This is a genomic window from Winogradskyella sp. (assembly GCF_028282165.1).
Classification (GTDB): domain Bacteria; phylum Bacteroidota; class Bacteroidia; order Flavobacteriales; family Flavobacteriaceae; genus Winogradskyella.
In genome coordinates this window covers 173,014-219,992 of the sequence record NZ_JANQIM010000003.1, presented here as the reverse complement: position 1 = coordinate 219,992, position 46,979 = coordinate 173,014, and the positions used below count along the sequence as shown (strand labels likewise).

46 protein-coding genes (1 of these 46 running past the window's edge) are annotated in these 46,979 nt (G+C 35.8%); 27 read left to right on the top strand and 19 right to left on the bottom strand.

What is annotated here, in order from left to right:
- The first annotated feature begins 21 nt into the window (after window positions 1-21).
- The gene (locus tag Q0972_RS01425; RefSeq protein WP_299361652.1) at window positions 22-969 is read left to right on the top strand and encodes a carbon-nitrogen hydrolase family protein; all 948 of its coding nucleotides are present in this window, start codon (window positions 22-24) and stop codon (window positions 967-969) included.
- 201 nt (window positions 970-1,170) lie between these two features.
- Complete coding sequence (locus Q0972_RS01420; protein WP_299361649.1) at window positions 1,171-1,974, top strand: pseudouridine synthase; 804 nt, start codon at window positions 1,171-1,173, stop codon at window positions 1,972-1,974.
- Here Q0972_RS01420 and Q0972_RS01415 read toward each other — a convergent pair.
- Together Q0972_RS01415 and Q0972_RS01410 are read right to left on the bottom strand one after the other, a co-directional pair.
- Window positions 1,971-2,984, bottom strand: a complete 1,014-nt coding sequence (locus Q0972_RS01415; protein WP_299361647.1) for a transglutaminase domain-containing protein — start codon at window positions 2,982-2,984, stop codon at window positions 1,971-1,973. The genes Q0972_RS01420 and Q0972_RS01415 overlap by 4 nt on opposite strands.
- 9 nt (window positions 2,985-2,993) lie before the next feature.
- A complete protein-coding gene (locus Q0972_RS01410) occupies window positions 2,994-3,398 on the bottom strand; it encodes a carboxypeptidase-like regulatory domain-containing protein (protein ID WP_299361644.1) in 405 nt (134 codons plus the stop codon).
- Between the two features lie 203 nt (window positions 3,399-3,601).
- Here Q0972_RS01410 and Q0972_RS01405 point away from each other — a divergent pair, with 203 nt between their 5' ends.
- Window positions 3,602-3,901 carry a hypothetical protein gene (locus Q0972_RS01405; RefSeq protein ID WP_299361641.1) on the top strand — a complete coding sequence of 100 codons (300 nt, stop codon included), beginning with the start codon at window positions 3,602-3,604 and terminating at the stop codon, window positions 3,899-3,901.
- On the opposite strand, the gene Q0972_RS01400 is transcribed toward Q0972_RS01405, so the two are convergent.
- The 5 genes from Q0972_RS01400 to Q0972_RS01380 all read right to left on the bottom strand — a co-directional run bounded on the left by Q0972_RS01400 (window position 3,898) and on the right by Q0972_RS01380 (window position 10,405).
- Window positions 3,898-5,376: a mannosyltransferase gene (locus Q0972_RS01400; RefSeq protein ID WP_299361638.1), complete on the bottom strand. Its 1,479-nt coding sequence runs from the start codon at window positions 5,374-5,376 to the stop codon at window positions 3,898-3,900. The genes Q0972_RS01405 and Q0972_RS01400 overlap by 4 nt on opposite strands.
- A 192-nt stretch (window positions 5,377-5,568) precedes the next feature.
- Window positions 5,569-7,059, bottom strand: a complete 1,491-nt coding sequence (locus Q0972_RS01395) for a cellulose synthase family protein (RefSeq protein ID WP_299361662.1) — start codon at window positions 7,057-7,059, stop codon at window positions 5,569-5,571.
- Complete coding sequence (locus tag Q0972_RS01390) at window positions 7,059-7,754, bottom strand: glycosyltransferase family 2 protein (protein WP_299361636.1); 696 nt, start codon at window positions 7,752-7,754, stop codon at window positions 7,059-7,061. Before Q0972_RS01390 ends, Q0972_RS01395 begins: the two co-directional genes overlap by 1 nt.
- The gene (locus tag Q0972_RS01385; protein ID WP_299361633.1) at window positions 7,754-8,656 is read right to left on the bottom strand and encodes a toxin-antitoxin system YwqK family antitoxin; all 903 of its coding nucleotides are present in this window, start codon (window positions 8,654-8,656) and stop codon (window positions 7,754-7,756) included. The genes Q0972_RS01390 and Q0972_RS01385 overlap by 1 nt, the downstream gene beginning before the upstream one ends.
- A 156-nt stretch (window positions 8,657-8,812) precedes the next feature.
- On the bottom strand, window positions 8,813-10,405 hold the full coding sequence (locus Q0972_RS01380) for a tetratricopeptide repeat protein (protein ID WP_299361630.1): 1,593 nt from the start codon (window positions 10,403-10,405) through the stop codon (window positions 8,813-8,815).
- A 143-nt stretch (window positions 10,406-10,548) separates the two neighbouring features.
- Here Q0972_RS01380 and Q0972_RS01375 point away from each other — a divergent pair, with 143 nt between their 5' ends.
- The 4 genes from Q0972_RS01375 to Q0972_RS01360 all read left to right on the top strand — a co-directional run bounded on the left by Q0972_RS01375 (window position 10,549) and on the right by Q0972_RS01360 (window position 17,671).
- Window positions 10,549-12,714 (top strand): tail fiber domain-containing protein, encoded by a 2,166-nt coding sequence (locus Q0972_RS01375; protein ID WP_299361627.1) that lies wholly within the window; start codon window positions 10,549-10,551, stop codon window positions 12,712-12,714.
- A 12-nt stretch (window positions 12,715-12,726) separates the two neighbouring features.
- Window positions 12,727-15,540, top strand: coding sequence for a tail fiber domain-containing protein (locus tag Q0972_RS01370; protein WP_299361625.1), 2,814 nt, complete (start codon window positions 12,727-12,729; stop codon window positions 15,538-15,540).
- A gap of 33 nt (window positions 15,541-15,573) precedes the next feature.
- A complete protein-coding gene (locus tag Q0972_RS01365; protein WP_299361622.1) occupies window positions 15,574-17,181 on the top strand; it encodes a T9SS type A sorting domain-containing protein in 1,608 nt (535 codons plus the stop codon).
- A 157-nt stretch (window positions 17,182-17,338) separates the two neighbouring features.
- Complete coding sequence (locus tag Q0972_RS01360; RefSeq protein WP_299361619.1) at window positions 17,339-17,671, top strand: hypothetical protein; 333 nt, start codon at window positions 17,339-17,341, stop codon at window positions 17,669-17,671.
- A 155-nt stretch (window positions 17,672-17,826) separates the two neighbouring features.
- On the opposite strand, the gene Q0972_RS01355 is transcribed toward Q0972_RS01360, so the two are convergent.
- Window positions 17,827-19,416 carry a 4Fe-4S dicluster domain-containing protein gene (locus Q0972_RS01355; RefSeq protein WP_299361617.1) on the bottom strand — a complete coding sequence of 530 codons (1,590 nt, stop codon included), beginning with the start codon at window positions 19,414-19,416 and terminating at the stop codon, window positions 17,827-17,829.
- Window positions 19,417-19,418: 2 nt separating this feature from the next.
- Window positions 19,419-20,723 (bottom strand): FAD-dependent oxidoreductase, encoded by a 1,305-nt coding sequence (locus Q0972_RS01350; RefSeq protein WP_299361615.1) that lies wholly within the window; start codon window positions 20,721-20,723, stop codon window positions 19,419-19,421.
- Window positions 20,724-20,921: 198 nt separating this feature from the next.
- Here Q0972_RS01350 and Q0972_RS01345 point away from each other — a divergent pair, with 198 nt between their 5' ends.
- The 8 genes from Q0972_RS01345 to Q0972_RS01310 all read left to right on the top strand — a co-directional run bounded on the left by Q0972_RS01345 (window position 20,922) and on the right by Q0972_RS01310 (window position 28,815).
- Window positions 20,922-21,647 carry a DUF547 domain-containing protein gene (locus tag Q0972_RS01345; protein WP_299361612.1) on the top strand — a complete coding sequence of 242 codons (726 nt, stop codon included), beginning with the start codon at window positions 20,922-20,924 and terminating at the stop codon, window positions 21,645-21,647.
- A gap of 35 nt (window positions 21,648-21,682) precedes the next feature.
- The gene (locus tag Q0972_RS01340; protein WP_299361610.1) at window positions 21,683-22,588 is read left to right on the top strand and encodes a hypothetical protein; all 906 of its coding nucleotides are present in this window, start codon (window positions 21,683-21,685) and stop codon (window positions 22,586-22,588) included.
- 112 nt (window positions 22,589-22,700) lie between these two features.
- Window positions 22,701-23,705, top strand: a complete 1,005-nt coding sequence (locus Q0972_RS01335; protein ID WP_299361608.1) for a glycoside hydrolase — start codon at window positions 22,701-22,703, stop codon at window positions 23,703-23,705.
- A gap of 67 nt (window positions 23,706-23,772) precedes the next feature.
- Window positions 23,773-24,507: a hypothetical protein gene (locus Q0972_RS01330; RefSeq protein WP_299361605.1), complete on the top strand. Its 735-nt coding sequence runs from the start codon at window positions 23,773-23,775 to the stop codon at window positions 24,505-24,507.
- A complete protein-coding gene (locus Q0972_RS01325; protein ID WP_299361602.1) occupies window positions 24,504-25,772 on the top strand; it encodes a hypothetical protein in 1,269 nt (422 codons plus the stop codon). The genes Q0972_RS01330 and Q0972_RS01325 overlap by 4 nt, the downstream gene beginning before the upstream one ends.
- 169 nt (window positions 25,773-25,941) lie before the next feature.
- Window positions 25,942-27,225 carry an outer membrane protein assembly factor gene (locus Q0972_RS01320; protein WP_299361599.1) on the top strand — a complete coding sequence of 428 codons (1,284 nt, stop codon included), beginning with the start codon at window positions 25,942-25,944 and terminating at the stop codon, window positions 27,223-27,225.
- A gap of 252 nt (window positions 27,226-27,477) precedes the next feature.
- On the top strand, window positions 27,478-28,206 hold the full coding sequence (locus tag Q0972_RS01315) for a metallophosphoesterase family protein (RefSeq protein ID WP_299361597.1): 729 nt from the start codon (window positions 27,478-27,480) through the stop codon (window positions 28,204-28,206).
- An 81-nt stretch (window positions 28,207-28,287) separates the two neighbouring features.
- Window positions 28,288-28,815: a hypothetical protein gene (locus tag Q0972_RS01310; RefSeq protein ID WP_299361594.1), complete on the top strand. Its 528-nt coding sequence runs from the start codon at window positions 28,288-28,290 to the stop codon at window positions 28,813-28,815.
- A gap of 61 nt (window positions 28,816-28,876) precedes the next feature.
- Here Q0972_RS01310 and Q0972_RS01305 read toward each other — a convergent pair whose 3' ends face one another.
- The 3 genes from Q0972_RS01305 to Q0972_RS01295 all read right to left on the bottom strand — a co-directional run bounded on the left by Q0972_RS01305 (window position 28,877) and on the right by Q0972_RS01295 (window position 31,536).
- A complete protein-coding gene (locus tag Q0972_RS01305; RefSeq protein ID WP_299361589.1) occupies window positions 28,877-29,683 on the bottom strand; it encodes a glycosyltransferase family 2 protein in 807 nt (268 codons plus the stop codon).
- 26 nt (window positions 29,684-29,709) lie between these two features.
- On the bottom strand, window positions 29,710-30,582 hold the full coding sequence (locus Q0972_RS01300; RefSeq protein WP_299361586.1) for a DUF547 domain-containing protein: 873 nt from the start codon (window positions 30,580-30,582) through the stop codon (window positions 29,710-29,712).
- Window positions 30,583-30,654: 72 nt separating this feature from the next.
- Window positions 30,655-31,536: a sterol desaturase family protein gene (locus Q0972_RS01295; RefSeq protein ID WP_299361584.1), complete on the bottom strand. Its 882-nt coding sequence runs from the start codon at window positions 31,534-31,536 to the stop codon at window positions 30,655-30,657.
- 97 nt (window positions 31,537-31,633) lie between these two features.
- Here Q0972_RS01295 and Q0972_RS01290 point away from each other — a divergent pair, with 97 nt between their 5' ends.
- From Q0972_RS01290 to Q0972_RS01275, 4 genes are read left to right on the top strand one after another with little or no spacing between them, the layout of a single operon-like run.
- Complete coding sequence (locus Q0972_RS01290; protein WP_299361582.1) at window positions 31,634-32,167, top strand: RNA polymerase sigma factor; 534 nt, start codon at window positions 31,634-31,636, stop codon at window positions 32,165-32,167.
- 2 nt (window positions 32,168-32,169) lie between these two features.
- Window positions 32,170-32,961: a HEAT repeat domain-containing protein gene (locus Q0972_RS01285; RefSeq protein WP_299361580.1), complete on the top strand. Its 792-nt coding sequence runs from the start codon at window positions 32,170-32,172 to the stop codon at window positions 32,959-32,961.
- A gap of 24 nt (window positions 32,962-32,985) precedes the next feature.
- Window positions 32,986-33,810, top strand: coding sequence for a DUF4097 family beta strand repeat-containing protein (locus Q0972_RS01280; protein WP_299361578.1), 825 nt, complete (start codon window positions 32,986-32,988; stop codon window positions 33,808-33,810).
- Between the two features lie 21 nt (window positions 33,811-33,831).
- A complete protein-coding gene (locus Q0972_RS01275) occupies window positions 33,832-34,533 on the top strand; it encodes a hypothetical protein (protein WP_299361576.1) in 702 nt (233 codons plus the stop codon).
- A 77-nt stretch (window positions 34,534-34,610) separates the two neighbouring features.
- Here Q0972_RS01275 and arsM read toward each other — a convergent pair whose 3' ends face one another.
- The 7 genes from arsM to Q0972_RS01240 form a co-directional block, all read right to left on the bottom strand.
- Window positions 34,611-35,579, bottom strand: coding sequence for an arsenosugar biosynthesis arsenite methyltransferase ArsM (gene arsM, locus Q0972_RS01270; protein ID WP_299361574.1), 969 nt, complete (start codon window positions 35,577-35,579; stop codon window positions 34,611-34,613).
- A 342-nt stretch (window positions 35,580-35,921) separates the two neighbouring features.
- On the bottom strand, window positions 35,922-36,734 hold the full coding sequence (locus Q0972_RS01265; RefSeq protein WP_299361572.1) for a purine-nucleoside phosphorylase: 813 nt from the start codon (window positions 36,732-36,734) through the stop codon (window positions 35,922-35,924).
- Window positions 36,727-37,356: a TIGR04282 family arsenosugar biosynthesis glycosyltransferase gene (locus Q0972_RS01260; RefSeq protein ID WP_299361569.1), complete on the bottom strand. Its 630-nt coding sequence runs from the start codon at window positions 37,354-37,356 to the stop codon at window positions 36,727-36,729. The genes Q0972_RS01265 and Q0972_RS01260 overlap by 8 nt, the downstream gene beginning before the upstream one ends.
- Window positions 37,349-37,861 carry a rhodanese-like domain-containing protein gene (locus Q0972_RS01255; protein WP_299361567.1) on the bottom strand — a complete coding sequence of 171 codons (513 nt, stop codon included), beginning with the start codon at window positions 37,859-37,861 and terminating at the stop codon, window positions 37,349-37,351. The genes Q0972_RS01260 and Q0972_RS01255 overlap by 8 nt, the downstream gene beginning before the upstream one ends.
- A 47-nt stretch (window positions 37,862-37,908) precedes the next feature.
- Window positions 37,909-38,964: an arsenosugar biosynthesis radical SAM (seleno)protein ArsS gene (arsS, locus tag Q0972_RS01250; RefSeq protein ID WP_299361565.1), complete on the bottom strand. Its 1,056-nt coding sequence runs from the start codon at window positions 38,962-38,964 to the stop codon at window positions 37,909-37,911.
- 20 nt (window positions 38,965-38,984) lie between these two features.
- Window positions 38,985-39,320: an arsenosugar biosynthesis-associated peroxidase-like protein gene (locus Q0972_RS01245; protein WP_155088269.1), complete on the bottom strand. Its 336-nt coding sequence runs from the start codon at window positions 39,318-39,320 to the stop codon at window positions 38,985-38,987.
- A 152-nt stretch (window positions 39,321-39,472) separates the two neighbouring features.
- Window positions 39,473-39,946 carry a nucleoside deaminase gene (locus tag Q0972_RS01240; protein ID WP_299361559.1) on the bottom strand — a complete coding sequence of 158 codons (474 nt, stop codon included), beginning with the start codon at window positions 39,944-39,946 and terminating at the stop codon, window positions 39,473-39,475.
- 198 nt (window positions 39,947-40,144) lie between these two features.
- Here Q0972_RS01240 and Q0972_RS01235 point away from each other — a divergent pair, with 198 nt between their 5' ends.
- The 8 genes in view from Q0972_RS01235 to Q0972_RS01200 are tightly spaced (at most 48 nt apart) and all read left to right on the top strand, a layout consistent with a single transcriptional unit that may run on beyond the window.
- Window positions 40,145-40,753, top strand: a complete 609-nt coding sequence (locus Q0972_RS01235; RefSeq protein ID WP_299361557.1) for a TetR/AcrR family transcriptional regulator — start codon at window positions 40,145-40,147, stop codon at window positions 40,751-40,753.
- A 48-nt stretch (window positions 40,754-40,801) separates the two neighbouring features.
- On the top strand, window positions 40,802-42,073 hold the full coding sequence (locus Q0972_RS01230) for a TolC family protein (protein WP_299361555.1): 1,272 nt from the start codon (window positions 40,802-40,804) through the stop codon (window positions 42,071-42,073).
- A gap of 4 nt (window positions 42,074-42,077) precedes the next feature.
- Window positions 42,078-42,986 carry an HlyD family efflux transporter periplasmic adaptor subunit gene (locus Q0972_RS01225; protein ID WP_299361553.1) on the top strand — a complete coding sequence of 303 codons (909 nt, stop codon included), beginning with the start codon at window positions 42,078-42,080 and terminating at the stop codon, window positions 42,984-42,986.
- Window positions 42,986-43,900 carry an ABC transporter ATP-binding protein gene (locus tag Q0972_RS01220; RefSeq protein ID WP_299361551.1) on the top strand — a complete coding sequence of 305 codons (915 nt, stop codon included), beginning with the start codon at window positions 42,986-42,988 and terminating at the stop codon, window positions 43,898-43,900. Before Q0972_RS01225 ends, Q0972_RS01220 begins: the two co-directional genes overlap by 1 nt.
- A gap of 3 nt (window positions 43,901-43,903) precedes the next feature.
- Complete coding sequence (locus Q0972_RS01215) at window positions 43,904-44,629, top strand: ABC transporter ATP-binding protein (protein ID WP_299361549.1); 726 nt, start codon at window positions 43,904-43,906, stop codon at window positions 44,627-44,629.
- Entirely contained in the window at window positions 44,626-45,069 is a 444-nt protein-coding gene (locus Q0972_RS01210; protein WP_299361548.1) for a DUF2141 domain-containing protein, read from the top strand. The genes Q0972_RS01215 and Q0972_RS01210 overlap by 4 nt, the downstream gene beginning before the upstream one ends.
- A complete protein-coding gene (locus Q0972_RS01205; RefSeq protein WP_299361546.1) occupies window positions 45,069-46,178 on the top strand; it encodes an ABC transporter permease in 1,110 nt (369 codons plus the stop codon). The genes Q0972_RS01210 and Q0972_RS01205 overlap by 1 nt, the downstream gene beginning before the upstream one ends.
- Window positions 46,175-46,979, top strand: partial view of an ABC transporter permease gene (locus tag Q0972_RS01200; protein ID WP_299361544.1) — the 5' portion only. The gene runs 305 nt beyond the window's last position; only the first 805 of its 1,110 coding nucleotides appear in the window; its start codon is at window positions 46,175-46,177; its stop codon lies beyond the right edge, outside the window. The genes Q0972_RS01205 and Q0972_RS01200 overlap by 4 nt, the downstream gene beginning before the upstream one ends.

Here is a 46,979-nt window from a genome sequence, read left to right as displayed (position 1 = left end):
GTTGTATTAAACCGCTTATAAATGAATACAAACTTAAAAATAGCTATGGCACAAATTGCGCCAGTCTGGTTAGACAAAGAAGCTACTTTAAACAAAATTAAAAGCTCAATAAAGGAAGCTGTAGAAGAAAATTGTGAACTCATTGTTTTTGGGGAAGCCCTATTGCCTGGATATCCATTTTGGTTGGCATTAACAGGAGGTGCCGAATGGAATACAACGATTAACAAAGAATTGCATGCACATTATGTTAATAATTCAATTTGTATTGAAAAAGGAGAGTTAGATTCCGTTTGTAAATTGGCCAAAGAACATGGTATAGCTATTTATTTAGGTATTATGGAGCGACCAATGGATAGAGGTGGTCATAGTATCTATGCCTCTTTGGTTTACATTAATGAAGAAGGTAACATAAAGTCGGTACATAGAAAACTGCAACCCACCTATGATGAACGTTTAACATGGGCACCAGGTGATGGTAACGGACTACAGGTACACCCATTGAAAGCTTTTACAGTAGGCGGTCTTAACTGTTGGGAAAATTGGATGCCATTGCCGAGAACCGCTTTATATGGGCAAGGCGAAAATTTGCATATCGCTGTATGGCCTGGAAGTGATCATAATACTAAAGATATTACACGGTTTATAGCAAGAGAATCACGTTCTTATGTGGTATCGGTATCTAGTTTAATGTCAAGAACAGATTTTCCAGAATATACACCACATATAGATGCTATTCTTAAAAATGCACCAGATACTTTAACTAATGGAGGAAGTTGTATCGCTGGGCCTGATGGTGAATGGGTCGTAGAGCCTGTTTTACACAAAGAAGGTCTGATAATACAAACAATAGACTTCAATCGGGTTTTAGAAGAACGTCAAAATTTTGATCCAGTAGGGCATTATTCAAGACCAGATGTCACAAAACTTACGGTGAACAGAGAACGACAAACTACTGTTGAAATAAAATAGCTCTTACTTTGATTTTACTATCAGTTCGTGTGAATTTTGTCCTCACAGAAGACAAAATTTGTATCGAGAACTGGACTTTTTGATGGTTCTCGATACAATTTTCTTTCGAAAATCACACGAACTAACAACAATGTTAACTATTGTTTTACCTTTGCATCAAAATTCATCGAAGCTTTAGCCTAGATGCAAACAATTTAGAACATGAGCAGACATCAAGATAGCAGGGGAAAGAAAAAGTTTTCAGGAAGAGGCAATGCTCCTTTAAAAAAGCAATCGCGGCCTAAAAGCCCATCAAATACTGATGAGATAAGACTTAATAAGTATATTGCTAACTCAGGCATGTGTTCGCGTAGAGAAGCGGATGAGAATATTGCGATAGGTTTGGTAACGGTAAATGGTAAGGTTATTACCGAAATGGGTTATAAAGTAAAACCTTCAGACGAAGTTCGTTTTGATGGACAGCGTATTACTCCAGAGGCCAAAGTTTACGTATTGCTGAATAAGCCTAAAGGTTTTGCTACAACTACTGCTGAAGGAAAGGGAAGAACGGTTATGGATTTAGTGGCTAATGCTACTAATGCAAATATAAAGCCGATTGGAAGGCTAGGGAGAAATTCTCTAGGATTATTACTCTTTACCAATGACGATAAAGTGGTTCAAAAATTCACGAATTCTAAGCAAGGTGTTGCGCGCTTATTTCAAGTTGAATTAGACCGAAATCTTAAGTTTGAAGATCTTAAAAAAATACAAGAAGGATTTAGTGTAGATGGAAAGTTAATTGCGGTTGAAGAGATCAGTTATATCGAAGGTGAGTCTAAAAACAATATTGGGATTAAAATAAAGAATACAGGGAATTCAATTCTAAGAACCATTTTTGAAACACTAAAATACGATTTAATAAAAATAGATTGTGTGGCCATTGCGCATCTAACCAAAAAAGATATTCCCAGAGGCCACTGGAAGCATTTAACACAACAAGAGGTTAATACCTTAAAGATGCTTTAGTTATTGGTTACCTCTACAGTATAGGTTGATATAAGATCTTCACCCAAATAAAGATGAACATCGTAGAATCCTGTTTTATTAAATTGATGTTCTAGTTTTAAACATGTATTGTTGATAGAAATTGAGGTAGGGCTAGTTTTCGAGTTATCGAACCCATCATCAAGTAAAAGTTTTACGTCCTCAGTATTTATAGAGTTTTTAAGTACATAAGCAAATGTTACTTTTCCGTGCTTTTTAATGTTGTGATGCATTTGTTGAGGTTCATTGTGAAGCTCGAGATTTTTATAGGCTTTTCCGTAAATCACAGGAGCGTTTAGAAATTGCTCAAAGGAAGGGATGTTATCTTCTAAAAGCCACCATCTACTCTCAATGGGGAAATGATTTACTGCAAACAATTTAGGATTTGCTAAAAAAAAGCCATCATTGTACTTAAAATGAAATTTACCTGTTTTAGGCTTAGGAATACCGCTCGCCCAGGTAGGATCACAGAGATACCACTTACCGTTCAATTTTACGGCATTCCATGAGTGGTTTGGTAAGTCAAGAGTTTTGATATTAGTCGTACTAACACGACCATAGCCTTGAACGATTTCACATTCTATATTTGCAAAATTGGCAAGCGATTTTACCAAATAGGCATAACCAGTGCAAATGGTACGTTTTTTCTTTTGTAGTTTCTTAAAGAGTTTTCGTCTAAATTTAGTGTTCCATTCTTCCAGTTTTAAACTATCATCTTTAAAACGTTGTCGTTTGCGATTGTTTTTAAGATAAAGACCGTAGTCATTAGCAATATTTGTACAAACCCATCGGTAAATAGCCCTAAAGCGCTCTACATCTGTGGTTAGACTAGCGGTAAGCTTAAAGGAAAGTTCAGGTAGACTTGTTAAATCTTCTCCGTGGTTAGATAATGCTACACTATCTGCTTTTTTAAAATCTATGTCGCTAAAATTAGAAACTTGGGCATTTAAAAAGCCTACCAAAAAGAACAAGTATAAAATAGATTTTTGCAAAATCTACGATTAGCTCTTTCTACGCTTGGTTTTATAAGGTGTATTGGTGTCTAAGTCACCTATCATTTCTACCATATCTGGTGTAAGCTCTAATGTTATATAGTTAGTCTTATCGTCTATTATTATTTTTTGGGTCTCATAACCTAAATAGCTAAAAATCAATACATCTCCAGATTTTAACTTTTTAGGAAACTTAAATTCACCATTTCCATCCGTTACGGCGCCAACATTTGTACCTTCTAAAGTAATATTTGCGCCAGGTAAAGGACCATCTTCATTACTTACTACTCCTGTAATGGTTCGTTCATTGGTTTGGCTATAAGATGCATTAACTGCGAATAATGCTACCATAAAAATAGCTATAAAGGTAAAGGTCTTATTCGCTGGCTTTAAAGTGAAATTTTGAGTTTTCATAATATTTGAGTTTTGTTTACCGCTAAACTATTGATATTGGTTAAAGATATAAAATAGACTTGAGTTATCGATGCTTTTGGTTGAGTGAAGTGTAATCTTTAGTGAGTGTCGATAAGTCAATAATGTGAGATTAAAATTAATATAGAATTAATGTTACTAATTAATTCCTTTGTATATTAGTATCAATCAACCTACTGTATAAAATGAAAGATAATCGTAAACGTGTTATCGTAGACTTTAAGAAATTAACACCAGAAATTTTAGCAATGCTTGTAGAAAAATACCCTGATGGTTATGATGATGATCATATCATTACCTTTAGAAATGCTAAAAATGAGGTTATTGAGGCTGTTGAAGTCACTACAGAAGATACCAAGTATTTAGTAAAAGTAAGTACCAAATTGGCAGCCACCATGGAAAATTACGATGAAGATGATTATGAGGAATTTAAAACTAATGCTCCTGAAGAAGCTGTGCAACCTCCACATGATTTAGAAGACTAAACTTTTATAGGTTTTCTTAATACGATTTCCCAGAGAAATACCGAGAATACAACTACATATTCTAATCCTACGATCCATAAGTTTTCAGATTTATCTGAGGTGCCGATACCTAGATAAGACAAATAACTCAAAATTATAACGACACTCCAAACCAAAGGATATCTGTAATTTGTGAATATGCAAAGTAGAACCAAAGTACCAATGTACCAAGGATGTACCGTAGTGCTTAAAAACAGATAAGAACTAAAAGCAATTAAGATGGAGGTGGTTAGTTTAGGTATAGTATTGTTCTGTTTAAAAAATGAAAACCCTAAAATGATCAATACAGAAATAACAGACAAAATCTTAGCGATAATGGCTATTTCGTTATAACCTGTAATTGAATACCCAATTGCCCTAGCGATATAATAAATACTGGCATTAAATTCAAAGTTACCAAACCAAAGACCAACGGTTTTAGAGTAGTTATTGATGAATTCCATTGAGAAAAAAGGAAGAAAAAGAAGTATGACGGTTAAACCGACTATGGCGTAAAATGATATTAACCTAATTATGTTGTTGCTAGGAACCTGTATGGTCTGTGCTGAGCGCTGTCGAAGTATGGCCATCCCTTTTCTGGTAATAGATTGCTTTTCTTTGTTCGAAATAACCTGTTCTTTCTTGTTTCGGTTACTAAGCGAAGCCGAAGTAAACCACCAAAAAAATAATGGTAAGAACATTAACGGAATAAGCTTTATGGATATGGAACAAGCTATAAGAACCGCCGCCCATTTCCATTGTCCAGAGTACAATAGGTATAAAGACCAAACTAAAAAGAAAATCATTATCCCTTCAAAATGTAAATTCCCAGTAAACTCAATAATAATAAAAGGGTTAAGAATATACCAAAAGATTCTATTCGAAGGTAGTTTTAAATACTCCAATAGCTTTTTTCCAAAATATAGTGTGCCTATATCTGCCATAATAATAATAAGTCGTAGGCCAATAACAGAGCTTATAATACTTTGACCAGGTAATAGATTCCCAAGAACAAAACACAACTGATTTAAAGGTGGATAATTGGTGTAGTGCATAGCACTAAGTTCGCCCATGCCACTGTGCAATTCTTTGGCATTGGCGATGGGAAATTCTCCTTTAAGAATAAAAGAATCTGGGGTATATAAGTAAGGGTTAAATCCTTCTAGAATCATTCGGCCGTCCCATATAAAGCGATAAAAATCCTGGGATAGATTAGGTATGGCAAATAGGAACAGTAATCGGAATAGAATTGCAGATATAACAAGAATCCTGAAATAAAATCCGGAAGTTTTAACAATTAAATAAGCGAGAAAGAACAGCCCGATATATAGTACAATGAGTTTAAGCGCTTCTGTTCTTTCTAAGCCATAAGCAAACCACAGATATAGTATACAACTGATTAATATATAAGCTAAAGTTGATTTTTTGTATTTAATGATATTGGCTAGTCCTAGCATTGTGCTAAAGATAGAATTTATTCAAAGGACTATATAAATATTATCATATCTTTATTATTGCTAATTCGAGTGGATGTCAAAGAAATTAAATGAATAAGCATTAGTCCTTCCGCTGGGCCATGCTATTAAAAGGATTGAAAGACTATTTGGAAAAAAGGATTTTATCCCATTTGAAGAAAGAGAATGATAATCTTAAACTTTAGATCGAATAGATTTAAAGAACACGTACCCAAAACCAATACAAAGCATTAAATGGAATGGGAATAATCCGAAGTCGCCACCTTGGTCACCCACAATAAAGGCACTATATAAACCGAAGGCAAAATAAAGCATCAGAATACCTTCAATAATGACATTAGATGACATCTTCTTCCTTAGGTATTTGTTATTTTTCCAATTGTCCTTAAATTTTCTAATATTAAATTTTGGAGTTCTTACAAACTCACTTTTTTTACCAGCATGGCCTTCAATAACCGCAATGGAATTATGTAATGAAAACCCCATGGCTATAGAAAAGAAGGTAAAGAACATGCCAATGTAACCAAAAAACCTTTTAAACCCACTACCATAAATATTACGATACATAAACCAGTAGCATACAAAGAAAATTATGGTGCTCATGATAAAGAAGCTCATCACATAAAAATAATCTCTTAAATGAGCATATTCGTTCTTTATATAGAGCATGGGTATGCTTAAGACAGCAACAACAAAAATACTTAGGAACATGGAACTATTGAGTAAGTGTAGTAAACCATGAACTTTAGTTTTAACAGAAATATTCTTTGATTTTATTACGCGCCAAAGCATTTTTCTAAAGTTTTCTGCCCCGCCTTTATTCCAGCGAAATTGCTGCGATCTTGCCGCGCTTATTACTATAGGGAGTTCGGCAGGTGTTTCAACATCTTCAAGATATTTAAATTTCCAGTTCTTTAGCTGTGCTCTATAACTTAAGTCTAGATCTTCAGTTAGTGTGTCGCCTTCCCAATTACCAGCATCAATGATACAGTCTTTTCGCCATACACCAGCGGTGCCGTTAAAGTTGATAAAGTGACCTTTACTATTGCGTCCAACCTGCTCTAATGTAAAATGTGCATCAAGGGCAAACGCCTGGATTTTAGTTAACAAGGAATAATTTCTGTTAATATGTCCCCAACGGGTTTGCACAACACCAATCTCGTCATTCTTAAAATATGGAACGGTTCGTTTTAACCAATTTGGTTGCGGTAAGAAGTCGGCATCAAAGATGGCAATAAATTCTCCTTTTGCAATTTTTAACCCCTCTTTAAGGGCACCAGCCTTAAAACCAACACGATTTTTTCTGGTGATATGCTTAATGTCTAAACCAGTTGCTGCTAATTTTTCTATATGGGCCTTAGTAGTGTGTACGGTTTCATCGGTAGAATCATCTAAAACCTGAATTTCTAATTTGTCCTTAGGGTAATCCAATAATGCAATGTTATCTAACAATCGTTCCATAACATACATTTCGTTAAATACAGGAAGCTGTACTGTAACAAATGGAACTTCAGAAGGATTGCTTAAATCAAACGTGTCACATTTTTCTCTTCTTTTCTTTGAAGACAGATAGTTGTACAGCAAATTCAATTGCGCCAAAGCGTACATAAAAATAAGTACAATAGCGATTGTATAAATAATAATTACTAAATACTGTAAATAAATCACTTAAAACTGTATTTAAATATCCATGTCAGGATTTTTACGCCTGCAAATATAGCACCTTTTACTGTTCCTGAAACTTTTGAGACACCTATTCTATTTCTGTATTTAACAGGAACTTCTTTATAACTCAAATTTTGTTTTAAAGCTTTGAGTTGCATTTCTACGGTCCAACCATAGGTTTTGTCTTCCATTTTAAGCCCTAGCAATTTGTTATACTTAATGGCCCTAAAAGGACCTAAATCTGTAAAAGTTGATCCAAAGAATAACTTCATTAAACGCGTTGCCAGCCAATTACCAAATATTTGTGGCCCGGTCATCGATCCACTTTCGCGTAATTCCTTTATACGAGCACCAATAACGAGATCAATATCATCTTCAATAATAGGTTGAACGATTTTAGTTAATTCTTCAGGGTAATCGCTATAATCACCATCTAAGAATACAATTATGTCTGGTCGCTCGTTATGGTCAAAGCTTGCTACATATTCCATACCTTTTAAGCAGGCATAACCATATCCTTTTTGGTGTTCTACAAGAACCGTTGCACCAGCTTTTTGAGCATTTTTTTCAGTGTCGTCAGTTGAGTTATTGCTTACAACAATAATTTCGTCAACTGTATTTGGAATATCTTTAATAACATGCGAAATGGAACCTTCCTCATTAAATGCAGGAATGATGACTACAATTTTGGTCATTAACTTTTTAGATCTGATAAATTATTTTCTTTTTTAAATGACTTTAAATCCGTCCATTCCTTAAGGCGCTTTCCATTTTCGTATTTAATGGCAGAATATAGTTTCTCATTTTTATACCTAAGACAATATCCGTTTTTTTGATTATTACTAAGTTGGCATTTATGGTTAATCTTTTCGTTTTCATCATAGAACAGCCACCAGTTTTGTTTTTTGCCATCTACAAAATGACCTTCGGACGTCTTTTTGCCATTTGGGCTGTAAAATTGCCAATAGCTTGTGAATTTTCCTAACTTAAATTCACCATCTTTTTCTAATTGTCCATTTTTGTATAAAAACTTCCAATACCCATTTTCTTTGTTATTAATATAATGTCCTTCCTTGGCGAGTTTTCCGTTTGAATGGTAAAACTTCCAAAAGTCTGAAGCCTTTCCGTTATTGTAATGGCCTTCATTAGCGAGCTGACCATTGGTGTGAAATGATTTCCAAAAATCTGTTTTAAGACCGTTTTTATAAAGTCCTTCTTCTTTTAACATTCCATTTGGATGATAAAACTTCCAATGGTTGGTGCGTTTGCCATTTTTATAATGCCCTTCTTCTATGAGCTTGCCATTCTCATAAATTTTCCAATAATTAGATTTTAGGTCGTTAGAAAAATGTCCTTCTTTTGTTAGATCCCCTTTTATATCATAAAATTTCCAGTATTCAATCTTTTTGTCATTTTTATAATACCCTTCTTCAGAGAGCTGTCCATTTTTATGATAGAATTTCCAGTAATCGGTTTTCTGATTGTTTTCAATCCAGCCTTCAGATTTTAAGTTTCCATTCGTATGTGGATTTTTTTGGTAGCGTTTTTGCCCAAAAGCAAAAGTCGATACTAAAAGGAAAACAATAATTAATCGCATTATTTCTGATTTATAAGTACAATAAGGTCTAAATCGTTGCCTAATAAAACTTCTGTCGGATTATTTCGCCTTTTCATACAGTCGTCTATTAAGTTTTAAGCACTTTGTCAAAAATCACCATATAAATTAGCCGATTTCCAGTTAGAAAAGACTAGATTATATGCTTTCTATAAAGGTTTGAAGTTCATCGCCACTCTGTAAACCCAGCTTTTTTCTAATGCGATAGCGCATGGCCTTTACAGCCGTTAGTGTTGTTTGTTTGAGTTCCGCGATTTCTTTTATGGAAAGTCCTGCAATAACATAGCTACACATTTGCCGTTCGCTTTTTGTAAGTGTTGGATAGTGGGTTAGAAGCTTTTCGTCTAGTTTATTTTGTAATACATTTACCTCTTTGTAGTTAAACAAACTTTCCGATTCGTGACGAATATCTTCACTCAATTTGTAGCGTAGTTGGGAAAATTCTTTTTTGTAGTTTTTGGGTTGGGATTCAAAGATGGCATTAATGCCTTCTAAAATCGTTTGTTTATAGGCTGTTCTATGTTTTGCTTCTTCAATTAATCTCGTGGCTTCACGTTCTGTGGTCCTTAATTCATCCTCTAGTATTTTTTGCTGCAAGTTTTTTTCCTTTAACTTTTGCTCAGCTAGCTTTTTACGTTGTTTATTACCAAACCAAAGCGAAAATGCAACAATAACCGCCAAAAGTCCCGATACAAAGTACAGTCGTTTTTGAGTGGTCTGTTTTTGTATGCTTTGCTGCAAAATGGCTTTTTCAGAAGCAAAATGCAAGCTATCTAATGTTTTTTGGTTTTCATAGTTGTTAACCGTAATAATACGCGCTACTTCCTTGGCCTTGTCGATGCTAAAGGCAGAATCACTTAGTTTTTTATAGCTTCTGTAATTACGATACGCAGATTTATAGTCGCCATTTTTAGACAAAGCATTGCTTTTTGTGAGTAAGGCCTTCATCTTTGCATCTAACATATTGGAATGTTCTGCGGCAGCAACAGCGGAGTCGGCATAATATAACGCCATTTCATAATCGTTAAGTTTTAGATAGGAGTGGGCTATAATCCTATATCGGGTACTTAAGGATCGCCATTTTTGTTTGGATTTAATATAGAGTAAATCCATTTTATTAAGGGCAATAGCGGCTTTATAGTTGCCTTCCGTCAATTCCAAGGTAGAAAAGTTACCACGTAAAGTAAGTAACTGATCTCGGTTTTTTTTAGGGTTAAAATAGCTAGCGGCAATTTCGTAATGCTCACGGGCTTTATCTAATTGGCCAAGTTTACGGTAGATTACACCCAAATCCCGATAACCTATACCTATCAATGTGCTGTCGTTTTGGGTTTTCCATAAATCAAGTGCTTTTTTATTTTGTATCGCTGCTTGACGATAATCTTTCGTGTAACGGTAGACCAAACCCATGTTTTGCTCAGCCTGGGCCATAAGCAACGTATCTTTAAGTGTTCTAAATGTACTAAGTGCCTCTTGTAAAAGCTTTAGACTTTTATCATATTCTGTTTTGTTAGTACTTATTCGTGCTTTTCTGGTTAAAATTAAAGCCTTTTGGCGTTCGTCTTTATTCTTATGGGCAAGTTGTTCAGCTAACGTATATAAACTGTCAGCCTCTAAATAGTTTTTAGCCAATAGGGAATCGCCACGACTCATAAAATCCTCAAAGTTTTGCGCATGAGTATGGCAACTAAAGCAAAAGAGAACAAACAGAACACATCTTACACTTTTCATTTTTAAGTATTTACTGGCTTAATAAAGTTAATTATAAAGATTTGTCACCTTTTGTCACCTTCAAATATCGGAAATAGTAAATGATTTATTTGAAATTTGATGCTTTAAAATTTGTTAAACGTAGAAGAAAAAGTTTATTCAATATGGAAACACTCAAATCATCCATTATAAAAAACATGCTAGGCCTTTTGTTTGGTTGTATGACTTTATTTTGCTCTGCACAAATTGGAGTTAATACAGAAACACCAGACGCGTCATCTGCTTTAGACATCGTGAGTACAGAGAAAGGCATGCTTACTCCTAGAATGACAACCACCCAACGCGAAGCTATTGCCAACCCTGCTAATGGACTAATAGTGTATGATACCTCAACAATCTCGTTTTGGTATTACGATAACGCAGAGTGGAATGAGATTAGGAATGATAACAAGCTGTTAACTACCGATGACATCCTTTTAGTTAATGAGTCTTTGGATCCTCAAGCGTTTTGCTTAGAAACAGCGGGTTCAATCGCTATAGTTGGATTTCTTAGCTCCTTAGCAATAGGCAACGATTATGCATATGTACCATCTGCAAATATAATAAGAGCCATTAGCATCAGTGATGTATCTGATCCTTTTACAGAAGGAACTATATTTTTTGCCGATTATGACGTAGTGGAAGTAGAAGTTAAGGATAACGTTGTGTTTGCGGTGCTTCATAGTCGTATAGGTGCTGTGGATAGAGTCGTATCAATTGATGTCAGTGATCCAACCAACATGGTAGCATTAGATCAAGAAGATTTTACCGCCAATAGAAATGTAACCATGACGATTAGTGAAAATAACGCTTACATTGTAGATAATGGTACATTTTATAGTTATGATATCAGTAATCCGAATAATCTGATAAGGAATATTGATTTCGATTTGGTCTCTACAGGTCATCAAGATGTAGCTGTTTTAGGAGACTTTGTTTATGTGATAAGCAGTGATTTGACGGGAAAACTGGAAATAATTAATGTTAGTAATCCATCTAACCCAAATCTAATAGGCGAGATTGATTTTGGTATTAATCCGGTCGCTTTAGTTGTAGAAGGCAATTATGTATATGTAATTGATGAGGATACTAATGAACTGAATGTAATCAATATAGGTACACCGAGTTCACCATCATTAGTAGCGAGCCTACCTGTTGGTGCTTCGCCCATTTCCCTAGATGTTTCGGGGAATTATGCTTATGTCATCGGCGACGGTTCTCAAGAACTTGAGATTATTGATATTGATAATCCAAATAATCCAATAGATGTTAATACATGGGCGGCAGGTTCAGAACTCAAAGATGTTGTTGTTTCAGGTAATTATGCCTATGTATTAGCCAATAACCAATTAAGAGTGGTATCATTGGGATGTACCCTCGCGTTAGCTGTCAACCAGGTCACAGGCGAATTTATAAGTACTAGTATTGACAATCCTGTTATGGGAGATGACCTGGGCAGTCATACAGCTACGACCAATCTGGACTTGGCTAATTTTAATGTAACTAATGCCAATACTGTTATTGCTAGTTTTTTCTCAGATGCTAATGGTATATTAAATACCAATCTTGCTGTAATAGGAGGGCTTAATCTAGGGGATGAAAGTACTGACCAAGGCACCTCCAACCAGGCCGGTAACGGCTTTACTACAACGCCTTGGGTCTATACCAATGCCATAGAAGCGCAAGACGAGCGTGATGCTACATCCACATTAATTACCATTGGTAATGATGGTACCTACGGTAATGATGATGAAATTCATTTGGTAACTAATGGTATTAGCCGATTGCAAGTGGATATGAATGGCAGAGTCGGTATTGGTCGTAATCCTACCTCAGAAAGACTAGAAGTGAACGGGAATGCTTCCAAAAATACTGCAGGTGACTGGCTCGCTAATTCCGATGCGCGACTCAAGAAAAATATCACAACATTAGATTCAGAAATCATTTTGCAAAAAATGCTGACTTTACAAGGTGTTACCTATAAATGGGATGATGATAAGACAGGCTATAAGCGTCCAGAGGGTTTACAGTATGGATTTACAGCACAAAATATAAAAGATGTGTTTCCAACCTTAGTGGAGGAAGATGCCCAAGGCTATTTACAGACGTCTTACGGAACATATGACGCCATGTATGTGGAAGCGATACGGGCCTTAGTAAAGCGTATAGAAACACAACAGAAACACATTAGAGCTTTAGAACTAGAAAACCAAAGGCTAAGCCAACTAGAAACAGAAGTTGCAGAAATAAAGGCCTTACTCAATGCTAATGGCATAAAAACAAACGAATAAAAAAAAGTGCTTATGAAATCTCTAAGATCAACCTTAAAGTATACTGCATTCACACTAATATGGTGTGCCGGTATCATGCTGTCTTATGCACAAATTGGGATCAATACGGAAACACCCAATACATCCTCAGCCTTGGATATTGTGAGTACTGATAAGGGTATGCTCACCCCAAGAATGAACACAGGTCAACGTGAAGCTATAAGCAATCCAGCTAACGGATTAGTTGTCTATGACACCTCGACCGCCTCGTTTTGGTATTACGACAACTCTGAATGGATTGAGATAAGAAATAGTACTCAAACATTAAATCCGCAAGATTTATTAGGGAATATCCCAGAATCAAATTTTTCTTGCCTTGAAGAAATTGGACAATCCTCTAGTTCTAACATACAATCCGTTGCCATCCATAACGATCGTGCTTTTGTTTTACCAGCGAATACACCAGTCTTAAATGTGGGTAGTATCAGCGATCCCTTTAACCCTAGCTTAGGTAATGGTTTATTGTTAGCAGATGCACTAAGTGGTGTATTGAATTCACAGATTGAAGTTTCAACAGATCTTGCGTTTGTAATGTTGAATAACTTTGTTAATGGTAACTCGGATGATTTATTAGCCATTGTTGATATCAGCGACCCTGAGAGTTCGGTAGTAATCAACACAGTGGCCATTGGAAATGCAGGTAATGTAAATATCGCCCTTGCCGACAATTTTGTGTTCACGATTGACAGTTCTGAATTTAGAATCTACGATCGTAGTGACCCTTTAAATTTAAATATTTTGGGGACCGCAATTCCTAATGGCAATAATGAACCGTTTGGAATAGTGGTTTCGAACAATTATGCTTATAGTATCCATAAATCTGCTACATCGGGTTTCTTAGAAATATTTGACGTTAGTGATTCTACAAATCCTAATGCAATTAGTCTTTTAGGCATCGGTAATTCTCCTATTGGCATGGATGTATCTGGAGATTTTGTTTATATCGTGGATGATGAAAGCAATGACTTAAGGGTCATAGATGTTAGTACACCCAGTGCACCAAATGAAGTGGGAAGTTTAAATATCGGTGATGTCCCAACGTCATTAGACGTATCTGGAGATATGGCATACGTAGGAGGCACAAGCGGTTTGAATCTTATAGATATCAGTGATCCAACGACCCCAATCTTATTCAACAGTGTATCTTCCAGTCAATTGAATGATGTTGATGTTTTTGGCAGTTATGCATATACGGGAAGTAATGATGGTGTTAAAGTATTTCAATTGAGTTGTATTTATTCAACAGCAGTCGACCCACTATCAGGAGCATTAATCGCTACAAATCTGGATAATTATATGGATAACTTGGGAGACCATATCGCTACAATGGATGTCGATTTGGCCAACTTTGACATTACTAACGCTAACCAGCTCAATGTTAGTAATGCCGTAGTAGAAAACAATGCTAGATTAGGTAATATTAGCCTTGGTAACGAAAGCCTAGTACAAAGCGTTTCCACGCAAACCAATAACGGCTTTACGACCACACCTTGGGTCTATACCAACGCCATAGAAGCTCAAGGCGAGCGAAATGATGAGGCAACCCTTATTACCATAGGAAATGATGGCGTTTATGGAGCAGATGATGAAATACATCTGGTCACCAATGGCAATAGCAGATTGATGGTTGACGCTAATGGCGATGTTTCTACTTCGGGTAACCTTTCTACAACTGATATTTCTGCTTCCACAGCAAATATTACGACGCTAAATATTGACAATGTTGAAGTAGAAAATAATGCTAGATTAGGTGATATTAGCCTTGGTAATGAAAGTCTGGTACAAAGTGTTTCCACACAAACCAATAACGGTTTTACGACTACACCTTGGGTCTATACCAACGCTATAGAAGCTCAGGGCGAACGCAATGATGAAGCTACGCTTATTACTATAGGGAATGATGGCTTTTTTGGTGCAGATGATGAAATACATCTGGTCACCAATGGCAATAGCAGATTGATGGTAGACGCTAATGGTGATGTTTCTGCTACAGGTAATTTTTCTTCTTCTGATATCTCAGCGTCCACAGCTAGCATTACTACGTTAAATGCAGATGATGCAATAGTAGAAAACAATGCTAGAATTGGTGATATTAATTTAGGTACTCAAAGTTTTGTGCAAAGATTCTCATTCCAAGGTGGAAAAGGCTTTATCACTGTGCCATGGGTATATGCCAATGCCATAGAAGCACCGGGTGAACGCGGTGAAGCATCCACGATGATTACTATTGGTAATAATGGTTTTCTTGGTGGCGATGACCAGATTAATTTGGTAGCTAATGGCTTTAGACAAGTAGAGGTAGATTCTGATGGTCTAGGTATAGCCCGTAATCCTTCTACACATCGTCTTGAAGTAAATGGTACAGCATCCAAAAGTACTGCAGGGGATTGGTTGGCCAATTCCGACGCACGGTTAAAAAAAAATATAACAGCTTTAGATTCTAAAACCATATTAGAAAAGCTTTTGACTTTACAAGGCATCACCTACGAATGGAATGATAACAGAACCGGTTATGATCGTCCAAAAGGGATACAATACGGCTTTACGGCGCAGAACATCCAAGCGGTATTCCCAGTCTTGGTTGAAGAAGACGCCGAAGGCTATTTACAAACAGCCTATGGTACTTACGATGCTATGTACGTAGAAGCTATACGAGCGCTGGTTAAACGATTAGAAATTCTGGAAGATGAAAATGAACAGTTAAAGAATCAAAATAGCGCCTATGAAAGCCGTTTGGCAAATATAGAAGCGGTGTTAGAGTCTTTAGCAACACAAGCAAAAGAATGATCTTTTGAAAAACCAAAACTAAAATTTTTTGAAATGAAAAATTCCTTCCTTAAAATAAGTCCACTAAAAAAAGTAGTACTGTTTTTAATGACATTTTCTGTATTTACGGTTACAACCAAGGGTCAAGATAGAGTGACTGTTACAGAAGGGACTTCACTCGTGGTCGGCTCCGAGGCCTCTTTTACCAATGCAGACATTGTACTAAAGTCAACATCCAACAGCTATTCCAACTTGATATTAGACGGTTCCCTTGGTACCAGTTCTGCTGATGTTCACTATGATCGTTATGTTAATGCCATAGGTAGCGGTACTTCTGGTGGTAATGATTTGGTGGCATTGCCAGTTTTTGATACTGGTTTTGACTTTGTGACCCTGTTGACCTTTGGTGATAACCAAAACGTTATTGCCAATAACCCAAGCGATGTTTCCGTCTTCGCCTTCGGGCCCTACGATAATGATCTACGAGCTTATATTAATTACGATTCAGACAATGTAGACCTTTTGGAAGAAGGTAAAGGTTATCGTGCTGCCACAGAATTAGCATCAGATCATATCATTAGATTTAGTGGCAAGGTACGTTCTACAGATGTGGCCAATGTTTCAATAACGACATCATCGATGTCGAACAGTCGTTGGAACTTGGTTGGGAATCCTTACCCTTCCTATATTAAGGCTCAGGAGTTTCTGATCGAAAACACAGATGCAGACCCTGCATTGAGTACGTTGGACCCTAGTGCTGCAGCCATTTATGGTTACACAGACGGTACATTTTCAGGACCGGGCCAAATAAATAATTTTATAATCATAAATAACATGTTGAACACTGACGTCAACATTGCACCGGGACAGGGCTTCTTTGTTAGTGATAATCCCGCTAATTCCAACACATTAGCGTTCACCACGGCTATGCGATCGATTAGTGGCACAGATGATTTTATCTTGGGCAGGCCCAACGGCGAGAATTATAGATTACGGCTTTTGGCAAGTGATAATACCAATTCCTATCCCACGGAGTTTTATTTTAATGCTGACGGTTCGCTAGGTTTGGATATAGGCTATGACGCTGCCATTTATTCTGGCAGTGCTTCAAATTTTGAATTGTACTCCAATCTTGTGGAGAACAATGCCGGTCGTAAAATAGCGGTCCAGGCTTTGTCAGATAATGACATGACTAATGTGATCATCCCTTTGGGTCTTAAAGCTTCACAAGGAGAGCAGGTTGTATTCAGTATAGAAGATTCTAGCTTACCAGAAGCAACCCAGGTCTATTTGGAAGACAACGTCTTCAATACCTTTACATTGCTCAATAATGAAGATTATACTTTTGTTCCCAGTGAAGCTATCGATGGTACAGGAAGGTTTTTTCTTCATTTTGGAAATATAACATTAGGAGTTGAAAACCAGGTAGTTACAAGCTTACAGTTGTTTTCTGTAGACCAGACCATATACGTTGAGGGACAACTGTTGGAAGACAGCACGTTAAGTGTGTTCGATATCCAAGGACGTCTTGTCTTAAGCGATACCCTAGCTGCTGGTAGAAACACACATCAAATCGATGCTTCTCGCCTGGCCAGTAATGTTTACATTGTAAAGTTGAGCAATTATCAACAGGAAAAAACAGAGAAACTGATTATAAAATAAGTCGAATAGCTTGTTAGGATATTTTCTAATCTAATTAACCTATTGTGTATTTTAATTGAAACTCGTTAGTTCGCGTGTTTTTTTGGTTTTTAACTGAAACATTTGTACCAAAAACAAATATTTGATGCCAGTATGATTAAAAATAGCCTTTTATCTCATGCTACTCAAGACAGTAAATATGGTGATCTTAAACGTTTCGGTTATGGTTATGGATGGAATTTGGCAACTGGAACTCCCACATGAAGAATATGCCGGAACCTACATCAGCGAATTATTTGGCACTCTCGAAATTAAATATATTGTAGGTAACCAATTAACTGCACAGGTTGGGAATTTAAAATCGCCAGTAGCAGAACCTTATACTGATCCCAATTCAATTCGAGTGGAGATGATACCACGATCTGGTTCAGTTATTCACTTTAATATAGAAGAAGGTATAGTTGTAAAAGCCATTTGGGATGGATTAACCTATACAAAAATGACAGATTAGACTTAATTGACTCAGAGTTTTCACCTTATAATATTAACCTTATTTCTCTCTTTTGTTCTTTCTGATTAATATTCAAAAAGTAATAGACTGTAAACTTAAGATGTGTATAGATACAGTTAGTTCTAAGGTACAAATGGTCAATGCTGTTGTGGCTTCTATTTCTGATTTACAAGTGCCATGAGGTCTACATCATTACCTAATAAAACCTCTGTCGGATTAATTCGCCCTTTCATGCTATCATTCTCTAATTTTAATACACCTCTAGGACAAACAGCCGCACATATACCGCAACCAACACAGCTAGAACGTACAATGTTTTCGCCTTTTTGGGCATAGTGTCTAACATCGATTCCCATTTCGCAACTATTAGAACAGTTGCCGCAAGAGATACACTGACCGCCATTGGTTGTTATTCTAAATTTTGAAAATAAACGTTGCTGGAATCCTAAGATCGCTGCCATGGGACAACCGAAGCGACACCAAGCTCTACTTCCTAAAATGGGATAGAATCCTGTACCAATAACGCCTGAAAAGATTGAGCCGATGTAAATACCATAAACTGATCTTAAGTTACCGGCTTTCACATAAAACAATTCATTAGTAGTTCCAGTAAAATGCATAATGAGTAAAAGCGCAATAACAACAAAGAAACCTATGGCGCCATATTTGGCGTCTTTTCCTAGTTCTTGTCGTTTAAAATACATAACACCAGCAAAGATCATAGTAAGGAAAACTATGACCAACGTGATGAATACACCTCTTGTTAACCAAAAATCATTGCTGTCGTAACCTAAATAAGTATAGACCATAGCAGTTGTCATCACTACAGAAAAGACAAGCACTAAGTGAATTAACCAGCGTTCTAATTTCCAAGCCGATAGTTTTTTAGAGGATAAATGTCTAAATGGATCCCCAGCGGTTTCTGCAAGACCACCACAGCCGCAAACCCAAGAACAGTACCAGCGTTTACCGTATTTGTAAGTAAGTATAGGAGTAATGACAAATATGGAAAGAATACCAAACAGAATTAGGGCCAGACCAATATTTCCATTAGATAGAAATCCTTTAACAGACCATTCATCAAAAATATAATAGTTAAGCGGCCAGATGCTTTTTAAGTCATAGTATGGTAAATCATTATTCATTACGTACATAAACTCTGGTATCAAAAAAGCAAAACCTAATTGAAAGAACATCACTGAAACTGTTCTTATCTTTTGATAGCGGTTATGCCTATATTTCAAAATAAACTTATAACCAAATGCCAAAATAGCAATGGTATAAAGTGTACCGTAAACAAACCATTGACTGGCATTTCTACCTGCTAATAATTGGCTTAAAGGGTCAAAAAGACTTATGAGTCCGGTGTTTTCTGCACCATCTTTTCCGAGACCTAAATATTGAGGATAGAAATACAATATGATATAAAATGTAGTTAGAATTATACCTGCAGCCCAGCCCCAAAACCCTCTTGAGGATATAGATTTAAACCACTGCCCATCATTTTTTATGCCTTCTAGTTTATTTAGATAAGCACTTCTAGAATAGATAGCCGTACCAGAAACAATAAACCCCAATGCTAAAGTTAAGAACAGTCCTTGATTAGCAAAGTCGGTATTAAAAAGTGCTAAGGCCAATATGAATAATCCAACAATGCCTATACCTAGTGCTACCTTTTGTTTTGTGGTGATGTCTAAAGCGTCTGGTCTTGCTAAAGACATGCTATGATTTAATTTATTACTCATGGTTATACGATTTGTAGTTGGTTGTTGTAGGCTGCTAAAATCTCTTTTTCAAATCTCGAATAAAACTCAGGGTCAAAGTTGGCTTCGGCTAGATGGTTCATTACATAGTCCATGTCACGTTTTTCAGTAAGCCATTTGTCAAATGTTTCATGTCGCATTCTAATACCAAAAGTGTTGATGCCTAAAAATTCGTTGGTGTTCTTATCGAATGCAACGGTAATACATTTTGTATCATCTTTGTGTTTCCAATGGAAGTGTTCTTCATGGTCTGGCTGTCCCTTGCTTCCAAATACCCAACCATAAGTTTGGTATTCTATATCCATAAACTTGGCAGAGTTAAACCAATGCCCAGGTTTGTACTGCATGCGATTTCCGCAAATCGTTTGTGCTAAGGTTTCACCCATCATACGGCCTGTATACCAAACGGCTTCAATGGGTCTGCGATTACCAATAGCTTCGCGCTGTTCTGCACAATCTCCTATGGCATACACATCTGGGATATTGGTTTCGAGATAGCGGTTCACTTTTACGCCGCGCCCAGTCTCTATTTCAGAATCTTTTAAAAAATCAATATTAGGAGATACACCTGCTGTTAAACCTACCACATCGCATTGAATTTCTTCGCCAGTTTCTTCTATAACTACCGATTTCACTTTTCCATTGCCATCAGATTTTATCTCTCTTAGGTTCGTAGAAAGCCGTAAATCAATATGATGATTTCTAATGTGTCTATTAATCATAGCACTTTCGCCCTCTGGCAATACGCCATTCCAAAAGCTAGACTCTCGCACTAAAAAGGTTACGGGAATACTTCTGCTATTTAACATTTCGGCTAGCTCAATACCTATTAATCCACCACCTACGATGACAGCACGCTTACATATGTCTTTATTTGGCGCATATTTTTCAAGATTTTCTAAATCTTGTTTGTGGTACATGCCCATTACACCATCTAAATCCTGTCCCGGCCATCCAAATTTATTAGGTTTACTTCCTGTTGCTATAACCAGCTTATCATAGGGCATAGTTTCACCATTTGAAAAATGAAGTATCTTGGAATTTACATCCACATTTTCCACATAGCCTTTTTTAAGATCGATACGATTCTTCTCCCAAAACCAATTTTCATAAGGTTGTGTATGCTCAAACTTCATATGTCCCATATACACATACATAAGAGCTGTGCGTGAGAAAAAATATTCGGTTTCCGCTGAAACAATAGTGATTTTTTTTTCGGAAAGTTTTCGGATATGTCTGGCTAAGGTAACTCCAGAAATACCATTACCGATAATGACAATGTGTTCCATAAAAATTTGATTGTTAGTGATTGATCTGTCGCACTTAAAGGTAAGAACTTAATTGATGGATTCAATTTAGAAAGGATTTAAATTAACCGTTTATCTGTAAGGTTTTTATGAGAAGTAAGACGCTAAAATTCTTTTAATATTCTTGTAAGTCCAACATTTTAAGTTCGACCTAAGAGCCGTTAATCAAAATTTTAAATAATGAAACTTCATACTTTTTTAGTGGCATTACTTATCACCTTTACTGTTAGTGCTCAAGATTTAAATAGCTTCTTTGCTAAAACCAATACATTTTTAAAGACCCATGTTAAAAACGGAAAAGTAGACTATAAAACGATTCACAAAGATCAATCCACTTTAGATGAACTTTTAAAAATCGCTGATGGGATTTCCGTAGAAGCTTCAGATGCTAATCCCGATAGCTATCGGAACTACCAAGCCTTTTGGATAAATGCTTATAACATTAGTGTTATTAAGGGTATTATAGATAACTATCCAACAAAGTCTCCACTCGATCATAAAGGTTTTTTCGACAAAACCACTTATAGCTTAGCAGGTAAAAACATTACACTTAACGATATAGAACATAAGTTGCTTAGAGCAAAATTTAATGATGCTAGATTCCATTTTGTGTTGGTTTGTGGCGCTTTGGGCTGTCCTCCATTAATTAGTGAAGCATACATGCCTAATACGCTAAATGCACAGTTAGACCAACAAACCAAAATAGCATTAAATGGCACTTTTTTAAAAGTAAATACCAAAAAGAAAAAGGTTGAAGCTTCAGAAATTATGAAGTGGTATAAAGAAGACTTCACCATAGATGGTATGAGCGAAATAGATTTTATCAATCAATACAGAAGAGAGAAGATCCCTGATAATTATAAGCTCAGTTACTTTACGTATAACTGGAATTTGAACAAGCAATAAAAACTAACTAAATAATACAACCAAATACAGAAAAGATGAAAAAACTAAATATACTTTTAATAGTTTTGATGATATCCTTTTTAGGGTTTTCTCAAGAAGATGAAGATACACAGCGAAGTGTTATACAAGAATATACGCCTTCAATTCTATTAAAGAAAGGTCAGTGGGACATTAAGTGGTTTAATAACCTATATACTCAAACCGAAAGTACATTTACGGACGGAACAGAACCAAGAGAAACATATTTGACATCTACATTAGAGATTTTTACTGGGGTTTCAGAAAATTCAAGCTTTAATTTGGGTTTGCTGTTAGAGTTTCGAACTAATGTTGTTGCGGACCGAAACTCTTTTGAAGTATTTCAATTTGATGGCGAATTTGGTACTGCGCGTTCAGGATTTACATCTTTTGCACCAGCCATTAAGTTTAATCCAATAAAAAGCGTAGGTAATTTTACGATTCAAACCGCTTTGCATATTCCTTTGGTTGATAATGAGGTTGAAGATATCATTCTTGATGACCAAGGTAATCAACTTAATAATGGTGTTTTTCTCGACCAAAATGGATTCTTCATCCAAAACAGGTTTTTTTACGACTATAGCTTTGCTGATGGGGATTGGCAAATCTTTACCGAATTGAATACTGAATATAGTTTTCCAAAAGATGATAGCCTTTGGGATAATAGTTTACGCTTGTCACCTGGAGTATTTTTAAGTTATTTTCCAAGTTCAAAATTTACAGTTTTAGGATTAGTTCAACACACACAATTATTGGCTTTTGAAACTGACGGATTCGAACAAGATTTTACTGCATTGGGAGGTGGTGCCAAATACCAATTGACTGATGAACTTAACGTAGAGCTTTTATATACAAATTTTGTAAGAGGGAATGATACAGGTTTGGGACAAACATTTAATATAGGTTTAAGAGCCTTATTTTAATGACACTCATTTTTGTTTTCAAAAAGGTTTAGTTTAATTATCCCGTTTTTAGAACAGGATCTCATTATAGTTAAGACAATTTTCAATATTTTAGGCACTTAATTCATTAACAATGAAATGTTTTAAGCGCCTTTTTTTATGCCTTGTAGTTATGACATTGTCTTCTTGCAATGGGCAAGAAGAAAAAATTAATGGTGTGAGTTTTGTGGCTTCTAAAAATAAAGCCGATCAATCTCACGTAACTCCTGTTGTAAAAATAAATGCGAACTATGCTGCCGTAATGCCCTTTGGTTTTATTAGAGGTTTACAACATCCTAAGGTTATGTATAATGCGGATTGGCAATGGTTTGGGGAAACTCCAGCAGGCGCCAGACAGTATATTGAAGAATTGCGAAAGCAAGATATTAAGATTATGGTTAAACCTCAGATTTGGGTTAACCGCGGTGAGTTTACAGGTGAAATTATGATGACTTCTGAATCTGACTGGAAAACTTTAGAATCAACTTATTCTAAGTTTATTCTTGAATATGCCGAGCTAGCACAACAAACAAAAGCAGAAATACTTTGTATAGGGACAGAGCTCGAATTGTTTGTAAAATACCGACCAGAATACTGGACCAAGCTCATAAAAGAAATTAGAGATAAATACAAGGGCAAGTTGACTTATGCTGCCAATTGGGATGAGTTTAGACGCACACCGTTTTGGGATCAGCTAGATTTTATAGGTGTGGATGCTTACTTTCCGGTGAGTGAAGAACAGTCACCAACATTTGAAACTTGTCTGGAGGGCTGGAAAGTCCATAAACCTGTAATCGCCAAATTGTCTCAAGAATATCAAAAGCCTATTTTATTTACTGAGTATGGTTACAGAAGTGTGGACTACGCAGGCAAACAACCTTGGGTGTCTGATCGTAGTATGGGTGAAGTAAATCTTGAAGCGCAGGTCAATACTACAAAAGCGCTTTACGAAACCTTTTGGAACGAAAAATGGTTTGCAGGAGGGTTTATCTGGAAATGGTTTATTGAGCATGATAAAGTTGGAGGGGAAGATAACCCAATGTTTACACCGCAAAATAAGCCTGTAGAAGAGATTATCAGGAATTATTACAAGTCATAAAAATAAAATTCAAAAAATTCAGTAAGGTTATTTATGGGTAACGACAAAGGTTAGTAATAACCATCTCATGAAACGTACCTTAATCATAATCACCTTGTTATTGGCATCATGTTCATCTGATGATGCTAACAATCCTGAAGTAGATAATTCACTGTCATCCTACATTGAAGGTAGATCTTTCGAGGTTGGAGCTGTCATCGCTTGTTCTGGCAATGATGTTGTAAATCCGAATAATGTTGAGGTCTATTTTTTTCCTGAGAGCAATTCAGAAAATTTTAAGCTCTTTCAAACAAACTCTAGTAATCTAGACCCTAATGATTTTTCAAATTATGACTTATTGGTCATTGATGATGAACCATTTTTTAATGGAACTCTCAGGAAATATGTTGGTTTCTTTGATTCAGAACGTTGGTTTATAGTTTCTTATGAAATTGATGGCGACATCAAATTATCCAATCCCATTAGGATAAAGCAAATGACGCAACCGACTTTGTTTTCTGAAGATATTTTGGTTAATCAAGAACAATCGCAAATGCCAATTTTTAGTTGGGATATAAATTCTGAAACCGATAACGCCATCTTTTTTCAAGTAGTTTCTACAGTAGATGATGATTTAATTTCGGGAACTTACACATTTGAAAATCAATTTCAATATTATAATACATCCAATGTTGTACTAAACATTACCGTTGGGACACCACCAGATCTAGTTCTAGGACAGACCTATAAGTTTACGGTTATGGATGTTAGTGAGGATAATTGGGTTAATCAGCTATTAGTAACTCAATTTACAGTAGAATGAAAAAACTCTTGGTTATACTTATTGTAACCCTTGGGTGTACCTATATTAAAGCCCAAACCGTTACAACAATAGAGATTGAAGGTAATAAGCGCACGCGAACAAAATTTCTTAAACGATTGGCTTTTGTAAATGAGGGTAGTACTCTAGATACTATACGTGTAGCATCAGACGAAAGACGCTTTCGACTTTTGCCTTCGGTGGCGAGTGCATCCTCTAAGATTGAAGCGCTTGCTGATGGTAATTACAAAATAACTTATACAGTTGTTGAAAACTTTGCCATTATTCCGGGGTTAAATGTGTCTCAAGATGTTAATGACGATTTAGCCTACAGGGTCTCACTTTTTGATTTTAATCTTTTTGGGCAAAACCAGATTATTGGTGGTTTTTACAGTCGAAATGTGTTTGATTCCTATGGGTTTTTCTGGGAAGCACCTAATCTAATTACCCGAAAATGGGGAATAGGCGTAAATTTTCAGAATAATGTACTTCAAGAACCTATATTCCTCGATGATGAAAGTGATGTTAATTATAAATTCGATAGTCGAGCTTTTGAGTTTAGGGTATTTTACGAACATAATTTCAATAATCGGTTTGAGCTAGGACTTAATATTGCTAAAGAGGATTATGATTTTTTAGATGGTGATTTGCCGTCGGATATTCCAGAAGAGCTCAATTTAAATCGTTTGTCTATCGTTGGTGAATACGAATACAATAATATTACCAACGAGTTTCAATATGTTGAGGGCTTTAGGAGTATATTCACTTTTAATGTTACGGCTTCAGCAGATGGTGATACCGACTTTTTGAAGAATTCTTTTGTTGGCAGAAACGATTTCGAATACTTTAAACGTATCGGGAATGGGGGTAACTGGGCCAATAGGTTAAGATTGGGTTATGCTACAAATACAAGTTCACCCTTCGCGCCTTTTGCTCTAGACAATCAATTAAACATAAGAGGTGTGGGCAATGTCGTTGATCGAGGTACGGCTTCCATAGTGTTGAATACAGAATACAGACAAACCTTATATGAAAAAGGCTGGTTTGCTTTACAAGGCAACGCTTTTGTAGATGCTGGGACATGGCAAGATCCAGGCGGAGAATTCTCTGATTTGGTACAAGGCACAAATGCCAGCCTATTCTCTGGCTTGGGCCTGCGCTTTATCCATAAACGGATTTTCAATGCTGTTTTTCGGATTGATTATGGATTGAGTTTAGGGAAAAAGGCGGATAGTGGAATTGTATTTGGAATAGGTCAATACTTTTAGTGAGTTCCAATATTTTAAGAGTTCTGCCCATAAAAATATTGATAAGCGAACTAATGCTAAACGAACGAAGTGAGATTCAGTATCTCCTAATACTAGTACAAGTTTAATTTTTATAATAATTCTGAATCTAATTAGGCAAAATCAATTAAAAACTTTACACGAGATACTGATGCTAATTAATCAAATACGACGACTACTACTATTCATTTTTTGGCTGTTATTGACAATAGTTTGCCAAGGACAGCAAAATATTGTTGCCGATCTAAAAGTTCAGGGGAACAAGAAATTGAAGTCGTCTTTTGTAAAAAAAATAGCGTTTATAAAGCCTGGTGTGGCCCTAGATTCTTCAATTATAGAAGAAGATATTAGATTGTTAAAACGTTTGCCTTCAATTGCACATGCCTATTATCAGGTATTTCCAGCAGAAGAACCTAATGAGTATAATGTATTTTATAATATTGAAGAGAACTTTACCATCATACCGTCAGCTAATGTCTATACCACCAACGATGATGAATTTGCCTACCGATTGGGGCTGCATGAATTCAACCTTTTTGGACAAAATATTACGCTAGGGGGCTTTTATCAAAAGGATATTTTCGATTCCTATGCCATTAACTTAAGAGCACCTTTTTTATTTTCCAGAAAGTTGGGTCTTGCTATTAACTATCAAAATCTCACCACCCAAGAACCTGTGTTTTTCGATAATACTACAGCCGATTACCGCTACAATAATGAATCGATTGAACTGCTTGGGCTTTTTCAATTTAATTTTACTAATAGAGTAGAATTAGGAGTCAGTTTTTTTACCGAGGACTATGAGTATTTGTTTGGTGCAACCAATCCTAATGTGCCACAAGAATTAGTGGTGGATAAGTTACTTTATAAGCTTATTTATGAATACAATAATCTCAATTATGATTATCAATATGTTGAAGGGTTTAGAAGTATCTTTAACTTTCAATATGTACATTCTAGAAATGACGAAATGTTGCCCGATTTTTTAATTGGCTGGAACGACTTTCAGTATTTTAAACGCTTTGGCAAACGCGGTAATTGGGCCAATCGCTTACGGTTTGGAGTAGCCTCTAATGAAGATACACCTTTTGCGCCTTTTGCTGTTGATAATAACCTAAATCTTAGAGGCGTTGGGAATCTTATTGATCGTGGTACGGCAGCAATCGTTTTGAATACCGAATATAGATATACGCTTTATGAAAAGGGTTGGTTTGCGTTGCAAGGTAATGCCTTTATTGATGCTGGTAGTTGGCGCAATCCTGGTGGGGACTTTGGTGATTTTGCGGATTCGCAGAATCTTAGAGTGTATCCTGGTCTTGGACTTCGATTTATTCACAAAAGAATATTTAACGCCATTTTTAGAATTGACTACGGTGTTGGTGTCACCGAAAATTCGACTCAGGGATTTGTGTTTGGAATTGGTCAGTACTTTTAGTGAGACCCAAAACGAACAAGAGCTAGGCTCACAGTTTGTTTTGCAGGTCGAACTAATCCCGAACTGGCTTCGGGATCTTTTTTCAAGTGTTTTAGAATTAATTTAATAGTAACTGATGCTTAATTTTTATTGAGCTATGCTCGCAGTTTGTTTTGCAGGTCGAACTAATCCCGAACTTTTCATCTAAACGTAGTCAAAATATGTTTCTTGATATTTAGATTAATAACTTAGTTTTGTCAAAAATTGAATTAAATGCGAACACTAGCCATAGGCGACATCCATGGAGGACTAAAAGCGTTAAGCCAATTATTGGAGCGTGCTCAGGTCACTGAAGACGATAAGCTTATTTTTTTAGGGGATTATGTGGATGGATGGAGCGAATCAGCACAGGTTATTGAGCGTTTAATAGCATTGTCTAAAACCAATACATGTGTTTTTATTAAAGGCAATCACGATGTCTGGTGTGAACATTGGCTGGCAGATGGGAGAATCAATAATGTATGGTATATGCATGGCGGCAAAGAAACCTTAGAAAGCTATAATAATCTTAGTGTAGAGCAAAAAAAGTTACATCTCAACTTTTTTGAGGCTATGCCTCTATATTATATAGACGATAACAAACGGCTTTTTCTTCACGCAGGATTTACATCCATGCATGGTGTAGAAAAAGAAATCCATAAAGAAACCTTTTATTACGATAGAACCCTATGGGAAATGGCATTGATTATGGACAAACGTATAAAAAGAAACTCTGAACTTTATCCAAATCGTTTGAAGCATTATAGCGAAATTTATATAGGTCATACACCAACCCTTCGTTATCATAAATACCTGCCGATGCAGGCTATTAATGTCTGGAACGTGGATACCGGCGCTGCATTTACTGGTAAATTATCTGCTATTGATATTGACACTAAAGAGGTATTTCAAAGTGATACATTGACACTTTTATATCCACATGAAAGTGGAAGGAATAAATAGTTATCTGTATTTTTTTCTTTCATTTTGGCTGATTAATATATTTTATTCATATTTTCGCCGACAATTATAAACTTAACTATTATGAAATTATTAAAATCTTTTTTACTAATTATTGTTTTGGTAGCTTTCTCTGCATGTAGCAGTGATGATGACAATGGGCCAACTAATATAGAGTTAACTATTGAAAACTTGACAGGTACTTATGAGCTTATTTACCTAAGAGGTTCTTCCCAAACTACGATTACTGCAACAGATGGTACTACAGTTGTTACAGAAACAGATGTGTGGGAAGGTGATACTTTTACCAATACAGTTTATGAATTTAATGCAGATGGAACTTACACCACGTCAGGTAGTTTTGTAGAGACTTACACTATAACAGTTACTGGTCAATCGCCAGAGACTGATAGTGAGATCGTAGATATCGAAAGCTCGGGTACCTATACTGTTAATACACAGAACAGAACCATTAATTTTGATGGTGACGAAATAGGGGAGGTAACTCTTTTTAATGGTACAGAGCTACGAGTTGTTGAGAATTATACAGAAACTTCAGATTCTTTTACAGAAACAGGAACGATAGAAATAAGATTGATAAAACAAAATTAAAACATACTGAATTACCAACAAATCAATAATAAAGGCTGTCTACAAAGACAGTCTTTTTTTGTTAGTTAATATGCTTCTTGTAATAAGCCAGCATTTCATCCGCTGTAGCCCCAAACCAACGCTTTACATAAATTGTCCAAAAGTGATATTGCAATTTCCAAATCCCAACTTTTTTATAAAGCCTAGCTGAGGTTCTTATTTTTTTATTGATAACCACAAATTCGTTTCGTTTGTAGAGCTCGTTGATTAAGATATTGTCTTCGTAAATGATGTAGTCTTCATCGTAACCTCCAATCTCATCAAATAATGCTTTAGTGATAAACTGACTCTGGTCGCCACCTCTACAAGCGCGCCAAGAAAATTGGGTGAACCAACTGGCCAAACGCAACCACCAATGATTGCTATCGAACTGCATTCTAAAGCAACCGGCATTATTGCCTTTTTTTACTTCCTTGATGATGAGCTGATCAAAATCTATCGGAGGAAATGCATCGGCATGTAAAAAGTAAAGAATACTCCCTTTGGCATATTTAACACCAAGGTTCATCTGTTTAGCACGGCCTTTTGGTGAGGAAACCAATTGTAGGTTAGTTCGAGTGAAATTTTTGGTAGAAAATTTTGTATCGAGAACTAATGTGTCGATATTCTTATGTCCCTTCAGGGCATTCTTGGAGTGTAATTCCTCATCAAGTTCAGAATTAGTCGAATTCTCAAAACCAGAAACAATATCTTGTGTGCCATCGGTACTACCACCATCCACGACAATGATATCCGTAATATTATCTTGGGTCGAGTTTTTCGATAAGTGTTCTAGTAAACTACCGATCAGTTTGGCCTCGTTCAGTACAGGAATTATTATACTTATCATAGTAGATTTGGCGGTTTGGGGAAAGATTAATTATTTAAGCTCCAATCATAATCCTTGAAACTTTTTTTAGCTTTATTTATAATTGTTACTTCGGAATATTGATTTAGAAAATCAATCAAACTTCCATCGTTTTTAAAGTCCTTGGCAAACCATTTAAAAATCTTAGATAGCTTAATGTTATTTTCTGAAATTTCATTTTTTGTAGTGTCAGATAGAAATGTTTTTGTAGCGTTGGTCAGTTGTACTTCCAATTTGCCAGCAGTAAATGCTTCGTTAAGAAGCTTAGGGCATGATTCTGACGCACAAACAATAGCAAAATGAATACGTGGTTCTTCCATTTTGCGTAATATTTGATGCTCAATATCATTGAGATTTAACCACTTATTACCAAACTTCCAAAGTCGTTGATCCCAAGGGTCTTTGATGTCTTTTATACTGTTTAAAGGATAATTGCGTAATATTAAATCGATAGTTAAGGCGTTATAGGCATTAATCCAGTAGGCCAACTTGTCTTCTTTAGACCATTTTTCTGTAGGTGTTTTAGTGTTTAAAGCGTCTATGTACTGTCTTAATTGTTTTGAATCATTTTTGAATGCAGAATAGTCAACATTTCCATTTTTACTTACGTGTTGCTTTAAGAGTTCTTGCCATATCATATGATTAAACGATTCAATAGTAGTATTATGTTTTGTAATTGAGTCTTCGATGTTTTCAGATTGCTCCGTAATAGTGTTCTGTGTTTTAGATGATTCCACAGGTGTTGGTTTTAGTACAGGGCTATCGTTTTTAGGAACTTCTGTAACTGTCTTTGTTTGTTTAGGTTGATTTTCAATTACTTTTTTAGCTCCGCTACATGAACATAAGAAAATAGCTATTATAAGTGTTAAATGGTATTTCATGCTTGTTCTTTCTAACTGTAGATTCCTACCTAGTGCCTTCACTAAAGCTTCAGCGAGCGCAAGAATGACAATCTACTTCTTTATTGGGTATAATTCCTGACCTAAGAAATCTTTTGGGAAATTTTCATCACCTTCAAAGCCAAGTTCTATATCTCTACCATTGTGTGGTATATAATTGGTTTTAAAAAGGTAATCCCAAAGACTAAGTGTTAGTCCAAAATTAACGCCGTACCTTACATGATTGGGTAAACTTTTGGCATGATGCCAAATGTGCATTTTAGGATTATTAAATACATATTTTAAAGCACCATAGTCCCAACCTAAATTGGCATGATTTAAATGACCTATAGCAAGCGCAAAGAAGTGTACTATAGCTACGTCTTGCGCATCAAAACCGCCAATAATGGCTAAAGGGATATACAATATTGATTTATAAACTATAGGTTCCATCCAGTGGTAACGTAAGTGAGCAGCAAAGCCCATTTCTTTTACGGAATGATGGACTTTGTGAAAGTTCCATAAGAAAGGAATACGATGTAATAAACGATGTGTATTCCATTGTACAAAATCAGAGACTAAAAAGAAAATGATTAAACCAACTGCTTTTGGCAAAGCATCAACATCAAAAAGCTGGAAACTATGAATAGTGAAACCTAGAGCGCCTAAGACATCATCGAATATCTCTGCTGTTGTATTTGAAAGTGCTATAAGTACTATAAGATTTAGCAAGAAAAAATTGAAGAACATATAAAAGGTATCAAGCCAAAAATCTTTTCGAAATACCTTTTGATTTTTGCGCCAAGGAAATGAGAGTTCCAAAATCCAAACGATTATCGAAACCAATAACAAGCCGTAAAAGTAGTTGTCCCAATGATTCTCGAACAATAATTCTTGTTTTAAGTAATTCCAATAACCCGAATAGGAGTTTTTTATAATTTCTAAATACTTATCCATTAGCTCAAAGATACATTTATATAAAAAAAAATTAGCGTAATGTAACCTTTTTGTAATTTAAAGGTCTTCATACCAAACAACCAATAATTAAGATCTTTTGAATCAACTACCAACCGATGAAGAATTAATGACAAGAGTATCACAAGGTGACCTAAATCAGATGTCGCTACTTTTTGAACGTTATCATCTAAGATTGTTTAATTTTTTAGTTCAAATGACAAGAGATAGGGCAGTTGCAGAAGATTTAACCCAAACGGTTTTTTACAAAGCTATTCGGTATAGATCATCATATAAAGGAGGCCAATTTGTGTCATGGATTTTTAGGATCGCCAGGAATTTGTTTTCAGATTATTATCAAAAATCAAAAAGATCATGGAAAACTGTTGGGATCGAAACGGTTGTCGAAGAACAAGATGAAAGCTTATATGAAAGAACCGAAGAAATAGCTCATTTGTATAATACAATGCAAAAACTAACCATGGAAGAACGCGAATTTTTAGTATTAAACAGATTTCAAGGATTAAAATATAGCCAAATAGCAGAGATAACAGGAAGTAGTGAAGGCGCAGTAAAAGTGAGAATGCATCGTGTTATAAAGAAATTGAAGACCCTTTATTTTGAAACTATATAGGTATGGAAAATAAACATTTTGAACAACAGCTTATAGATTATCTTGACGGGAAATTAACCGATGAACAACGTCAAAAAGTCCAGGATTATATCGATTCTAATCAAACCAATAGAGAAGAATTGGAAAAGATGAAAGCACTTTTCGAAGTCTTTGATCAGGTAAGAGAAATGCAGCCAAGCGGCAACTTACGCACTGGTTTCTATGAAATGCTAGAAGAAGAAAAACAGTTACAAAGCCCAAAGGTTATATCTGTTAGAAATTCTGAATCGCAGTTTCCTTGGAAGCGAGCTTTTCAGATTGCGGCCTCCTTTTTATTACTATTTCTAGGATACTTTGCGGGAAGCTTTGGAGCGAAGCAAGAAGCTTCTCAAGAAATCGCAAATTTAAAAGTACAGACTGTTGAGCTAAAAGAACGAATGACTTTGACTATGTTCGAAAACAGATCGGCAAGTACACGTATACAGGCAGTTAATTTTTCGGAAGAACTAGAAAAACCAGACACGACTATTATAACCGCCTTGATTGAACGAATGCAATATGATTCTAATATAAATGTGCGAATAGCTGCAGCAGAAGCACTGTATAGATTTTCAGATTCTGAAATGGTAAAAACCGCTTTTATCGATGCCTTAGGAACTGTAAAAGAACCAGATTTGCAAATAGCTATAATTCAATTTTTGGTAGACATTCAGGAAAAGCGCGCAATTGAACCAATGAAACAGTTATTGGATCATCCCGAAACACCAGATTTTGTAAAGGCGCAAGCCAATAGTGGAATATCTGAAATTATTTAAACAAAAAAACAAAAAATCAATATTATGAAACGAACAAAAATAATTATTAACCTTATGGCAATGTTCTGCTTTCTAATTATGGCAGCACAGGAAGATTACACATATAATTTAGATGGAATCAAGAAAGTCGATATTGAAACAGGTGCAAGAGTAAAAATTGTAACAGGTACAGCAAATGAATTAAGATTTACCAAATATCAACGTGATTCGACGAATAGTGAAGATGATGGTTATTACGATTACAATGATGAACAAGATGAGAATGATGAAGATGAGCGTTCAAAAGGATTAAAACCTGTGTATTCATCGGGTATAGATAATACAGGTTTTGGTATGTCTATTAAAAAAGAAGGCGACGTGCTTAAAATAAAGGATCTTAAAAGTTACATGGAGCGTGGAGGTATGCAAATAGAGCTGCCAAAAGATATGGATATAAAGCTAGATTGTGGTAGTATGGGTAGTGCTAAGATCAAGGGATTTTCTTCAGAAATTGAAGTAAAGACCAGTGTTGGAAAAATTGTACTAAGTGATGTTACAGGTCCAATAACGGCCTATACCAGTACAGGAGTAATAGAGGTGGAATTTTCGACTGTAAATCAATCTTCACCTATTTCAATATATAGTTCTACAGGATTGGTTGATGTTGCATTACCAGAAGATACCAAGGCAGATATAGAACTCAGGTCTTCAACGGGTTCTGTTTTTACAGATTTTGATATTCAACCACAAAGAAAAGATGGGATGAATGTAGTTGGTAGTAGCCGAAAGATATCTAGTAAATTAAATGGAGGTGGTGTAAATATCAAATTACGTTCTTCTACGGGTAATATCTACTTAAGAAAAAAATGATCAATTAAAAATCGAATAGTTATGAAAAAAATTCTTGTATTTGTAATGTTAAGTGTAGTGACACTGCATGCTCAAAAAGAACTTACATTTATTGAAAACATCAACTCAAGCCAAGACATATATCTTAATTTCAAGTTTGCTCAAAATATAAAAGTAGAGCATGGTAATTCTAATGAAGTTACGGTGAAAGTTAGCGTAAATATCGACGATGGTGAAGGTAATACGTATTTTAATGTTCTAACAGAACGATCTTCAGATAGTTTAAAAATGTATTCCGATTTTGGGGATTATTTTAAGAATAAGCGGAACGACAAGGGTAAAAATAGCTGGAATTGTAATTCTGTTACAGAAATTGATTATGTTGTTATGGTGCCAAAAGGCGTCAATCTCAAGATTAAGAGTATATCAGGTGACGTCTATATGGATTCTTTCCAAGGTGATTTAGTTACGGATTTGATTTCGGGTGATGTTACCATAAAAAAATACGAAGGAGAATTACGCTTAAAAACAATAAGCGGTGCGTTAGACGTCATAGTTAGCAGAGCTGACCTAAGTGCAAAGTCAATAACTGGGACAATCTATTCTGACATAGATTTTAAACCTGAAGTTAATTCAAAAGCATACCATCGATCTTACAATAAGGTTACCAAAAAAATAAATGGTGGCACACAGCCACTACATATGGAAACCATATCTGGAAATATTTATATTAGGAAGGGTTAACTTAATAAAGACAAAGGGAGCTAAACTAGCTCCCTTTGTTGTATTCTCTCGGCATATAAATAAACACGGCTTATTTTCTAGCAACAACCTCCACCATCGTAATGGTATGTAGATTCACTAATAAAAATATCATCTCTATTCAATGCCGCTAATGCAGCAGCAGTTTTGTCGCAAATCGCCAAAGGTTGATTTTTTAATAAAATATGACCTGCATTGTCATCGATATAATCTTCGTCGCCAAAGTAAATTGCTGCTTTTCCTGTGAATACACAAGGACCATCGGCTGGCATAGGATCTTTTATGGCAGCAACTTCAATTGACTCAATATAGATGATCTCATCGGTGTTATAATGCTTTGGGTCTAGAATTCGATAGGGTTTTCGTGCTCTAATTTCAATGGTGCCAAAACCAGCATCAGTCAACATTTTTACATATTCGGCTATTGGTAAGCTTCCGCTGAGACATAAGGCACGTAATCTGTCATCATTCCGTAATTCATCATTCATTGGTTGCTCGCAAGTAGGGTCGCTCATTACTAATCTGCCATGAGGTTTAAGTACTCTGTACATTTCGGCAATAGCTTTCTTAAGATCATCAGCTTTAAAAATATTGAACAGACAATTTTGTGCGGCAACGTCAATGCTATTATCGTCAACAGGAAGATTCATGGCATCCCCTTTTTTAAGCTCCACAAAGTCGCTTTTAAACCAAGGGTTTAATTCTTCTGCCTCTTTGAAGTTTTTTCGAGTTGCCTGTAGCATTTCTTCTACGACATCTACACCTATGACACCACCTTTTTGACGATTGAAATAAGCAAATTGCAATAACTCCATGCCGCCACCAACACCAACATAAAGCATTTTTGGGTTATTGGTTAAATCGCGAGCATGTACCGTTGAGCCGCAACCGTAATTCATTTCTTGCATAATTTTTGGGATTTTTAATCCTGGTAATTCCCAAATCGGATTGGTAGTACAACATAGACCTATGTCTGGTGTTAAGGCGGCTTCTTTATATAAATTGTGTGTAGCTTCTAAGTAACTCATAACTTTATCATTCCTACGTAGGCAGGAATCTATTTTTATTTTAATACTAATTCATTTTATTCTCTTTGTTCATTTTGTCTTAACACAAAACGAACCAAAAAGTCATATTGAAATGAGGAATTTTTCTTTCGTTAACTCGAAAGAAAATCAAAAATAAAATCTAAATTTTTTCCAAGGCTTCAAAAATTTTGACGATTTGATTTTTAGATTCTGCATTTCAATTTTCAATTCTTCGAATTGATTCGGGACTTATTATGTTGTTTGTCATTGCGATAATCCCGATCGCTATCGGGAGATGTGGCAATCTCATATATAGATTCCTTCACTTCGTTCAGAATGACGTTAAAGGGTTTTTAATAGTTTTTTAAATATCGTAATCATATTTGGCTCTGCTTTTGCAGCCATAGCAATGATTTCTGCAATATCTACAGGTTCTAAATGATCTGGGTCGCATTCATCCGTTAAAACTGACACTGCAGCAGCCCTTAATTTTAAATGATTGGCAACAATGATTTCAGGAACGGTACTCATACCAACTGCATCGGCTCCAATAGTTTTTAGCATTCTGTACTCTGCTCTGGTTTCTAATTGTGGTCCTACTACACTAGCATACACACCTTTGTGAAGTGTTATATTGTTATCCTTGGCAATAGTCTCAATTTTAGAATTTATTTCGGCATCGTAAGGTGCACTCATATCAGTAAATCGCTCTCCTAATTGTTCTACACCTTTGAATGCTAAAGGAGAACTTCCCTGTAGGTTGATATGATCATCAATAAGCATTAACTCGCCTTTTTTGAAATTTAAATTTACTGCGCCAGCCGCATTAGATACCAAAAGTGTTTTAATGCCCAATTTTTCCATAATTCTCACAGGGAAAGTCACATCCTGAAGTGTGTAACCTTCATACACATGAAAACGTCCTTGCATGACTACTACTTTTTTGCCTTCAAGATTTCCATAAATCAACTTGCCTTTGTGAAATTCTACAGTCGCCGTAGGAAAATTAGGAATGTGATTATAGCTGGCTTCAGCAATAATTTCAATTTCACTGATTAACTGCCCTAATCCTGTGCCTAGTATAATCCCAACCTCAGGATTATCAAAACCTTTGTTTTTTAGGTATTTTGTACTTTCTGCAATAAATTTAATCATTAAGCTGTTGTATTTTTTCTTGTAGTTTTAGGTTGTTTTTATAAAAATTGGAAGCAATTAAATCTTCATAGGTGTCAATATCATTCAAGGTTTCTAAAGTACCAACTGTTAGGTTAAGAGTTTGTAACTCTTGTAACGTTTCTTTCAGAAGATGCGCTTGGCTCCAAGGTTTGTTCTCAAATATCTTAGGAATTAATTTTGTTAAACCAATAAGATAGTAACCGCCATCCTCAGCAGGGCCAAAAACAACATCGTTTTTTCCTAAGGCTTCTATCCCTTTTTTGATGTGATTTTCAGTAATATCGGGCAAGTCTGAGCCAATTAAGACGATTTTTTTATAGCCAGTTTCAAAACCATCCTTAAATGCGTTTAGCATTCGTTCACCTAAGTCTATGCCTTTTTGGATGGTTTTATAATTGTTTTGCCATTTTGAATCGACAACTGCGTTAGAGAAATAAATACGCTTATCGATATTTAATTTCGAGGTTGCTTTTTCGGTAATTTTCACCAATTCAGAATAGACTTCAAAGGCACCATAATCTCCTATAGTTTTGGCAAGCCTTGTTTTAACGGTACCTAATTTTATATTCTTAACAAATACAATTACCAGTGCATCAGTCATATATTTTATTGCCTTTTAAAAGCCATTGGCTCCATTCTTTAGAAAATGTATGTACATCTTCCGTTGGTTCATTATTATTATCGAAAACGGTAAAGTCATTATTTTTCCATTCAAAAATACCACCAAATAAATTGTAAACGTTAGTGTAACCTTCTTTTTTTAATTGTTCGGCGACATCCTCTGAACGAATGCCCAAAGAACAGTATACCACTATCTTGGTGGATTTATCAGTGATATTCTCTGTTACCACATTAATGTCAAAAAAATCGTAGCCCACGTATATGGCATTTTCTAGATGACTTGTATTGTACTCTTTGCTTTCCCTTGCGTCTAAGAGAATGGCATCTTCATTAGGTAATGCCAACTCCTGAACTGTAATGTATGGGATACTTTCGGTATTATATTTTTTTAATAACTGTGATAAATTGCCCTGTGCGTAGGAAATAGATGAACCGAAAATACATAGAATTAGGCTTAGATTTGTCACGTAAGTTCGAAATGACATATTAATTCTATTTTTGAATACTAACCGCATACTGTAACTGTTTGCTTTTATGTGACTGTTCCTTGACAACTGCTACCAGCTCCAGCAGTACAACCGTAACAATGTTGCGAAATAACGATATTTCTGCCTTCTAAAAACGCTTCATTGTATTCTGAAATGTGTTTTACCTTACTGTTTACAGGCAGTTCTAACATTTGATTAAAGTCACAATCATATAAATAACCATCCCAACTTACAGAGAGTGTGTTGGTACACATAACGTTGGCAACTGCTGCTGGATTGTAAGCTTCTACCAGTTGATACATATAATCTTCATAGTTTTCCGAAGCAATTAAATAATCTAGAAATCGACTTATCGGTAAATTGGTAATGGCGAATAGATTATGGAAATGAATACCAAAATCTTCCATTAATGCTTTTTTAAAATCCTTTTCCATTGAAGCTTGGTCTCCTGGCAAAAATGCACCAGATGGATTGTAAACCAAATCTAATCTCAAATCACTATCTGGTATACCGTAACCAACAGCATTCAAATCTTGTAGCGCTTTAATTGACTTGTCAAAAACCCCATTACCTCGTTGTTTGTCCGTTTTTCCTCTCGTCCAATGTGGCATTGAACTTACGACATGTATGTTGTGTTTTTTAAAGAACTCTGGTAAATCGTAATATTTTTTATTGGCGCGAATTATAGTGAGATTAGATCTTACTATAAAATCCTTGATACCAACTTTGGCAGCTTCTTCAACAAACCACTTAAAATTTGGATTCATTTCTGGCGCACCACCTGTTAAATCGAGTGTATGGGCACCAGTGTTTTTAATGACCTCTAAACATTGTTGCATGGTTTCTTTGGTCATTATTTCTTTACGGTCCGGACCAGCATCAACGTGGCAGTGCTCACAGACCTGATTGCACATGTAGCCTACATTGATTTGTAGTATTTCCAGTTTTTTGGCCTTAAGCGGAAACTGATTGGTCTCTGCAATTTTAGTAGCAAAAGTAGGAAGGTCACCATTTTGAAAAATACCGTTTGAAAGAATTTCGAGTTGTCTATTGCTACTTGCTAATTCGCTCTCGCGTTTCTTTAAGGACTTCGTCGCCATTAAATTGATTTTTAGGGGATTTAACCGTCAAGTTTATTGACCTTATTCATCATTTGAACACCATGTACTAACGTAGCACCACTTTTTATAGCGGCTCCGACATGAATAGCTTCCATCATTTCTTCTTTGGTAACACCACGTTGTAAACCATCTTTGGTATAGGCATCTATACAATATGGACACTGTTCTGTATGAGCAACTGCTAAGGCAATCAACGATTTTTCGCGAGCTGTTAAAGCGCCTTCTTCAAATACTTTTCCATAATAATCAAAGAACTTGTTACCAAGTTCTTCGCTCCATTCTGTTATATTACCAAATTTTCTTAAATCGGCCGGGTCGTAATAGGTTTTAGACATATATGTAATAATAATGTAATATGAAATATCAATATACTGCTTTTTGTCGAAGTTAATTCTTAAAGATTACAGAAAAATGTTTTTTTTATTCTGTAGGATTTTATCTCGCTGATAATGAATTTTAAACGTGATTTTTTTATGCAAAACTAATTTTAGTATTCCGTTTTGTCTTCTTTTTTTGTCCATTCTTCAAAAGGCTCTAAAGCAATTTCTCTAGAGAATTGCTCAAAAGGAATACTTCTTTGATCATACGGTAATGGAATTTCTTTGTAGATGAAAGCATCATCAAATCCAGCATTAGCGGCATCTATTTGGCTGCAACCATAATACACTTTATCTGGTCTTGCCCAATAAATAGCACCAAGGCACATAGGGCAAGGCTCGCATGAGGTGTAAACTTCACAACCTTCCAGCTGAAATGATCCTAAATTCTTACAGGCATCTCTAATCGCCACGATCTCAGCGTGGGCAGTTGGGTCATTGGTCGACGTTACACTATTATGTCCTCTTCCTACAATTTTTCCGTCTTTAACAATGACGCATCCAAAAGGGCCACCTTTATTACTTCGAAGACCTTTTAAAGCAGTATTTACGGCTTCTTGCATGAAGTTTTCTTTTTTGTTCATATTTAAAATTGTTATTATGAAAGATAGTTGATTTTGTAAAAGTTTGAAAAGAAAAGTACTGCTGTATTAAAATGTATTATAAAAACCCAAGTTGTCTCAATTGATTTTTATGAATAAAAAAGTATTATTTATTTTGCTTCTAAAACTAGTGTAAAGAACAGTTTTTTTAGATTCATTAACTTTGTGTTTTTATCTATCGTGAAAACAATTTCAACAGAAAACACCATACTTGAAGCGGCCAAAACTATTTTTTTGCAAAAAGGCTTTGCAGGTGCACGCATGCAGGAAATTGCAGATGAAGCTAAGATCAATAAATCTATGCTGCATTACTATTTTAGAAATAAAGAGCAGCTTTTTGGAAGAATCATGAAAGACTCGGTTTCCATAATAATACCAAAGTTTGTGGCCATTCTAGACTCTGAAGATTCAGTAATACACAAGTTTGAAAGACTTGTAGATGGGTATATAGATACCATTATTGCAAACCCTCATATTCCAATGTTTTTGCTCAACGAAATATCGCAAAATCGAGTACAATACATGAATGAAGCCAAAGAAAAAATGATGGAACACGGAACGTTTCAAAGTTTTATGATGCAGATTGTACAAGAACAACAACAAGGTGTTTTAAACCCGTTACCGCCCCAGCACGTTATGCTCACCGTGATGTCGTTGATTGTTTTTCCATTCATGGCGAAGCCAATTTTTAAGAATATGCTCGAGATCCCTGAGACGATTTACACCCAAATGATGTTGGAGCGCAAGCCTATTGTTAAAAAAATGTTGAAAGACATTTTAGTGAAATAAAAATTTTTACATTTGTATCAACCGTTTGGTTAAACCAAAAAGTTGATTATGCGAAAGAATTGGTTAGTAGCTATAACTATGATTGGCTTGTGGTATTCAGAATCACAGAATACTGCGAGCCTTTCTTTGCAAGAAGCTTATAATTTAGTTGAAAAAAACTATCCCTTAATTAAAGACGAAGCGCTGCTCAATGCGCTTTCAGAATACAACATAGAACTCATAAATAAAGATAGGTTGCCTACACTTACTCTAAATGGTTTTGGACAATTGCAAACCGAAAATGTGCAGATCGGAGAGCCCGGAAGTCCAGTGAGCGTGGATGCACCTTTAGAAAGTTATCGCGCTTACATCGATGCTAATTATAATCTTTACGATGGCGGTTTTACCAAAGCTAAAAAGCAAATTGAAGAAGCAGTGTTAAAAGTGAATCAACAAGGTTTGAAAGTAACACTACGCAACTTAAAGGATCGCATCAATAACCTCTTTTTTATAATAAAATTGTCGCGACAGCAGCAAGTTTTACTCGAAACATCCATAAATGATATCGATACCAATATCGAAAGCTTGCAAGCTGGTTTCGATAACGGAACCGTTTTGGAAAGTGAGCTGTCCAAATTAAAGGTGCGGAAATTAGAATTACAATCTGAAGATGTACGACTACAAGGTGATATAAAAGCTTATTTCGGTGTTATTAATATGCTTTTAGGTACACGGTATGCGCATACCACAACGCTGACTTTGCCACAGGAAATACTGGTAGAGGAGACTCAACAAATAACACGCCCAGAACAGCAGTTTTACGATTTTCAAAAGGAATTATTACAAGCACAGGAGAGCACAATTGAAGCATCGCGCAAACCAAAAGTGTCCTTGTTTGCTCAGGGCGGTGTTGGTTATCCAAATCCACTTAATTTTTCGGATATTTCCAATGCTACATATGCACTTGGAGGTATTCGATTGAACTGGGATATTCTCGATTGGGGAAAGGCAAAGCAAGAACGCGAAAAACTAAAGATTGAGATAGCTCAAACTGAAGTTGACAAGGAAACCTTTGAGTTTGACATTACTTCAAGAAAAAAAGAATACCTGGAAAAAATCGAGGCTTTGCAAGGACAACTTTTTAACGATGAAAAAATTGTAGCACTTCAGAAAGATATTTTAAACCAAACCGAAGTACAATTACAAGAAGGTATCATCAATTCTAACGATTACCTCATCCAAGTAAATGCAGAGCTTTCCGCAAGACAGCAACAAGAATTACATCGCGTACAATTACAGCAATTACAAATTGAATATCTAACCCTATATGGTAAACTATAATAAAATGAACCCACGTTTTATCTTCTCAATCATAATAATAAGTATAACGGTTTCTTCTTGTGGTAATGGAAATGGTTCCGATGCTTACGGGAATTTTGAAGCCACAACTATAACAGTGAGCGCAAAAGGTAGTGGCGAGCTTGAACAATTTAATGTATCTGAAGGTGATATTCTTAAAAAAGGAAAAATCGTCGGAATTATTGACACAACACAAATGCACTTGGAAAAGCTTCAGCTTATTGCGCGTTTGGAAGCACTGGACTTAAAACTTCAGGAAGCAGCACCCGAAATTGCTATACTCTTAAAACGAAAATCCAATCTTACCAGAGAACGCAATAGAACCAAAAACCTACTCGATAAAAAAGCAGCGACTCAAAAACAGTTGGATGATTTTAATGGCGAAATCGATGTGGTCAATCAACAGATTGCCTCTACCCAACGTTCTATAAATATCTCCAACCGTAGTATCCTTTCGGAACGCAAACCCTTGGAAGCTCAAATTGCTGCTATTGAAAATATCATTGCAGACCATACCGTTTCAAATCCTATTAATGGTACTGTTATCACCACTTTTGTTGAACCATCAGAATTAGTGTCACAGGGTACACCATTATATAAGGTTGCCAATCTCGATACACTTACACTTCGAGCTTACACAAGTGCATTATTGCTTCAGGATGTAAAACTCAATGATACAGTTACCGTGCTAATCGATGAAGGCGAAGACAATTACAAAGAATTGGACGGAAAGATTTCGTGGATTGCTAGTGAGTCTGAGTTTACTCCAAAAACCATTCAGACCAAAGAAGAACGTGTCAATCTGGTTTATGCTATTGATGTGGAAGTGAAGAACGATGGTGCTTTAAAAATAGGAATGCCTGGTGAAGTTAAATTTAGTTCAAATACCAATTAATGTCTGCGATAAGTGTACATAATGTTTCTAAAAGCTATGGTGAAATTCTTGCCCTTAACAATCTGTCTTTTAGTATTGAAGACGGCGAATTGTTTGGATTGATTGGCCCTGATGGTGCAGGAAAATCAACCCTATTCAGAATATTGACCACCTTACTTATTGCCGACAAGGGGGAAGCTTACGTTGCAGGTCATCATGTGGTTGACGACTATAAATCCATTCGCCAAAAAGTTGGGTATATGCCAGGACGTTTTTCATTGTATCAAGACCTGAGTGTTGAAGAAAATCTATCTTTTTTTGCTACTATTTTCAGAACTACTATAGAAGAGAATTATCATTTGGTTAAAGATATCTATGTACAGCTTGAGCCATTTAAAACACGCCCAGCAGGAAAACTTTCCGGTGGGATGAAACAAAAACTAGCCCTTTGTTGCGCGCTTATTCATAAACCAGAAGTATTGTTTTTAGACGAACCCACAACAGGTGTGGATGCTGTGAGTCGGGTAGAATTTTGGGATATGCTCAAAAGCCTGAAGGAAAAAGGGATTGCCATTTTGGTGAGTACACCTTATATGGACGAAGCCAGCCTATGTGATCGTATCGCTTTGATTCAGGATGGAAATATCCTTAAGATAGATAAACCTCAGCATATGATAAGGGACTTTGATAAGCCTTTATTTGCAGTCACCACTTCAGAGACTTACAAGGTTCTTAAGTTTTTGAGAAATGCGCAATTCACAGCAAGTGCGCTTCCTTTCGGTTCTAGTATCCATCTAACAACTAGCTTTCCTGTTAAGCCCTCAGAAATAAAGCATTATGTAGAGCGAACAGGTATTCCTGTAGATGATGTGTCGCCTGTAGAGGCAACCATTGAAGATGTGTTTTTAGAACTTTCAAATAAAAAAACAATCTAACAAATGCATTCTGAAACTATTATACAAGTTAATGGCCTCACCAAACGTTTTGGTGATTTTACGGCAGTAAATGAAATTACATTTAAGGTAGATAAAGGCGAAATCTTTGGCTTTTTAGGTGCTAATGGTGCTGGCAAAACAACAGCAATAAAGATGTTGATAGGTTTAAGTAAACCGACAAAAGGTTCGGGTAAGGTGGCTGGTTTTGATATTGAAAAACAAGCAGAACACGTCAAAAAGAACATTGGTTACATGTCGCAAAAATTCAGTCTTTATGATGATTTAACACCTAAAGAAAACATTCGATTTTATGGTGGTATTTATGGACTTTCAAGAAATGAAATAAAAACCAAAACTAAAGAAATACTCGAAGAACTAGACCTTAAATCTGTAGCTAATAAAACAGTAGTGTCTCTACCGCTTGGTTGGAAGCAACGTTTGGCCTTTGCCATTTCTATGGTTCACGATCCAGACATTGTTTTTCTTGATGAACCTACTGGTGGTGTAGATCCTAAGGTAAGACGCGAATTTTGGGAAACTATCTATCAGGCTTCCGAAAAAGGGCGCACTGTTTTTGTTACAACCCACTACATGGACGAAGCAGAATACTGCGACCGTGTCTCAATTATGGTTGCTGGTAAAATAGAAGCTTTAGATACACCAAATAATTTAAAACAACAGTTTAACGCCACCTCAATGGATGAGGTATTTTTAAAACTCGCAAGATGAAAACACGAAATTTTGTATTAACAACCTCGCTATGCTTCATTGCAGCCATAGCATTTGCACAAGAGACCGCAAGCATTACGGTTCAGGTAAACGACATTAAAAATTCTGGAGAAGGTCATATGGTTTTTATGCTTTTCAATAAAGACGATGGTTTTCCAAAGGAACGCCAAAAAGCTTTTAAACTAGGTATTGTTGAGGAATTTGGAAATTCAGCCAGTTATACGTTTAAGGATGTGCCATATGGTAATTACGCGGTTTCGGTACATCAAGATAAAGACGCTGATGGTGAGATGAAAAGCAATTTTATCGGTATGCCTAAAGAACCTGTAGGTGCTAGTAACATGACTAAAATGGGGAAACCAAATTTTAAGAAATGCAGTTTTGAGGTGGATAGTCCTGAAGAAGAATTAGACATTAAATTCATTATTGGTAATAAGTAATGATAAAGATATTCTGGGCATTTGTTAAAAAAGAATTTTATCACATTTTACGCGATAAACGTACCCTTTTAATTCTTTTTGGAATTCCAGTAGCCCTTGTGCTTTTATTTGGATATACAGTTACCACAGAATTTAAGGATGCTTCCATTGACATTCTAGATTATGCAAAAGATGATGCCAGTACAGAACTCATTAATCATTTGCAGAGCTCAGGACATTTTACAGTAAATAAGTTTATTTCTTCAGAAGCTGAAATGGATGCAGGCTTTAAAGAAGGGACTTCAAAATTAGTAGTTGTTATTCCCAATAATTTTACTTCCGATTTTTACGACAATAATCCAATAACCATCCAGCTAATTACAGATGGTTCGGACCCAAATAATGCGAATACCTTAGTGCAGTATGCCACTAATATGATTACGACGTTTCAACGGAATAAATTACAGCAACCAGAGAATCCATTCATCATTAATGTTGAAGACCGCATGCTTTACAACCCTCAATTGGTAAGTGCGTACAATTTTATTCCTGGTACTATTGCGTTGATTTTATTAATTATTTCAGCTATGCTCACGTCACTTACTATTGCACGAGAAAAGGAATTGGGCACTATGGAAATCTTGTTGGTGTCACCATTACCGCCTTTACTGATTATATTAGGTAAAGTAACGCCATACGCCTTGTTATCATTTATCGATGCTGTATTGGTGCTTGTTCTCGGCTATTTTGTTTTTAAAGTTCCGATTCTCGGAAGTACTATTTTACTATTGTTTGCCTGCTTATTATACGTTATTACTGCCTTGGCCTTGGGGACGCTGATTTCAACGGTTTCAAAAACCCAACAAGATGCCATGATGCGTTCTTTGATGGGGTTAATGATGCCTTCAATGATATTGTCTGGTTTTATATTTCCATTAGCCAGTATGCCTAAAGTTTTACAAGTCATAGGTCAGATTATTCCTGCTACTTATTTTATCGAAATTTTAAAAGGGGTTATGCTACGTGGTGTAGGACTCAAGTTTGTAATTTATGAAATTGGTATTCTCACATTAACAACTTTTCTGTTGTTGTTTTTTACCTGGAAGAACTTTAAAATCCGATTAGAATGAAAATCTTAGGCTTTATTATTCAAAAGGAATTCATTCAGATAATTAGAAACAGGGCTTTGTTGCCAATGATGACCTTGTTGCCCATTATTCAACTTATTATCTTATCGAATGCAGCATCAAACGAAGTAAAGAATGTTAATTTGGTTATTGTTGAAAAAGACTATAGTGAAAGTTCGCGACTGCTCATTAGAAAAATTAATGCCAACGATCGCATCAGCATTGTAAAAACTACCTTTAATTCTAAGGATGCCTTTGATCATTTACAAGCCAATAAAGCCGATATTGTTCTTGAGATTCCTAGCGATTTTGAAAAGGACTATAGACGTGGCGAGCAACCTAAGTTACAAATGTTGGTCAATGCTATCAATGGACAGCAATCTACTGTTGGCTCTGGTTATTTAAAAAACATTATTAGCTCATTTAATTTGGAGCTAATTGAAGAAGTGGCGCCACTTACAAGCGGAAGTCAGCTTACTATATCATCTCGTAATTGGTATAATCCCGAGATCAATTATCCTCATTTTATGGCACCAGGAATCTTGGCCGAGTTAACCGCTCTTTTAACCATAGTGCTTTCGGCAATGAATGTTGTACGTGAACGTGAAATAGGCACTATTGAGCAGATTAATGTAACACCCATAAAGAAATGGCAATTTATTGTAGGTAAGCTGGTACCCTTTTTGTGCATTGGTATGGTTTTACTTACCGTTGGTTTAATTGCCAGTAAATTGATTTTTGATATTCCCATTCGTGGTAATATTGGGTTGATTTTTTTCTATGCCATTTTCAATCTTATAGCAG

Excerpts from the sequence above, each read along its gene's own strand:
- arsS (WP_299361565.1), bottom strand. The coding sequence starts at position 38,964 with ATGGCGACGAAGTCCTTAAAGAAACGCGAGAGCGAATTAGCAAGTAGC.
- Q0972_RS01260 (WP_299361569.1), bottom strand. The coding sequence starts at position 37,356 with ATGACTGATGCACTGGTAATTGTATTTGTTAAGAATATAAAATTAGGT.
- Q0972_RS01360 (WP_299361619.1), top strand. The coding sequence starts at position 17,339 with ATGCTACTCAAGACAGTAAATATGGTGATCTTAAACGTTTCGGTTATG.
- Q0972_RS01370 (WP_299361625.1), top strand. The coding sequence starts at position 12,727 with ATGAAATCTCTAAGATCAACCTTAAAGTATACTGCATTCACACTAATA.
- Q0972_RS01210 (WP_299361548.1), top strand. The coding sequence starts at position 44,626 with ATGAAAACACGAAATTTTGTATTAACAACCTCGCTATGCTTCATTGCA.
- Q0972_RS01315 (WP_299361597.1), top strand. The coding sequence starts at position 27,478 with ATGCGAACACTAGCCATAGGCGACATCCATGGAGGACTAAAAGCGTTA.
- Q0972_RS01295 (WP_299361584.1), bottom strand. The coding sequence starts at position 31,536 with ATGGATAAGTATTTAGAAATTATAAAAAACTCCTATTCGGGTTATTGG.
- Q0972_RS01405 (WP_299361641.1), top strand. The coding sequence starts at position 3,602 with ATGAAAGATAATCGTAAACGTGTTATCGTAGACTTTAAGAAATTAACA.
- Q0972_RS01285 (WP_299361580.1), top strand. The coding sequence starts at position 32,170 with ATGGAAAATAAACATTTTGAACAACAGCTTATAGATTATCTTGACGGG.
- Q0972_RS01420 (WP_299361649.1), top strand. The coding sequence starts at position 1,171 with ATGAGCAGACATCAAGATAGCAGGGGAAAGAAAAAGTTTTCAGGAAGA.
- Q0972_RS01410 (WP_299361644.1), bottom strand. The coding sequence starts at position 3,398 with ATGAAAACTCAAAATTTCACTTTAAAGCCAGCGAATAAGACCTTTACC.
- Q0972_RS01275 (WP_299361576.1), top strand. The coding sequence starts at position 33,832 with ATGAAAAAAATTCTTGTATTTGTAATGTTAAGTGTAGTGACACTGCAT.
- Q0972_RS01230 (WP_299361555.1), top strand. The coding sequence starts at position 40,802 with ATGCGAAAGAATTGGTTAGTAGCTATAACTATGATTGGCTTGTGGTAT.
- Q0972_RS01375 (WP_299361627.1), top strand. The coding sequence starts at position 10,549 with ATGGAAACACTCAAATCATCCATTATAAAAAACATGCTAGGCCTTTTG.
- Q0972_RS01425 (WP_299361652.1), top strand. The coding sequence starts at position 22 with ATGAATACAAACTTAAAAATAGCTATGGCACAAATTGCGCCAGTCTGG.
- Q0972_RS01320 (WP_299361599.1), top strand. The coding sequence starts at position 25,942 with ATGCTAATTAATCAAATACGACGACTACTACTATTCATTTTTTGGCTG.
- Q0972_RS01255 (WP_299361567.1), bottom strand. The coding sequence starts at position 37,861 with ATGTCATTTCGAACTTACGTGACAAATCTAAGCCTAATTCTATGTATT.
- Q0972_RS01220 (WP_299361551.1), top strand. The coding sequence starts at position 42,986 with ATGTCTGCGATAAGTGTACATAATGTTTCTAAAAGCTATGGTGAAATT.
- Q0972_RS01310 (WP_299361594.1), top strand. The coding sequence starts at position 28,288 with ATGAAATTATTAAAATCTTTTTTACTAATTATTGTTTTGGTAGCTTTC.
- Q0972_RS01400 (WP_299361638.1), bottom strand. The coding sequence starts at position 5,376 with ATGCTAGGACTAGCCAATATCATTAAATACAAAAAATCAACTTTAGCT.
- Q0972_RS01225 (WP_299361553.1), top strand. The coding sequence starts at position 42,078 with ATGAACCCACGTTTTATCTTCTCAATCATAATAATAAGTATAACGGTT.
- Q0972_RS01280 (WP_299361578.1), top strand. The coding sequence starts at position 32,986 with ATGAAACGAACAAAAATAATTATTAACCTTATGGCAATGTTCTGCTTT.
- Q0972_RS01355 (WP_299361617.1), bottom strand. The coding sequence starts at position 19,416 with ATGAGTAATAAATTAAATCATAGCATGTCTTTAGCAAGACCAGACGCT.
- Q0972_RS01390 (WP_299361636.1), bottom strand. The coding sequence starts at position 7,754 with ATGACCAAAATTGTAGTCATCATTCCTGCATTTAATGAGGAAGGTTCC.
- Q0972_RS01325 (WP_299361602.1), top strand. The coding sequence starts at position 24,504 with ATGAAAAAACTCTTGGTTATACTTATTGTAACCCTTGGGTGTACCTAT.
- Q0972_RS01240 (WP_299361559.1), bottom strand. The coding sequence starts at position 39,946 with ATGAACAAAAAAGAAAACTTCATGCAAGAAGCCGTAAATACTGCTTTA.
- Q0972_RS01265 (WP_299361572.1), bottom strand. The coding sequence starts at position 36,734 with ATGATTAAATTTATTGCAGAAAGTACAAAATACCTAAAAAACAAAGGT.
- Q0972_RS01350 (WP_299361615.1), bottom strand. The coding sequence starts at position 20,723 with ATGGAACACATTGTCATTATCGGTAATGGTATTTCTGGAGTTACCTTA.
- Q0972_RS01305 (WP_299361589.1), bottom strand. The coding sequence starts at position 29,683 with ATGATAAGTATAATAATTCCTGTACTGAACGAGGCCAAACTGATCGGT.
- Q0972_RS01380 (WP_299361630.1), bottom strand. The coding sequence starts at position 10,405 with ATGAAAAGTGTAAGATGTGTTCTGTTTGTTCTCTTTTGCTTTAGTTGC.
- arsM (WP_299361574.1), bottom strand. The coding sequence starts at position 35,579 with ATGAGTTACTTAGAAGCTACACACAATTTATATAAAGAAGCCGCCTTA.
- Q0972_RS01340 (WP_299361610.1), top strand. The coding sequence starts at position 21,683 with ATGAAAAAACTAAATATACTTTTAATAGTTTTGATGATATCCTTTTTA.
- Q0972_RS01345 (WP_299361612.1), top strand. The coding sequence starts at position 20,922 with ATGAAACTTCATACTTTTTTAGTGGCATTACTTATCACCTTTACTGTT.
- Q0972_RS01205 (WP_299361546.1), top strand. The coding sequence starts at position 45,069 with ATGATAAAGATATTCTGGGCATTTGTTAAAAAAGAATTTTATCACATT.
- Q0972_RS01300 (WP_299361586.1), bottom strand. The coding sequence starts at position 30,582 with ATGAAATACCATTTAACACTTATAATAGCTATTTTCTTATGTTCATGT.
- Q0972_RS01335 (WP_299361608.1), top strand. The coding sequence starts at position 22,701 with ATGAAATGTTTTAAGCGCCTTTTTTTATGCCTTGTAGTTATGACATTG.
- Q0972_RS01330 (WP_299361605.1), top strand. The coding sequence starts at position 23,773 with ATGAAACGTACCTTAATCATAATCACCTTGTTATTGGCATCATGTTCA.
- Q0972_RS01365 (WP_299361622.1), top strand. The coding sequence starts at position 15,574 with ATGAAAAATTCCTTCCTTAAAATAAGTCCACTAAAAAAAGTAGTACTG.
- Q0972_RS01245 (WP_155088269.1), bottom strand. The coding sequence starts at position 39,320 with ATGTCTAAAACCTATTACGACCCGGCCGATTTAAGAAAATTTGGTAAT.
- Q0972_RS01385 (WP_299361633.1), bottom strand. The coding sequence starts at position 8,656 with ATGCGATTAATTATTGTTTTCCTTTTAGTATCGACTTTTGCTTTTGGG.
- Q0972_RS01215 (WP_299361549.1), top strand. The coding sequence starts at position 43,904 with ATGCATTCTGAAACTATTATACAAGTTAATGGCCTCACCAAACGTTTT.